The sequence below is a fragment of the Streptomyces sp. NPDC048516 genome, assembly GCF_043199875.1.
Lineage (GTDB): Bacteria > Actinomycetota > Actinomycetes > Streptomycetales > Streptomycetaceae > Streptomyces.
Genome location: NZ_JBICWS010000034.1, coordinates 1 through 44554, shown reverse-complemented (window position 1 = coordinate 44554; position 44554 = coordinate 1). Strand labels below are relative to the sequence as shown.

At 69.2% G+C, this 44554-nt stretch carries 40 protein-coding genes and 3 pseudogenes; 23 read left to right on the top strand and 20 right to left on the bottom strand.

Annotated elements, in window-relative coordinates; all coding sequences use genetic code 11:
* Positions 1-213: 213 nt before the first annotated feature.
* The 4 genes and pseudogenes from ACGFR7_RS35705 to ACGFR7_RS35690 all read left to right on the top strand — a co-directional run.
* Positions 214-463, top strand: a pseudogene (locus ACGFR7_RS35705) (GNAT family N-acetyltransferase); the annotation flags it as partial.
* A 64-nt stretch (positions 464-527) separates the two neighbouring features.
* Positions 528-818 carry a putative quinol monooxygenase gene (locus ACGFR7_RS35700; RefSeq protein WP_393327715.1) on the top strand — a complete coding sequence of 97 codons (291 nt, stop codon included), beginning with the start codon at positions 528-530 and terminating at the stop codon, positions 816-818.
* Positions 819-1079: 261 nt separating this feature from the next.
* Positions 1080-1340 (top strand): annotated as a pseudogene (locus ACGFR7_RS35695) (leucine zipper domain-containing protein); the annotation flags it as partial.
* Positions 1341-1413: 73 nt separating this feature from the next.
* Positions 1414-1884 carry a GNAT family N-acetyltransferase gene (locus ACGFR7_RS35690; RefSeq protein ID WP_393327712.1) on the top strand — a complete coding sequence of 157 codons (471 nt, stop codon included), beginning with the start codon at positions 1414-1416 and terminating at the stop codon, positions 1882-1884.
* Positions 1885-1906: 22 nt separating this feature from the next.
* Here ACGFR7_RS35690 and ACGFR7_RS35685 read toward each other — a convergent pair whose 3' ends face one another.
* From ACGFR7_RS35685 to ACGFR7_RS35675, 3 genes are all read right to left on the bottom strand, one after another.
* Positions 1907-2206, bottom strand: coding sequence for a hypothetical protein (locus tag ACGFR7_RS35685; RefSeq protein ID WP_393327709.1), 300 nt, complete (start codon positions 2204-2206; stop codon positions 1907-1909).
* A gap of 440 nt (positions 2207-2646) precedes the next feature.
* Positions 2647-4590 (bottom strand): YhgE/Pip family protein, encoded by a 1944-nt coding sequence (locus ACGFR7_RS35680; protein ID WP_393327706.1) that lies wholly within the window; start codon positions 4588-4590, stop codon positions 2647-2649.
* On the bottom strand, positions 4587-5279 hold the full coding sequence (locus tag ACGFR7_RS35675; protein ID WP_393327703.1) for an ATP-binding cassette domain-containing protein: 693 nt from the start codon (positions 5277-5279) through the stop codon (positions 4587-4589). Before ACGFR7_RS35675 ends, ACGFR7_RS35680 begins: the two co-directional genes overlap by 4 nt.
* A gap of 943 nt (positions 5280-6222) precedes the next feature.
* On the opposite strand from ACGFR7_RS35675, the gene ACGFR7_RS35670 reads away from it, so the two are divergent.
* Positions 6223-6582, top strand: coding sequence for a hypothetical protein (locus ACGFR7_RS35670; protein ID WP_393327700.1), 360 nt, complete (start codon positions 6223-6225; stop codon positions 6580-6582).
* A gap of 606 nt (positions 6583-7188) precedes the next feature.
* A complete protein-coding gene (locus ACGFR7_RS35665) occupies positions 7189-8253 on the top strand; it encodes an NAD(+)/NADH kinase (RefSeq protein ID WP_393327697.1) in 1065 nt (354 codons plus the stop codon).
* 42 nt (positions 8254-8295) lie between these two features.
* On the opposite strand, the gene ACGFR7_RS35660 is transcribed toward ACGFR7_RS35665, so the two are convergent.
* Both ACGFR7_RS35660 and ACGFR7_RS35655 read right to left on the bottom strand, forming a co-directional pair.
* Positions 8296-8670 (bottom strand): transcriptional regulator, encoded by a 375-nt coding sequence (locus tag ACGFR7_RS35660; protein WP_393327694.1) that lies wholly within the window; start codon positions 8668-8670, stop codon positions 8296-8298.
* Positions 8657-9178, bottom strand: a complete 522-nt coding sequence (locus ACGFR7_RS35655; RefSeq protein ID WP_393327691.1) for a hypothetical protein — start codon at positions 9176-9178, stop codon at positions 8657-8659. The genes ACGFR7_RS35660 and ACGFR7_RS35655 overlap by 14 nt, the downstream gene beginning before the upstream one ends.
* Positions 9179-9581: 403 nt before the next feature.
* Between ACGFR7_RS35655 and ACGFR7_RS35650 the strand changes: the two genes are divergently transcribed.
* Positions 9582-10277 carry a DUF4328 domain-containing protein gene (locus ACGFR7_RS35650; protein WP_393327688.1) on the top strand — a complete coding sequence of 232 codons (696 nt, stop codon included), beginning with the start codon at positions 9582-9584 and terminating at the stop codon, positions 10275-10277.
* Positions 10278-10685: 408 nt separating this feature from the next.
* Here ACGFR7_RS35650 and ACGFR7_RS35645 read toward each other — a convergent pair whose 3' ends face one another.
* A complete protein-coding gene (locus ACGFR7_RS35645) occupies positions 10686-11819 on the bottom strand; it encodes a PP2C family protein-serine/threonine phosphatase (protein WP_393327685.1) in 1134 nt (377 codons plus the stop codon).
* 339 nt (positions 11820-12158) lie between these two features.
* Between ACGFR7_RS35645 and ACGFR7_RS35640 the strand changes: the two are divergent.
* A pseudogene (locus ACGFR7_RS35640) lies at positions 12159-12919 on the top strand (class I SAM-dependent methyltransferase).
* Positions 12920-13027: 108 nt separating this feature from the next.
* On the opposite strand, the gene ACGFR7_RS35635 reads toward ACGFR7_RS35640, so the two are convergent.
* Positions 13028-13549: a GNAT family N-acetyltransferase gene (locus ACGFR7_RS35635; protein WP_393327682.1), complete on the bottom strand. Its 522-nt coding sequence runs from the start codon at positions 13547-13549 to the stop codon at positions 13028-13030.
* Between the two features lie 16 nt (positions 13550-13565).
* On the bottom strand, positions 13566-14777 hold the full coding sequence (locus tag ACGFR7_RS35630; protein WP_393327679.1) for an FAD-dependent oxidoreductase: 1212 nt from the start codon (positions 14775-14777) through the stop codon (positions 13566-13568).
* A 345-nt stretch (positions 14778-15122) separates the two neighbouring features.
* Here ACGFR7_RS35630 and ACGFR7_RS35625 point away from each other — a divergent pair, with 345 nt between their 5' ends.
* Positions 15123-15728: a TetR/AcrR family transcriptional regulator gene (locus tag ACGFR7_RS35625; RefSeq protein WP_393327676.1), complete on the top strand. Its 606-nt coding sequence runs from the start codon at positions 15123-15125 to the stop codon at positions 15726-15728.
* Between the two features lie 213 nt (positions 15729-15941).
* On the opposite strand, the gene ACGFR7_RS35620 is transcribed toward ACGFR7_RS35625, so the two are convergent.
* Positions 15942-16370, bottom strand: coding sequence for an STAS domain-containing protein (locus ACGFR7_RS35620; protein WP_393327674.1), 429 nt, complete (start codon positions 16368-16370; stop codon positions 15942-15944).
* 229 nt (positions 16371-16599) lie between these two features.
* On the bottom strand, positions 16600-17733 hold the full coding sequence (locus tag ACGFR7_RS35615; protein ID WP_393327671.1) for a glutathione-independent formaldehyde dehydrogenase: 1134 nt from the start codon (positions 17731-17733) through the stop codon (positions 16600-16602).
* A 189-nt stretch (positions 17734-17922) separates the two neighbouring features.
* Here ACGFR7_RS35615 and ACGFR7_RS35610 point away from each other — a divergent pair, with 189 nt between their 5' ends.
* Positions 17923-18114, top strand: a complete 192-nt coding sequence (locus ACGFR7_RS35610) for a hypothetical protein (RefSeq protein WP_088795864.1) — start codon at positions 17923-17925, stop codon at positions 18112-18114.
* Between the two features lie 197 nt (positions 18115-18311).
* A complete protein-coding gene (locus ACGFR7_RS35605; RefSeq protein ID WP_393327667.1) occupies positions 18312-18542 on the top strand; it encodes a DUF6480 family protein in 231 nt (76 codons plus the stop codon).
* Between the two features lie 166 nt (positions 18543-18708).
* Here ACGFR7_RS35605 and ACGFR7_RS35600 read toward each other — a convergent pair whose 3' ends face one another.
* The 5 genes from ACGFR7_RS35600 to ACGFR7_RS35580 form a co-directional block, all read right to left on the bottom strand.
* Positions 18709-19365 carry a class I SAM-dependent methyltransferase gene (locus tag ACGFR7_RS35600; protein ID WP_393327664.1) on the bottom strand — a complete coding sequence of 219 codons (657 nt, stop codon included), beginning with the start codon at positions 19363-19365 and terminating at the stop codon, positions 18709-18711.
* 326 nt (positions 19366-19691) lie between these two features.
* Positions 19692-21194 (bottom strand): beta strand repeat-containing protein, encoded by a 1503-nt coding sequence (locus ACGFR7_RS35595; protein WP_393327661.1) that lies wholly within the window; start codon positions 21192-21194, stop codon positions 19692-19694.
* Between the two features lie 150 nt (positions 21195-21344).
* Entirely contained in the window at positions 21345-22136 is a 792-nt protein-coding gene (locus tag ACGFR7_RS35590) for an IPT/TIG domain-containing protein (RefSeq protein ID WP_393327658.1), read from the bottom strand.
* Between the two features lie 1076 nt (positions 22137-23212).
* Complete coding sequence (locus ACGFR7_RS35585; RefSeq protein ID WP_393327655.1) at positions 23213-24844, bottom strand: IPT/TIG domain-containing protein; 1632 nt, start codon at positions 24842-24844, stop codon at positions 23213-23215.
* 263 nt (positions 24845-25107) lie between these two features.
* A complete protein-coding gene (locus ACGFR7_RS35580; RefSeq protein ID WP_393327652.1) occupies positions 25108-25548 on the bottom strand; it encodes a hypothetical protein in 441 nt (146 codons plus the stop codon).
* A gap of 644 nt (positions 25549-26192) precedes the next feature.
* Between ACGFR7_RS35580 and ACGFR7_RS35575 the strand changes: the two genes are divergently transcribed.
* From ACGFR7_RS35575 to ACGFR7_RS35555, 5 genes are all read left to right on the top strand, one after another.
* Positions 26193-26615 carry a RidA family protein gene (locus ACGFR7_RS35575; protein WP_393327649.1) on the top strand — a complete coding sequence of 141 codons (423 nt, stop codon included), beginning with the start codon at positions 26193-26195 and terminating at the stop codon, positions 26613-26615.
* A gap of 472 nt (positions 26616-27087) precedes the next feature.
* Complete coding sequence (locus tag ACGFR7_RS35570) at positions 27088-28638, top strand: M4 family metallopeptidase (RefSeq protein ID WP_393327718.1); 1551 nt, start codon at positions 27088-27090, stop codon at positions 28636-28638.
* Between the two features lie 167 nt (positions 28639-28805).
* Positions 28806-29213 carry a DUF6153 family protein gene (locus ACGFR7_RS35565; protein WP_393327647.1) on the top strand — a complete coding sequence of 136 codons (408 nt, stop codon included), beginning with the start codon at positions 28806-28808 and terminating at the stop codon, positions 29211-29213.
* An 86-nt stretch (positions 29214-29299) separates the two neighbouring features.
* Positions 29300-29941 (top strand): DUF305 domain-containing protein, encoded by a 642-nt coding sequence (locus tag ACGFR7_RS35560; RefSeq protein ID WP_393327645.1) that lies wholly within the window; start codon positions 29300-29302, stop codon positions 29939-29941.
* 371 nt (positions 29942-30312) lie between these two features.
* Positions 30313-30525, top strand: coding sequence for a hypothetical protein (locus ACGFR7_RS35555; RefSeq protein ID WP_393327642.1), 213 nt, complete (start codon positions 30313-30315; stop codon positions 30523-30525).
* A gap of 152 nt (positions 30526-30677) precedes the next feature.
* Here the strand turns inward: ACGFR7_RS35555 and ACGFR7_RS35550 are convergent, their stop codons facing one another.
* Positions 30678-31178, bottom strand: a complete 501-nt coding sequence (locus ACGFR7_RS35550; RefSeq protein WP_393327639.1) for a 4-oxalocrotonate tautomerase family protein — start codon at positions 31176-31178, stop codon at positions 30678-30680.
* A gap of 118 nt (positions 31179-31296) precedes the next feature.
* Here ACGFR7_RS35550 and ACGFR7_RS35545 point away from each other — a divergent pair, with 118 nt between their 5' ends.
* Complete coding sequence (locus ACGFR7_RS35545; protein WP_393327636.1) at positions 31297-32367, top strand: LysR family transcriptional regulator; 1071 nt, start codon at positions 31297-31299, stop codon at positions 32365-32367.
* 28 nt (positions 32368-32395) lie between these two features.
* On the opposite strand, the gene ACGFR7_RS35540 is transcribed toward ACGFR7_RS35545, so the two are convergent.
* Complete coding sequence (locus tag ACGFR7_RS35540) at positions 32396-33352, bottom strand: Lrp/AsnC family transcriptional regulator (RefSeq protein WP_393327633.1); 957 nt, start codon at positions 33350-33352, stop codon at positions 32396-32398.
* Positions 33353-33473: 121 nt separating this feature from the next.
* Between ACGFR7_RS35540 and ACGFR7_RS35535 the strand changes: the two genes are divergently transcribed.
* Positions 33474-35012, top strand: a complete 1539-nt coding sequence (locus ACGFR7_RS35535) for an MFS transporter (protein WP_393327632.1) — start codon at positions 33474-33476, stop codon at positions 35010-35012.
* 159 nt (positions 35013-35171) lie between these two features.
* Here the strand turns inward: ACGFR7_RS35535 and ACGFR7_RS35530 are convergent, their stop codons facing one another.
* Complete coding sequence (locus tag ACGFR7_RS35530; RefSeq protein ID WP_328390696.1) at positions 35172-35465, bottom strand: hypothetical protein; 294 nt, start codon at positions 35463-35465, stop codon at positions 35172-35174.
* 438 nt (positions 35466-35903) lie between these two features.
* Here ACGFR7_RS35530 and ACGFR7_RS35525 point away from each other — a divergent pair, with 438 nt between their 5' ends.
* The 3 genes from ACGFR7_RS35525 (at position 35904) to ACGFR7_RS35515 (ending at position 40779) form a co-directional block, all read left to right on the top strand.
* A complete protein-coding gene (locus ACGFR7_RS35525) occupies positions 35904-37130 on the top strand; it encodes a cytochrome P450 (RefSeq protein ID WP_393327628.1) in 1227 nt (408 codons plus the stop codon).
* A gap of 209 nt (positions 37131-37339) precedes the next feature.
* Positions 37340-40483 carry a BTAD domain-containing putative transcriptional regulator gene (locus ACGFR7_RS35520; RefSeq protein ID WP_393327626.1) on the top strand — a complete coding sequence of 1048 codons (3144 nt, stop codon included), beginning with the start codon at positions 37340-37342 and terminating at the stop codon, positions 40481-40483.
* Positions 40480-40779 carry a hypothetical protein gene (locus ACGFR7_RS35515; protein ID WP_393327623.1) on the top strand — a complete coding sequence of 100 codons (300 nt, stop codon included), beginning with the start codon at positions 40480-40482 and terminating at the stop codon, positions 40777-40779. Before ACGFR7_RS35520 ends, ACGFR7_RS35515 begins: the two co-directional genes overlap by 4 nt.
* A gap of 87 nt (positions 40780-40866) precedes the next feature.
* On the opposite strand, the gene ACGFR7_RS35510 is transcribed toward ACGFR7_RS35515, so the two are convergent.
* Positions 40867-42105: an aromatic acid exporter family protein gene (locus ACGFR7_RS35510; protein ID WP_393327621.1), complete on the bottom strand. Its 1239-nt coding sequence runs from the start codon at positions 42103-42105 to the stop codon at positions 40867-40869.
* Positions 42106-42480: 375 nt separating this feature from the next.
* Positions 42481-42966 carry a peroxiredoxin gene (locus ACGFR7_RS35505; RefSeq protein WP_393327618.1) on the bottom strand — a complete coding sequence of 162 codons (486 nt, stop codon included), beginning with the start codon at positions 42964-42966 and terminating at the stop codon, positions 42481-42483.
* A gap of 581 nt (positions 42967-43547) precedes the next feature.
* On the opposite strand from ACGFR7_RS35505, the gene ACGFR7_RS35500 reads away from it, so the two are divergent.
* Both ACGFR7_RS35500 and ACGFR7_RS35495 read left to right on the top strand, forming a co-directional pair.
* Complete coding sequence (locus ACGFR7_RS35500; protein ID WP_393327616.1) at positions 43548-43865, top strand: UBP-type zinc finger domain-containing protein; 318 nt, start codon at positions 43548-43550, stop codon at positions 43863-43865.
* A gap of 311 nt (positions 43866-44176) precedes the next feature.
* Positions 44177-44554: Ig-like domain-containing protein (locus tag ACGFR7_RS35495; RefSeq protein WP_393327613.1), on the top strand; the 378-nt coding region annotated here is incomplete at its 3' end.

Genomic DNA, 44554 nt, shown 5'->3' with positions numbered 1-44554 from the left:
GCCGCCTCACCGGCGAGAACACCATCTCCTGGCGCGACCCCACAGCACAATAAAGACCGCATCACGGGATGAAACAACAGGATGAAACGACCTCTAAGGTTGGACCATGCTCAAGTCGCCGTCACGGGTCGAACTATGCCCGCTCATCCACTCTGACCAGGACGAGTTCTGCACGCTCGTGCAGGCCAGCTCCGAGCTGCATCCGCAGGGTAGGGGTACATGACCGGAGGGATCGCTGCCACCTTGCAGCACACCTTCACCGACCTGCGACTCCACCGGCTGGAGGCCAACATTCAGCCGGCCATCAAAGCATCCCTGGCCTTGGTTCAGCGGCTGGGCTTCCGCTATGAAGGGGTTTTCGCCCGCCTACCTCTACATCGACGGGGGCTGGCGGGACCACGAACGCAGGGCCTTCAGCGCGCCAACCCCCTGGACACCCGATCCATCCCTTCCCGAGGTCTGAGTCGCACGGCGTCGCTTATGAAACACGCTCTAGTTGGACCGCCTTCACGTATCAAGGAGTAGTGATGTTCGACCTCATCGTCATCGCACACGTCCCCAAGGCCGAAGACATCACACCGGTCGCTGACGCCCTGGCGCGAATGCGCCCGCTGTGCCTTGCCGAGGACGGCTGTGTCAGTTGGGAGGCGTACCACTCTCACGAGGATCCGGCCCGGTTCGTCCTGGTCGAGCGCTGGGAGACTCGGGACCACTGGGAAGCCCACGATGCCGGCGAAGCCATCCAGAAGATCTATGTGCCCGAGATCATGCCGCGCATCGAACGTGAGGTGCACCCCAGCGCTCCGGTACGACTCTGAAGCCAGGGCCGATCTGGAAGCTTTGCTCGGGCAGTCAACGGCGGGAGATGCCGCCGGAGCCGGAGTTCGGTGCCTGGCAGGCCGTTTGCCACGGCTTCGTCCAGTGGCGCGACGCGGGTGTTGTCTTCCCGGCCCTGTTCTCCACCTGAGTTGGGGCAGTGATGTAGCTCCGCAGCCTCCGCCCCGCCACGTGATCATGGCTGAGGTGCGCCCTAGGTGTATTGATCACGAGCGTTGTTAACAGCCGCTGGGTCTTGATCAATGGCGAAGACCTCCGGTGTGGTGGAGGTGTCTACGCCTCACCGCACGGAGGTCTTCGTATCCCACCGTAATGCCCGGCTGACCGTCTTCGGCAGGCGACTGCTGGTCGATCGTGTCCACGTCGGCCGTCCCGTCGCCCATGTCGCAGCCGAGATGGGCGTCTTACGCGTCACGGCCCACAAATGGGTCCGCCGCTGGCGGACTGAAGGCGAAGCAGGCCTGCACGACCGCTCCAGCCGGCCCCGGACTGCAACAGTCCGCCAGACCGGCCGCGCACCCTGCTCACCAGGCGAAAAACGCTTGCCCTTCTGGCCTGCATCCTTAGGCTTCCCGCATGGCCACCTCGCTCCGCTTGGAGAAGATCACACCCGGCAACTTCGACGCCGCGATCGCCCTGAAGGTACGCCCCGACCAGGACCACCTGGTGGCTCCAGTCGTCAAGTCCCTCGCCGAGGCATACGTGCATCCCGGGACCGCCTGGCCCCGGCTCATTTTTGACGGCGCCCGACTCGTTGGCTTCCTGATGGCCTTCTTCGACATTGACTTCGCCGGCGACGGCACCGCGACCGACATCCGCTCGGGGCTGTGGCGCCTCAACATCGCGGCTGGGGAACAAGGCCGCGGCTACGGCCGCTTCGCGGTCCAGGCCGCGGCCACCGAGATTCGCCGCCGTGGGGGCACCCGCCTGACCGCCTGCTGGCATCCCGGCAATGACGGCCCCGAAGACTTCTACCTCGGACTTGGATTCCAGCTGACGGGAGAGCTGAGCGGGGACCAGCGCGTCGGCGAACTGGAACTCGCCTAAACCTTGATCCGCCGGACAGAACCTAGTCGTCCTCGTCTTCGAAACTCCATCGGAGGTCGACTTGCGCGGCGGGAGCAAGCGCACGCACGGTGTCGTGAGTTCCCCGTTCGATCTGGTCAGACCAGCGGCCAAAACCGGACACGATGATCGGGTAATCGCTCTCCGCGAAGACCTGACCCGCCGACGTGTCCTCGGATACCGCCACGTCGCGCTCGAGATCGTGCTTGGTGAGGAACGCGGTCATCGCCTCGGCGACACGCGTCGTCTCTTCTCCCGGCTGCAAACCGGAGACGTTGAGGCTGAGGCCAACAGATATCGACATGTCCCAAAGGTAGCGGCCACCACTGACATCCCTCCTCCCGCCCCACCGTCCACTCGCGGCGCCCGAGCCTGTCAGAGGCCCGCTTGCCGGTCAGCGCGCTCTCCCTCATGAACGTCCCTCAAGAACGCCCCTCATGGCCCGCACCTCATGAGCAGTCCCTCGCGAGCACTCCCTCGTGAACGGCCCTTATGAAAGGCTGATCGACATGGTCGGGCCATCCGAGAACCCAGAACTCTGGGCGCTCCTGCAATCGCTGGGTTGCGGCGACCTCCTTCGGGGCACCGTCACAGCGATCGAACCGGGGAATCGGGGAGTCGGCACACAGGTGTGCCAGCGTGTGAGGGGACCGAGGCCATCAGGCTTCCCATCGAATGCGGAGGCGACGAGCAGGGGTGGGAAGGCTGTGCCCGGCGCGCAGGGCGAGGGCAATGGCCCGGCGCTCACAGGGATACGTCGGGGTGGAGGCGTCCGATGGTCCACATCCGTTGGCGTCGTACGGCGAGGGCGGTCATGGTGAGGAAGCCGGCCGCGAAGAGGAAGAGGACGACGAAGTCCCGCAGCAGGTTCGCGGTGAGTCCGCCCGATACGGTGACCCGCAATCCGTCGACCAGATAGGTCATCGGGAGCAGTGGGTTCAGCACCTGGAAGAAGGCCGGCTCGGTGGGCAGCGGATAGAGCCCGCCGGAAGCGGTGAGCTGGAGGATGAGCAGAACCAGTGACAGGACATCGCCCGGCACTCCGAAGACGGTGCGCAGGCAGTGATCGACGGCGACGAAGGCCGCAGCCGCGGTGACCAGGAGCGCAATCATCGCGAAGGGGTGGACAGGACTGAGCCCGAGGGTGAGGTCGACGACCCCGTAGAGCACCAGCGCCCCCACGGCGCCGAGAACCGCCGCCGGAAGCCATCCCGCGACGGCGGTGGTGAACGCACCGACCTTGCCTGCCAGGGCACGGGTGTTGAGCGGACGCAGCAACAGGTACGCGAAGAGGCCGAACACCCACAGGGCGATGCCGAAGAAGAACGGGGCCAGACCGCGTCCGTAGACACCCGCCGGGTGCAGGTTGCCGCGGTCGATGTGTACGGGTGTGCCCAGTACTTCGGCGGCGTGAGCGACCTCGTCGGGGCTGGTACGGGGAATCTTGCGCAGTCCCTGGTCCACGGTGCGGGAGACGTCGGAGGCGCCGTCGTGCGCCTGGTCGGCGGCGGAGCGCAGGGCTCCGGAGCCCCTTTCCAGGGAGCCCAGCCCGTCGACCAGGCCGCGCGCGCCATCGGCGGCGCTGTGGGAACCGGTATCGACGAGACGGAGCGGCGCGTGCAGGGCCAGCACATCACTGCGGAGTGAGCCGATGTCGCCCTGGAGGCGTTGGGCGTCGCGAAGGGCGCGTCGGGCGTTGTTCTCGGCAGCGGCGGCCCGGCCGTCGAGGTCGGTGGCGGTGGAATCCAGGCCACGGGCGTGGCTGAGGGCGCTCCGGTAGACCGGGTCGTCCCGTAGTGCGGGGTGGGAATCGGCGAGATCGGTGAGGTCGCCCACGGCGCGAGAAGTGCCCTTGCGGGTGGCGCTGGTGGCGGTGTGCACCGCGTCCAGACCATCCGTGGTCAGCCGGGCGGTGGTCACCAGGGCGGAGACGGCTCCGGGCAGACGGTCGGCCGCGGCCCGGTCGAGGCGGCCCGAGAGGTCGTCGATCTGGCCGGCGGCACGCGCGATCTGCCGCGCTCCGGCGGAGACTCCGTCGGCGCCGTCGCGCAGGGTGGATGTCGCCGACGCGACCGTGGAAGTGCCCTGCTGCGCCACGCGGGTGGCGCCCACCAGCCGGTGTGCGCCATCAGCTGCGGTGGACAGCTTGCCCCGCACGTCCGACAGCTCGCCGTAGACACTGCGCACATAGGCGGCGTGCGTGGCGGAGTTGACCTGCTCCTGCAGCTTGTTCTGCACCACTTCGGTCATGATGCCGGCGATGTAGTTGTGGGCATCGTTGAGTTCGATGTGGATGCCCGCCTGTTGCGGCCGGGTGTCGGCACCGGTGGCGAGTTTGCTGCTGAAGTCGGGTGGGATGGCGATGGTGAAGAAGTAGCGGTGGTGCTCCAGTCCGTCCCGGGCCTCGTCGGGGCCGACGAAGTGCCAGTCGAAGGTGCCGGACGCCTTGAGCTGCCGCACCAGCTGGTCTCCGGCGTTCACCCGGCGGCCCTGCTGGGCATGCGCCAGGTGGTCCTGGTTGACCACGGCGACCGGCATGCGGTCGGTCTTGCCGTACGGATCCCAGTTCGCCCACAGGTACATGGCGCCGTACAGCAACGGCACCAGGCAGAGCAGGACGGGGACCAGTCGGCGCATCGGGCCGCGGAAGCGCCGTAGTTCCAGGAGTGCCAGCTTGACGGCTTTCATATGTCGGCGTCCTCTCGGACAGCGGCCGTCCCGGCCGGGAGGCGGTCCCGGCTGCGCCGCGGCAGTAACAGCGTGATCAGGCCGGGAGTGGGCGGGGGCGGGCGGAGGCAGCCGGCCAGCACGGTGGGACCGTTGTCCCGGACCCGGCGCAGGGCCTCCCACACGGATCCGTGCGCGTCGGGTGGCAGGCCGTCGTCGACGTCGTCGACGACGAGGGCACCGGGCCGTTCGGCGAGAGCCAGGGCGGTAGCCAGCAGCAGCCCGCCGACGGGGCCGAGGTCCTCGACCAGATCTGTCCCTCGTAGGGCGAGGTCCAGGGTCTCGCATGCCTGGCGGATGTGGCGCTCCGTCACACCGGGGCTGGTCAGGCAGCGTTCGGCCATCACCTCTCGCACCCGCAGCCGTCCTTCGAGTTCGACCGCGGGCGCGGCCCGGGCAACGGCGACCAGCCTGCGCACCCGCCTCCCCTCGGCGGGCAGGACGTGCCCGCCGACCCGGATGGCTCCGCCGGAGAGCCGCATCCGCCCGGCGAGCGCAAGCAGCAGAGAGGTACGCCCGGATCCGGACGGGCCGTGGGCGGCCAGCAGTCCGCTCGCCGGCACGTCCAGGTCCACTCCCTCGAACACCGGGCCTCTCGGCCCCCGCACGCTCGCCCCGCGGGCCACCACGTCAACTCCAGCAGCTGTCATGCAGCAACGTCTAGCCCGGGCCGAGCCGGTCAACCCGCCTCAATGGAAAGAGAGTTGTGATGCTCTTCACGTGGTGCCTGCGGTAGCCCCCGGCACTGGGTGCCGGTGATGGCCGGAAGGTGCAGCGCGCCCGCGATCCGCGGAATCCACCGGCGGTTGGCAGGTCCCGCTGCGCACTCTCAATTCTCACTCAGATCGCTGCGCTCTCTCCCTGCGTTCCGTACGTTGGAAGTACGGAATGCTCGGAGTACCAAGCTGGCGGAGTACCGAGCTGCTCGACGTGCCGGATTCTCGAAGTGCCAGATTCTCGAAATGCCGGATGCTTGAGCGCCGGATGCTTGAGTGCCGGATGCTACGAACGGAGACCTATGAAGACCCCACTCAGCCGTATGGCCTCACGCGCCGCATCATTCCTGCTGCACGGACGGCGGCCCCGGTTCGACCACTCTGAAGCCCACCGATCTGCCCGGCCCAACCGCGACGCAGGTCTGATCGACCACTACCGCCCCTCGTCCCCCGGATCGGTGCAAGGGCCCATGTGACCGCACGCTTCGCAGGAGACTCCGGATTCCTGGCCGCCTGCGGTCGTCCGGGGTCGTCCTCTGCGGCTACCACCAGCCGCAGCCGGAACACCCGTCGCGTTCGCCGTGAAGGACCACCGCATCATCGCCCGGAGGAGCCCCGGACGCCGACCTCCCTCACAGGACGAGTAGGACCTCTTCATAATATTTCGGTAGCGACTGAGTGGTACCGATGATGCAGAGGTGCACGTGTGAGAGCAGTTCGGAAATCCGGGGTCGGCGGCATTCTGAGAGTCCGTCCGACACCGCGGTGGGTCGTTCCCCTGTTCACGGCCCTTGGGGTAGCGCTGGTCCCCTGGACCCTGTACCTGGCGTTCACCTTGCCCCGGCGAGCCACCTTGGCCTCGTACGACGCACCGTGGGTGGGATTCGACATCGGCCTGGCCGCCGTCATTCTGCTGACCGCGGTGCTCGCCCACCGACGGCACCGGCAGGTAAATCTTGCGGCCGTGGCGGTGACGACGATGCTGGTGGTCGATGCCTGGTTCGACGTGATGACCACACCCCGCGAGGAGGCGGGCGGGATTCTCGTCGCATTGGCCACCGCCTGCCTCGTCGAACTTCCCCTTGCGGTCCTGTCGTTGTGGATCGCGTTGACCGCCGGCGAGCTGACCGGCACCGGGCAGCCCCCCTCGCACCCGCACCCACCCCCGTCCCCGCCTGGTCCGGAAGACCCTGCCCACCAGGATTCCCCTTCGGACTCGCCGCATCGGACAGAGTGAAGCCAGCAGTTGCAGTTGATGCCAACAGTTGATGCCAGGAGTACCTTGCCGTCGCGCAGTCGGATCGCGGACGGCCTGGGCCGGAGCGCGCACAGGCTCCGCGCATGCGCCGCGCAGGCTCGACCCTCCCCCGCGCAGGCTCGCCCCTCCCCCCGCCCCCGCCCGGGGCGACTCTGCGGCCGGCGGCCGGCGGCTGGACGACTTCTGTTTGACGAAGCCGCGACTGAGCACGCCCGGATGGACGTTGCCGCCGCGATCCGGGTATCAGTGTCTTGGCGAGGCTTCGCCCCATTAGAACGGTTTCGCCCGTTAAGATGCGCTGTGGATGCGCACCCATAGTCCTGTTACAAGGTGAATTGCTTCTTGGGGCATCGGCCGTCGCACGGCGCAACCGGCCATCGCACGGCGCAGCAGTACGAGATCGCTCGCGCCCGCTGGGCGTTCCTGGTGGGTCACGGGCACGATCACGGGGCGCTTGGCTCCCGCGCCGGTCGCCGACTACCGGATGCCGGCCCCGGCTGCCGGTTACCGGGACGCCTCCAGCCATCCGAGGCGGGTGTTCTCTCGTCGGTGTGCGCACGGGCGTTCAGAGGGAGAGGACACTGCGTGAGCGTGCAACAGGTGGGCATCGTCGTCCACGAAGGGCGTCCCGCCGCCGTAGCGGCCGCCGACGTCGTCCGACGGTGGTGCGTGCGCCAGGGCGTCGGCTGCGTCGCCATCGACGTGTGGAATCCGGACGAGCAACGGCGGGACGCGCGGGAGGAGGTCGACGCTGCCGGTGGCCCCGACCTGATCGTCACGCTCGGAGGAGACGGCACCTTCCTCCGTGGAGCGCGCCTGGCCGCACAGAACGACGCCCTGGTCCTCGGCGTCGACCTGGGCACTCTCGGCTTCCTCACCGAAGTCCCCGCCGACGACGTCGAATGTGCGCTGGACACCATCCACCGCGGTCAGGTGGATGTCGAGACCCGCCTGATGCTGACCATGCGGGCGTCCCGGCCACTGGGACTCCCCGAGGGGATGGAAGCCCTCCTGCGCTACGGCCGGGGCCCCGTACTCCCTCCGCCGCTGGTACGCACCGACTGCGCCGTCGCACTTGACTGGGGCGTGGCGCTCAACCTGACGGCCCTCAACGACATCGTCCTGGAAAAGCTCGCCCGCGACCGGCAGGTTTCCCTCGGTGTATACCTCTCCGGCCGACTGCTCGCCTCGTACTCCGCCGATGCCGTCCTGGTCGCCACACCGACCGGCTCCACCGCATACAGCTTCGCCGCCGGCGGCCCTGTCGTCTCCCCCGCGGCCGACGCCATCGTCTTCACCCCCGTCGCCCCGCACATGACCTTCAACCGCTCGGTGGTCGCCGCCCCCGACGAGGCTGTTGCCCTGCGCGTCCTGGGACACTCCGGCCGCGCGGCGGTGAGCGTCGACGGCCAGCTGCGCGGCGTCCTCGATCCGGGGGACTGGATCGGCGTCTACGCGGCTCCGCAGCGTCTGCGCGTCGTACGACTGGGACCGACCGACTTCTACGGCCGGCTGCGGGAGCGCATGCGGCTGACCGACGCCCCCGCGGCAGCCGACACCGACGTCACTCCCCTGTGGCCGCACACCAGCCCTCCCCCCGCAGATCTCGCACACCTCCGCCTTCCGCCTCTCCCCCTGGACGTCGACTGATCTGCGCCCGGGCCACCCGTCCTGCGGTGGCTACGGCTCCGTTCATCCGCCTCCGCCTCCCGTCCCCATCCCCAAATCCCCGCCTGCGACCCCGACCCCGTCCTCGTCCCCGCCGGAGACATGTTGCGCCGACCGGGTCGCGATGTCCTGGAGTGCCGCCAGATGGGCCTGCAGCGTGAGGTGTCCGTCGCGGCTCAAGTTCAGCCAGGTACGAGGGGTCTTGCCGACATAGCCCTTCTTCACCTCGACGAGTCCTCGTTTGCCGAGCGTGCTGATCTGTTTGGACAGCGCCGAATCCGACAGATTCAGGGAGTCGCGGACGAACTTGAACTCGGCCCATCGCGTGGCCGCCAGGAGCGCGGTGATCGACAGGCGGGTGGGGTCCAGCAACAACGGGTCGATTTCAGGAGCGGTCATGGGCGTATCCGAGTGAGCCGAGACTCTTGAGCCGCTCGGACTGACGGTTGGACTGGAGCATCGTCGCCAGCCCGAGAGCAATCCCCATCAGCAGGTGCCAGTAGGGGATGTAGGTCAGGAACACCCCGCACGTCAGGAAAACGACACCCACGACGCCAAGGAAGACCACCATCCGCCGCGGCGTTCGCCACTCCGCCAAACCCGGCGAGACGATCCCCCGCACCTGCAGCACCGGAGGAAGACCGAGCAGACTCCGCCCCCAGCGCGTGTACTGACCGATGAGAAACGCCACTGTCAGGGGCGCCAGTACCCCGGAGCACCACGGCCACCACGGTTGAAGGTGAAGCAGCGACAGCAGATCAGGAGCGGCGAAGACCAGGAACAGATTCGTGCCCCAGGCGATCGAGAACCAACGGGGCTGACGTTGTGCCTCTATCGCTTGGTCACGTCGCCGCTGGACGTCTTCCAGGGCGCGGGCTGCGTGTTCGGCATCGGGCTCAAGGGACACGGGCCACCTCCGGGGTGAGGTCATGGGACAGGAAAGCACTTTCCTGAACGGAAAGCTACCAACGGCTTTCCACTCAGGCAAGTGCTTGCCTCGGCCGGAAGTACAGGAACCGAGGGGAGCCGAGAGAGTCGAGTCCGCCGCGCGAGTGGCTTCAGGCGCGGCCGGAGCGACGACAGCGAGGGCCCGGACCTGCCACGCCCCCGGATGGCCCTGCGCACCAGAAGTCTCGTGTGTCGATGGGTGCAAATAGGGCAGGACGATCCGGCCTGTCCCTTTTCAGTGGACAGAGGGTGTGTGGAACGCATAAGTTCCGCCTGCCGCTCGGACCGTTTCGGGGAGAGACGTCCCACTGCGTGCGCAAACACACCTGTCTCGAACCCGTGGGGGGTTTCGCATGTCACACATGCCCGTCGCACCACCGCCGCCGCCATCCGGCTGGTCCGTTCCGCCCGGTCCGCAGGCCGTTCTCCGCTCGCCTGCCGGGCTCTCGAAGGCCGTAATGATCCTGCTCGGCCTCGTCATCGGCGCAGATCTGTTCGCGCTGTGGCAGGGCAACCATTCGTACCAGTTGGTCGGCAGACTCATCCGCAATCTCGGCTCTGTGACCTCGCGGGAGATCGACCAGGCGGACGCGCTGTACGGGGCGTCCGGGACCGTGCAGCTCGCGACCACTATCGCGACCGCGGTGGTCTTTGTCGTCTGGTTTCACCGCACCCGTGTCAACGCCGAGGTCTTTGCCCCCGAGTACCACGCGAGGAAGCGCGGCTGGGCGATCTGGGGCTGGGCCGTGCCGGTGGTCAACCTGTGGTTTCCCCGACAGATAGCCACCGACATCTGGAACGCCAGCGCCGATGAAAAGTCCAGGTCCAGGGCGCTGCTCAACTGGTGGTGGGCGCTGTGGATCGTGAACCTGATCTTTGGGCGCCTGGCCGCACAGCGGTACTCAAGGGCCGAGCAAGCGGAAGAGATCAAGGGGGCGATCGCCGGGCTCATGGCGAGCGACGTCTTCAACATCATGGCCGCCGTCGTAGCCATTTTCTTCGTACGCCGCCTCACCCGCATGCAGCATGAGAAGGCATTGCGGGGGCCTGCGCTCTGACACCAGCGGGCCTTCGGGTGCTCACGGGCCCGACTCCGGCCGGGGGGTGGGACCAGCTCCGGCCGGGGGGTGGGACCAGCTCCGGCCGGGGGCGGGTCCCCCGGCCGGTGGGCCTGACTCCAGCCCTGGGGCGGTCCGACTCCCGCCAGGGTCAGACCCGCGACCGCGCTCGTCTACCGCCTGTCGGAGCACGAAAGCGCCGCCTTGAGCGCGCTGTGGCCTCCTCGGTCAGCTCCTCGATCTGCCTGGGGGTGCGGTGTCCGCGCTGGGCGGCCGGCGGCAACGGTCACAGAGGGGCCGGGACACAGAAACACACAGTCACAGCGGCCGGACACGGTCATACGCCGAGGCCTGGCATCGCCCCTACGGAGGCCTGGCACCGCCATACACAGAGGTCGGCAAGCACGGTCAAAGAAGCCGGACGAGGAGGTCCTGCTGCGGCAGCGGCCGGTGCAGCGCGAGGAGGGCCTGGTCGTCCTGGGGTGCTCCGCCGCTGTGACGGCTGACGTCGCTGGCGAGGAAGTCGAGGACCGTCGAGGGTTCCGGGAAATGGCCGGTCTGGCGCCGGTAGGACTGCATCATGTGCGGGACGCGCTCGGCGGGGTCGTAGAAGGCTCCGGCCGGGTCGCGGGCCTCGGTGACGCCGTCGGTGAAGCACAACAGCATCGCACCGGGTGGGAAGGGGTGCGTCTCCACGGGTGAGGTCCAGGCCCCCAGGGCGGTGATGCCCAGGGGTGGCGCTTCCTCCTTCGGCTCCAAAAGGTACGCCCGGCCGTCGGCGTGCAGCAGCAGCGGCGCGGGGTGGCCGCGGTTGATGATGTGGACCTGGGCCAGGTCGGTGGCGAACTGAACGATCAGGGCGGTGGTGAACCCCTCCGTGGCATCCAGGCCCTCCCGGCGCTGGCTTTCCCGCAACAGGGCCTCCTCCATGCACTCCACCAGGGCAGGCAGGTCAGGTTCGTGGTCGGCGGCGTAGCGGAAGACCCCGATGTCGACGCTGACAGTCGTGATGGCGGACAGGCCCTTGCCCCTCACATCGCCGACCATGGCGCGCACCCCGAACGGCGTCTCCTGCATCACATAGAGATCGCCACCGATCAGTGCCATGTCTTCGGCCGGTACATAGCGGGCGGCGATACGCAGGTCCCCCAGCCTGCTCGGCGGTCTGGGCAGCACGGCCCGTTGGGCGACCTCCGCGGCATAGCGTGCCCGGCTCGCGCTCACATGCTGGGTGCGCAGCGACCGGTTCAGGCCGACGGCCAGCACGGTGACAGCCGCCAGGGTGATCTGGACAGCCGCGTCGCCCTGCCAGTCGTAGCTTCCGTCGGCGAAGGCCAGACCTCCCTGCACCAACATCGCCGTCAGGCCGACGCCGATGATGCCGGCCGGGCTGAGCAGCGACACCGCTGTCACCGGCGCCACGGCCAGCAGGGCGGCGGACGACACCGAAGGAGGCGTCAGCAGATTCACCAACGCCGCGAGAGCGATCACCGCGGCGGGAACCAAACGGCGTACCTGTGACCACACGGGCAACACCCTCATCAGCTCATTATCAGGTCATTCTGCCCTCCAGGCGGCCTCGTGACAGCGGAGCCGGTCGCGGTCACACTGCACTGCGACCGAACGGCCTAATGGCCCGGGCCGGGGCCGGGGCCGGGCCGGGGCCGACCGGTACGGCGACCGGACGGTCACCGGCCTGGTCCGCACGATGTCGCGCTACGGAACGGGTATGGAACGCGGATGGAACGTAGTACGGCATGCAGTACGGAACGCGGTACGGAACGGTGGGCGACGTGGTCGTCACGGCCATGCGCCGGACGATCTTCGGGTGCCGGCGAAAACGGATAGCCCCCCGGGTCGGCGCCGCATACGTTCGGCAACATGACGGACAAGTGCTCTGGGCATCCACGGCTCGCCGCGCTCTACGACCCGCTCGACCCTGACCGCAGCGATCTCGACGCCTACCTCCGGATGGCGGAGGAGTTCAGGGCACGTCGAGTGCTGGACATCGGCTGCGGGACAGGAGTGTTCGCCCTCCTCTTGGCCGATCGCGGGATCGAGGTGGTCGGCATCGATCCCGCCCAGGCGTCCCTCGATGTCGCTCGGGCCAAGCCGGGGAGTGCGCGAGTGCGCTGGATCTGCGGCGATGTCACGGCCCTCGGGGACGTCACAGCCACAGCTGATGTCACAGCCCTCCCGCCGCTGCGGGTCGACCTTGCGACGATGACGGCGAACGTGGCCCAGGAAATCGCCGATCCGTCAGCGTGGCGGAAGACGCTGCGGGGGGCCTACGAAGCACTGCGGCCCGGCGGACATCTGGTGTTCGAGACCCGGGATCCGGCGAGGCGCGCTTGGGAGGAATGGCACCGCGAAAGCTCTTACCGCGCGGCGGAGATTCCTGGCGTAGGCGTCGTCGAGAGCTGGTCGAGCTGATCGAGGTGAGCCGGCCGCTGGTGACGTTCCGGGGGACCTGTGTGTTCGCTGCGGACGGGCAGGTACTGACATCGGATTCGACGTTGCGCTTCCGCGAGCGGCAGGAGATCGAGAGGGACCTGGTCGCGCACGGCTTTGCGGTGGAAGACGTTCGCGATGCCCCTGACCGGCCGGGACGAGAGTTCGTCTTCGTCGCGCGACGTCCATGACCTGGAGTGGAGGAAGACCGGGAGCGCACGGACACCGGCACCTGGGCCCACGGCTTCCGCCGCCTGCGGATCCGCCGGGAGATCCGAGGAGGCCACCGCCCCTCCCTTTCAGCTGAGCCGCAGCCGCATCCGCACGTAATCGGCTCGCCCAGGTCCGGGCCGTCGCTCCCCGTCCACACCCCAGCCGAGCCAGACGTAGAACCTCCGGGCCCTCGCATTGCCCTCCCATGCCTCCAGAACTCCGCCGCCGAATCCGCCCGCCGCAAGCCGTCCGGTGAACGCACTGTGCAGCGCACGCCCTGTCCCGCGTCCCCAGGCGTCCGGATCGACGTGGATCTGGAACAACTGGCGATAGACCGATCCGTCGACGTCGGCGTCCTTCGGTGGCCCCATCGCGAGGGCGCCTAACACCCTGCCCTGAGGGTCCTGTGCACACAGTGCGGTCATGTCGGGCGACGCAATGGCCCGTGCCCACCCGTTCCGTCGCTTTTCCCGTGCCACCGGGTCGGCCAGTTCCGCTGCGGCCACCCCACGCGCTGCGTAGTAGGCGCTGCGGGCCCGGGTGTGGATGTCCGTCATCGCTTCCACGTCCTCGACCGATGCCTCGCCCACTCGAATGCTGTGATTCATGAGTCGTCGCCCCTGCTCAGCCGGTGTGAGCGGGGGCCGCGTCAGGGACTCCACCGGCCGGCCAGAAGGGGGCGGGGAAGGCGGGGGCGTCGGATTCGGCGTGAGAGCCGGTGTCGGTGCCGGCATCGGTGCCGGTGTCGGTGCCGGGCATGAGGGTGGTGAGCATCTGCCGGGCGGTTCTGGCGTGGTCGATGGCGCGGGGCAGCATGACGCTTTCGTAGGCGTCGAGGGCCTGGTCGATGGTGGGGTGACCGATGACGGCTTGGGCGAGGTCGGCTCCGTCGAGCAGGGCGAGGTTGGCGCCGACGCCCGCGGGCGGCATCAGGTGGGCGGCATCGCCGAGCAGGGTGATGCCCGGGACGCGCTGCCACCTGTGAGGAACGGGAAGGACGAACATCGGCCTGTTGAGGAAGCCACCCTCGTTGTCGCGCAGGATGCCGAGCAGGCTCTCGTCCCAGCCCTGGTACAGGGCGAGGAGGCGGGCGCGTACGGCTTCGGTGTCATCGAGGTCGAGGCCGGCGTGCCAGTCCTGGGGGCCGCGGAAGGTGATGTAGGCGCGGACGTGTCCATCGCTGTTGCGCTGCAGCACCAGGCTGCGGCGGCCCGCCTTGGCCAACATGGTGCCGCCACCGACCAGGTGGGCGATGCCCGGGTGACGGTGGTCGACGTCGTCGAAGTGGGCTTCCACCATCGTGACACCGGCGTAGGCGGGTTGGGCGTCGGAGAGCGCGGGGCGTACCCGGGACCAGGCCCCGTCGGCGCCGATGACCAGGTCGAAGTCCTCGACGACACGGTCGTGGTGGTGCAGACGGGTGTTGTCGTGGGGCAGCGGGGTGACGGCCTGTACGGAGTGCTTCCAACGGACCGTGCCGGGGGCGAGGGAGTCCAGCAGGAGGGTGCGCAGCCGGCCGCGGTCGATCTCGGGCCTGCTCAGATCGTCTCCGTCGGCCTGATCGTGGCGTAACAGGGTCGCATGACGGTCATACAGGCGCCACTCCTGGCCGTCGGGCCGGGACAGAGCGAGGAACTGGTCGAACAGTCCGGCGGTACGCAGCGCGTCCTGGCCGGTGTGCTCGTGGATATCGAGGGTGCCTCCCTGCGAGCGGGAGTTGGGGCCGGCCTCACGCTCGAAGACCGTCACCGGCAGGCCGCGCTGCTGCAGGACGCGCGCGCAGACGAGGCCGCCCAAGCCGGCACCGACGATCGCGATGCGAGGGGTGGTGGACATGAGGTTCACGCTCCGTTCCAAGGATCAAGAGGGTGCAGGTGTCGAAGTGCAGGAGTAGAGAGTCCAGGTGTCTTGTGGTGCTGGCCTGATGCATGAGGCGGGGCGGCGGGCGTGCGCCGCGGCTTCTTCATCTCCTTCATCGGCGCCTTCGACGGGCCGATTTCGGGCACGGCAAATCGAGCGTTCCGGTGAGGGAGTCGGCCCGGATGCCGACGGCTGGGTGCGGGCCGGGCACGCCGACCGCGCTCATCAACAGAAACACAGCCGCACCAAAAGTACAACTGCTCCGACTTTTTATCCGATCGCCTTGGCGATCGGATCCTCCCAAGGGGATAAGGTAGGGGCATGGCCGAGACGACAACAGGGCGCCGCGAGCGCAAGAAGGCCCAGACCAGGCAGGCCCTGACGGATGCCGCGGTGCGGCTGTTCACCGAGCGCGGCTTCGAGCACGTCGGTGTACGCGAAGTGGCGGAAGCGGCCGATGTCTCGCTGAGTACGCTCTTCAAGCACTTCCCCAGCAAGGAAGCCCTCGTCTTCGACCTGGATACGGACATGGAGAGCGCCTTGGTCGCCGCCGTGCGCGACCGAGCACCCGGCCAGCCCGTGCTGCACGCCCTGCGCGACCACATGGTGCGCACCCGAACCGTCGTGCGGACCGACGACCCCACGTTTGCCCTCGTCGAGTCCACCCCCGCCCTGCGGGATTACGCACGCCGTATGTGGTCACGCCACGAGAAGGCACTGGCCGCCGTCCTCGCCGATGCCACCGGACTCACCCCCGACGCTCCCGCCGTCACCGGCCTGGCACGCTTCGCCCTGGAAGCCCCCGGCATCGCCCGCGCAAGCGAAGACCCGGCCCGGACCATGCGCGACCTGTTCGCCCTGCTGGAACACGGCTGGGCCACCACTCCCCTGGCGCGGCAGGAAGACCGCCCAGGTCAGGTCGAGTGACCGCGGGTCCGGTCCGAAGTCGACCTGTGTGCGTTTGAGTTGGCAGCGGTTTGCGGCGGTTTGCAGCGACCGCACTGCCGGCGGGATTGGCCTGGGAAAGCGCTTGGGCAGGGGGCCGGCTGCGTGGGGCGATGCGGTCAGGCGCTCACGCCGATGCTGTCGCCGCCCCACGCGCGCCCGCACGCGCACGCGGCGAACGACGCCTCTTCGTGGTCAGGTGGGACTCGACGCGGAGGAGGCAGGGCAGACCGCCGTATCCGCCCGCCCGGCCTCGGCCGAGCGCTGCGACGCGATCACGGCGAGGGCGTCCTCAGGGCTCGCGTGGACCGGAGTGGTCACACTGATCCCGGTCAGGTCGAGCAGGCGCAGCACCACATCGGACACCGCCGCCAGGTGCACGCTCCCGTCAAGGCGCTTGGCCTCGTTGGACGCACGAATAAGGATGTTCAGCCCCGAGGAATCCATGAACGGCACGGCTCGCAGGTCCAACACGAGATACCGCCTGCCGTGCACGATCTGGTTGGCCAGCTGGTGGTGAAGGGATGTGCCGGTCTCGCCGTCAAGATCCCCCGACACGGTCACCACCGCCACCTCCGGCTCGGTGACCTTCACCTCGACGCTCAACTCGTAGGACTCGGACACGACCTCCACCTTCCGTTGATCGGTTTCCGCTGATCGGCTTCCGCTGATCGGTTGCCGTTGATCAGTTCCGCTGATCGGTGGAGCTCGCGTACCCCGTCATCCTTGCTTCAGACAGCGTCAGAACAGCAGTCCGCAGATGCCGCCCGCCATCGGCCACCGGGCACGGCCCGCAGCCGCACCCGCGGTCGACGACGGCGGGTCGGCCAAGTCGGGGACACCGCCGCAAGGTCTACGGATGAAGGACGACCTTTGTGTAGCCCTCGATGCGCTTGTCGAACTTGTCGTATGCGGAAGGAGCCTGGTCGAGGGGCAGTTCGTGCGAGACGACGAAGCTCGGCGTCGCCCGGCCCTCGATGATCATGTCGCGCAGCTGCCGGTTGTAGCGCTTCACGTTGCACTGCCCGGTACCCATGCGCAGGCCCTTCTCGAAGAGCTTGCCGATCGACACCAGGAGCATGCCCCGCTTGGCCTGCTCGTCAGGACCTCCAGGATCGGCGGGAACGTACAAACCCGGCACACCGAGGGCGCCGGTGGGCCGCACCGTGCCGACGAGCGAGTTCAGGACCGTGGCCGGTTCCTCGCGGGCCATGCCGTGTGCCATCGCCTGATAGCCGACGGCGTCCACGCCCTTGTCCGTTCCGGCACCGCTCGTCCGGTCCTTGATCTGCTGCACCGGGTCGCCCTCGGCGAAGTTGATCGGGACCGCGCCGATCTCCCGGGCCTTCTCCAGCCGCTCGGGCACCCGGTCGACGACGAAAACCTTGCTGGCTCCGCGCAGGAGGGCAGAGTAAGCAGCCATGAGCCCCACCGGCCCGCCGCCGTACACCGCGACGCTCTCGCCCGGGCGCACCTGGGCGAGTTCACAGCCGTGGTATCCGGTGGGGAAGATGTCAGCGAGCAGCATGAAGTCGCTCTCGTGCTCGTTTCCCGGCGGCAGTTTCAGGCAGTTGAAGTCGGCGTAGGGAACGCGGAGATATTCCGCCTGGCCGCCTGCCCAGGGCCCCATCGAGACGTAGCCGTAAGCGCCGCCCGCAAATCCTGGATTGACGGTCTGACAGAAAGCCGTATACCCCTCGACGCAATTGGTGCAGAACCCGCAGGACACATTGAAGGGCATGACCACACGGTCGCCCTCCTTGAGTGAGGTGACGCCCTCACCGAGATCTTCGATGATCCCCATGTTCTCGTGGCCGAAGACGATGCCCGGCTCGGCCGCCGTACGGCCTTCGTACATATGCAGGTCAGAGCCACAGATCGCGGTGGAGGTGATCTTTACGATCACATCGTTGGGATGCTGGATGCCGGGCTTCGCAACATCCTCGATCTCCACGGAGTACGGCCCTTTGTAGACGACGGCTTTCATTTGCTGCCACCTCCCGCTCGGCGGATAGCATGCGTAATTCCCCCACTGTTCCCACCCTCACTCTTTTGACGTGACCTATCCCTCATGATTCTCCGGTCTACGGGATGCGGCAAGCCGGTAACGTGAGAAGGGATATCCACTCTGGGTATCGCAATGTCGCACCGAGAAACGAAAGAGGGAGGGCGACACGTGGCAGCACAGCGACTCGGGACCTTGTTGGTACCGGTGCTCGGCCTGTCCGGGACCTCGTACCCGCCCGGGACGACGGTTACCGTCCGCGGTCGCGGTGCGACTGTCGATGCGTTCGTGAACGGCGACTGGCTCCCGCTGTCGTGGTGGGAGTTCTCCGACGGCCTCCGTGAGGACATCGCCGACCGCTGACCGGCCTGGGTGCGACTTCGCTGCGTACGGCTTCCCTGCATACGGTTTCGCTGCATACGGTTTCGCTGCGTACGGCTTCGCTGCGTACGGCTCTGAACTGCAGGGATCCCGGCGTGCCACCCCGGGGCGCTCCAGCCGTTACCAGAGCCGCCACCACTCCCCCACTTATTTCCGGCAAAACAGGGCAAACTGCAGGCATGGGCTCTCAATATTCCGATCCGGATCCACGCCGCAGCCCCGGCCTCGCGCCAGGAGTCGGGGTACCCCCGGGGGAAACCCCTCAGGGCGAGGGAAGCACAGGGGCCGAGACCGGCCCTCGCGACAAGCAGACCCGCGGCTGGGCCACAGGCCCCGTGGTCATCCTCGCCATCATCGTCGTGCTCTGCGCAGCATTCTTCATCGCATACGCCGTGATCGTGGCACTGTGACCGTCGGCGGGCCTCAGCATCGACGACCCAAAAGGCGATATCCCAAGCGACGGCGGTCATCCGCCGGCAACGCCGAATCAGCCTGCGGTGCAACAGCACCGTACCCACCGCCCACCAGGTACAGCTGAGGCATGCCCCACCGCCGAAGGCCGATCTTGAGATCCGCTCACCGGCGATGCCAAACGAGCGTGTAGCGCCAGAACAGGCGGCGGCGCAGCCGGGCGCCGGGCAGGGCGTCATGAGCCGCACTGACGATGTCGGAAAAGCTCATCTCCGCCGGTCGGGTCAGGGCGGTCATCGAGACCGGGCGGGGTGCCCTGCGGCCCCGGTTCTTGAGCCAGCCCGTGGCGGCATTCAGCGGGCTGGCGAGGATGCCGAGCACATAGTCCCCGGCCGTCTGCGCCCGGGAAAGGCCGACGATCACCAGAGTTCCGCCGGGGGCCAGGTGCCGGCGAAAGACGGTGAGAGCTTTGGTGAAGGGCAGATGGTGGATGGTGGCGACGCAGGTGATGACGTGGTGGGGACCGGCAGGGATCTCGGTCAGCGCGTCCGCGACCGTGAAGGTCACCGGGGTCGCCGGAGAAGTCAGCCGCTGTGCCTGGGAAACGATCACTGGGTCGGAGTCGATGCCCCGGACTTCGTTGGCGCGGGTGGCCAGTAGCCGGGCCAGGTCGCCGCTGCCGGAGCCGATGTCCAGGGCGCGGTCGAAGCGGTCGGGAAGTTGTCGCAGGATCCACCGGTGGTAGTGGGCGTTGTGGTCCCAGGGGTGGGCGGCATTGAACCGCTCGAGGGCTCGGAGGAGTCGGTGCGGCAGTGGTGTCATGGCGTCAGTCCACCAAACCACCGCGCCCGCGTAACCTCGTTGGAGGGAGCTTCAGCCAAGTCGGCGTGGGCAGGGTCGGTTGCGGCCCGCTCCTCTGGGGACAGCTTCTGCTTCCGGGGTTGCATCGGACGCACCGGACGAATTGGTCGCACCGGACGCACCGAATGCGCCGGGTCCGCCCGATGCCCAGCGGCGCCGGCAAGGTTCGCTCTTTCACTCTTGTCCGGGCCGCCACCCAACCGTTCAGGGCACCACCGGCGCTCGCGCAGGGCGTCCACGACGTACGCCGGCTCGGCGAAAGACCCATGAAGAGCCAAAGCTTGAGCCTATGACGGGTCGTAGACATAGGGCAGGGGGTTGCTGTTCCCTGCCGGGGTATGCGCCACGACATTCACCGTGCCGGGCGCTCCGCCCGGGGAGGTGGCGACGACCTGGGTGTCGGAGATCGCCGAGAACGAGGCCGGAACTCCGCCGAAGAACACGGCGTCGGTGTAGGTGAGGTTGCTGCCGCCCAGCACGATCGCGTCACCCCCGACGTCAGCGCCGTGGGAGGGGATGAGGCTGGTCAGGACCGGCGCTCCGAGATAGGTGTAGTACGGATTCCCGGTGGCCGCCGTGCTGGTCCCGCCCGGTGTGGTGACGGTGACGACGACCGCGCCGGACCCGGCCGGAGCGGTCACGGTCAGCTGGTTGTCGGATACCACGGTGATGGCGGTGGCCGGGTTCCCCCCGAAGTTCACGGCGTTGGTGAGCGTCAGGTTGGTGCCGAAAACGGTGACGGTGTTGCCCCCGGTGGCCGGGCCGAGGTGCGGTGACAGATCGCTGAGGGTGGGGGCGGCGAGATAGAAGTACGGCAGGGGATTGCTGGTGCCGCCGGCCGTGGTGACCGTGACATTGACCGCGGACGGCGGCCCCGCGGGCGCGATGACGGTGATCTGACCGGCGGTATTGGTGAGGATGGTCGCCGCGTTGCTCCCGAACTTCACCGAACTCGCACCGGAGAGGTTGGTGCCATTGATGGTGACCACATTGCCGCCTGCCGTGGGACCTGACGTCGGGCTCAGGCTGCTGAGCGCTGGGACGGAAGCGGCGACGTAGGTATAGGCAAGGGCGTTGCTCGTGCCGCCCGCCGTGCTGACGGTGACGTTGACGGTGCCGGTTCCTGCCGGGGCGCTGACGGTGATCTGGGTGGCGGTATTGGTGAGAATGGTGGCGGGGCTGCCCCCGAAGAGCACCGAGGTCGCACCGGAGAGGTTGGTGCCGTTGATGGTGACCACATTGCCGCCCCCCGTCGGCCCCGACGTCGGACTGAGACTACTGATAGCCGGAACAGGAACAGCTACATACGTATAGGCAAGAGCATTACTCGTACCACCCGCCGTGGTCACCGTGACATTGACCGTACCCGCACCCGCAGGCGCAATGACCGTGATCTGAGTAGCAGTATTGGTGAGAACGACCCCTGGATTAACCCCGAACTTCACCGCAGTGGCACCGGACAGACCGGTGCCAGTGATCGTTACTACATTGCCACCCGCCGTCGGCCCCGACGTCGGAGTGAGTGTGGTGAGTACGGGGGCCGGAGCGTAGGTGAAGAATACGTTCTGGGTGCTGGTACCGGTCGGCGCCGTGACGGTGACCTGGACCGTACCGGTCCCCGCGGGCGTCTTGGCCGTGATCTGCGTATCGCTGACGATGACAAAGGTCGTTCCGTTGGGGCCGAACCTGACCATGGTGGCACCGGTGAAGCCGGAGCCCGTGATGGTGACGTTGGTACCCCCCGCTGGAGCACCTTGGGTGGGGCTGACACTGGTCACTACGGGGGCCATGATGCTCGTCTCCTTCTTGTACCGCCTGGGTCGCGCCCTGGCCGGCGGTCGTCGGCCAGAGCGCGGGGCGTCGCCGCCCGCCCGCGCCAAACGCTGCGGACGGGCGGCGACTTGGTGGTCGTGCCGTGGGTCCCCGGTCGTCCCCGCCGATCAGGTGACGGTGAAGGCCTGGGCGTTGGAGTCGCCGCCGCAGGTGTGGACGGTGATGGTCCCGGCGCCGGTGGCGAGTCCACCGGGCACCGTGGCGACGAGTTGCGTGTCGCTCACGGGGGTGAAGACCGCGGTGGCGGTGGCGGCGGCGCTGTCGGTGAAGGTGACGGTGTCCACGCCGACGAAACCGGTTCCGTTGACGGTGATCTGGTCCCCCGTCGTACCCGAGGTGGGGACCAACGAGGTGATGGCCGGCGCGAGGTAGTAGTCGATCAGGGTGGTGCCCGCGGGGCTGGTCCCACCCGCGGTGGTGATGTTCACCGACTGGGTCGACACCGTACCGACCTGCCCCGGGTTGGCCGGCGCGGTGAAGGTGACCTGGCTCGGCTGGGTGGGAGTGACCGCCACGTTGCCCACGGTGCCCACCCCGACCTGCGTTCCGGAGAGGAAGTTGGTGCCGAACAGCGTCACCGCACCACCTGTGGCGGCCGATACACAGGTGACGCTCAGCCCTGTGGTGGTCGGCGCGGCGATGACGAAGAACGGCAGCGCGTTGCTGGTGGCGCCGGCGCTGCTGGTGACACTGACGGAGACCTGGCCGGAGCACGGCGCCGTGCTGGGCACCACGAAGGTGACCTGGGTGGCGGTGACGCCTGTCGGGGTCACCGTCGCCGAGCCGAAGTTCACCCTCGTGGTGGTGGACAGAGCGGTTCCATTGATCTGAACGGTATCGCCTGGTTTGCCCTGGTTTGTGGTGGTTGTGGTGTCCACCAACGACGTGATGGTTGCCATGATGTTTCTCCTTCGGATGTGCCGCTCTGCCGGGGTGCGCAGGAGCCGGCCGGTTAGCTGTCGCGGCCCGCAACCTCATGGGATGTCCCCCGTGGGGCGGGAAGGGGATGGTGGGACCGATGCCTCAGGGCGCCTGGGCGGGTCGTCCTCTGTGAAGCGACGCGGCGCCGCATCAGAGGGCGCCGTCAACATCGCTTGAACTCATTAAAGCCAAGGGGTGAAGGAGGCGATAGGTGACATTGGGGCATCGAGGATTCTGTAGGAAAATAGGTTAAGAGTTCGCTGTTCAGCTCCGGCCGCCGTTGCGCGCCCCTGCCGAGTGTGGTGCAGCCTCGCGCCAACCGGGCTGAGAAAAGCGGTCAGTTGACTTCAAGCGACCACCGGTCAGCGGTATCCGCACGCCGAAAGACGTTTCCGGACCCGCCCGACTCACGTTGCCCGGCCGGGACAACCGACGCCGCGGGCGCCGAATTCGGCGCTCACCGCGACGGCCCAGTGCTGATGGTGCGCTATGCGCGAAGGCGTGAGAAAGGGCGCCGGTCCGCCCCGCGCCGCACACCGTCCGCGCAAACGGGAATGCCGCAAGCGGCCTTGGACAGCGGATCCGGGTGAGGCGGCCGCCATGACGATGATGGCGGTGATGGGGGCATGGCGGTGACGTGGGCATGGCGCTGACGTGGGCATGGCGGTGCTGGGGGAATGGCGGTGCCGGCGGTGAGGGCAGCGCAGATGTGCGTCGTTTCGCGCACCACCTGCGTATGAAGGGCCTCATCTGGCTCAGGGCAGGACCCGGCCCGGCCCGGCCTGGCCTGGCCCGGCCTGGGGGTGGGTTGGGCTGGGTCGAGGCGGGGCGGGTCGGCCGCGCAGAGCAGGAACGGGCCGGAGCGTGCGAATCCCCCCGTGGTCCACGGGAGGTCCCGACGGAAGCGGGTGATGAGGCGGTCGAGTTCCGCCACCTCATCACCCGTCTCATCACCCACCCCATCGCTCAGCCCAGCAACGGCCGCGATGGCGGCAGCGCCGCTCACCCTTGCCCTCGGTCGCCGTATCCGGCACCCGGCGGCCGGACCCGCCGATCAGGTGTAGACGAAAGCCCCGGGTGCGGGGGCGGTGCCGCCCGTCGTCGTCACGACGACATTCGCCGGGCCCGGGGCGTCCGCGGGAGGAGTGACGACGGCGATCCGGGTAGGAGAGACGATCCCGAAGGCGGCCTCGGCCCCGCCGATCGTCACCGACTGGGTGAACGCGAGCTCGACACCCTCGATCAGGACCGGGTCGCCACCCGCCGTCGAGCCGGTGGAGGGCGTCACGGAGGTGATGTTGGGCGGGACCGCGTAGGTGTAGGTGGCCTTGCCGTACGAGTTGCTTCGCGTGACCACGGTCACCGGCACGGGGCCGGCCGTCCGCGCGGGCGGCACTGTCACGGTGACCTGGTCGTCAAGAACGGAGGACGGCGTGACGGCCACGTCGCCGAAGTGCACCGAGGTGGTGGTGATCAGGCCCCGGCCGGTCACGGTCAGTGTGCCGCCTCCGCCGAGCGGGCCCGACGCCGCGCTGATCTGGATGAGCAGCGAGTCGGGGAGGTAGTAGAACCGGCCGACGGTCCGGGTGATGCGCTGCCCGAGGGTGACGTCAATGCTGACGTCGCGGACGAGGAGTGGCGAAACGGCCCGGATCTCACGGCTGTTGACGATGGTGAACGAGGCGGCCGGGCGGCCTCCGAAGCGGACGGCGGTGGTGTTGCCCAGTCCCTCTCCGATGATGGTCACCGGCGTTCCGCCCGACATGGGCCCCACGTTGGGGTACCCCCCGGACGGCGCGGCCAGCACACTCACCGTCTCGTTACCGTTGTTGACCACGTAGACCTCGACGTCGTCCGGCGTGATCACCAGCCAGGACGGCGCGTGGAAGCCCGGGACCTTATCGATGATCCCGTTCCTGACGAGATCGATGACGGCGACGCTGTCATCGCCGTCGCAGGTGACGTATGCCAAGAGCCCGTCGTGGCTGACCGCGACACCGAAAGGGATGGGCAGTCCGTTCAGGGTGGCCACCACGGTATGCGTGACGGTGTCGATGACGCCCAGCCTGTTGCCGCCGTACTCCGACACATAGGCGCGCTGTCCGTCGGGCGAAACCGCCACTCCCCTCGGGAGGAGGAACCCGGTGATTGTCTCCATGACGGTGGCGGTGGCGGTGTCGATGACCTCGACCGTGTTCGCGCCCTCTTCGGTGACGTAGACCTGCGCCCCGTCGGGGGTGACCGCCACCCCGCGTGGCCCGCTGCTCACCGGCACCGAGGCAATGAGGGTGTCGGTGTCCGTGCGGATCACATCCACCCGGCTCCCTCCCAGGCTGGCCACGTAGAGCCGGGAGCCGTCGGGTGTCACCGTGAGACCGAGGGGCTTGTCCAGCCCCTCGATGGTGGCGGTGACGGTGTTGGCGGCGGTGTCGATGACCGCCACACTGTCGGTGCCGAAGCAGGCCGCGTAGGCGCGCAGTCCGTCCGGGGCGATCGCGATCTCCCACGGTCCGCTGGTCACGCTGATCGTGGTGATGACGTCACGGGTGCGGGTGTCGATGACGCTGATGCTGCTGGCCCCGAAATTGGTCACATAGACGCGTCGGCCGTCCGGGGTGATCGCCGCCCAGATGGGGGCGTGCCCCACCAGGATCTCGTCCACCGTCAGCGGTTCATTCGTATCCATGGGGGCCACCCGCCCCGGAATGCCGCCGGCATGGACGGGGGACGGATGTGCCCCCTCCGGAGCGCCTTGGGTGGGGCCGGCGCTGGCCCCTGCCGGAGCCATGATGCTCTCCTTCGCCTGGGATGAATCAACCGTGGAAGGTCGACGGGTCGTCGGTCAGAGCGCGGACGAGCGCCGTGCACACCGCGGTGAGCCGGGGGGCGGGGAGGTGCGGCGGCGGTCTGCCGGTTTCTCGTGACGTCGGTGCCGGGGTGTGTCCGCCTTCAGCAGGCAGGGGAAACGGGGGGCAGGGCACCGCAATTGTTCGGGGTGTTGCCGACCACCCCACTGCCGATCAATACCACCCCGCCGGCGTTGGTGAAGATGCCCCCGCCGTTGACACTCGCGGTATTCGCGGTGACGCTGCTGCCGGTGAGCATCAGCGTTCCGTCGGTGTAGATTCCGCCGCCGTATGACGCCTTGCTGTCGCGGATCGTGCTGCCGGTGAGGGCCACCGAGCCGCCGAGATTGGCGATGCCCCCTCCCACACCGAGGCCGGCGTCACCGCCGCTGACCGTCACCGCCGCCATGCTCAACTGTCCGTTGGCACCGGGCACTTGTGACGGTCCGTCGACCTCGAAAATCCGGAAGGCCGGCGCGCCCGGCGCCCGGGTGATCTGGGTAGCCAGACCCGCCATGGAGATCGGAGTGGTGATGTTGGGCAATCCCGGTGCTTGCCCGGCTCCCCCCGAACTGTGGGCGCTGGTGAGGGTGTACGTACACAGAGGAGCAAGAATCAAGCTCCCGCCCCCGTCAGCGTTGGCCGTGTTGACCGCATTGACCAATGCGGATTCACCGCAGGCCACCACAATCGGCGACGCTGCGTGAGCGTCGGGAGCGGAGGCGGATGCCAGCGGAACGACAGCCGCCGCCACCAGCGTTCGCAGAACATGAATGGCTCGCAAGACGCCTCCTCGGACGTGGTTGAGCCGGCCCCACCCGGCCAACACCCCGGAAGGCGCAAGCCGGTAGAACCCTCCGTCAGGCGACGCCATGCCTATGGAAGCCGAGTCAGCACGCCCATGGGCCGACCGCCGCATCTCCCAGCGGAGGGATGGACGGCCCACCTGGTAGGTAGAGCCAGTAACCCACCCGAGTGAGTCCCGCACAAGGAATGCTGACAGTTATTCACCCGTTCAGCCGGGCATGCGTCACCCGGAGCCAGCGGCTCTTCGTCGCCCTTCTCGACCCCGGGCCTTGTGGACGCCGCCCTTGAGGTCCGTACGGCTCGAACGATCGAGGCAGGGGCAACTGCCGCATAGAGTGGATCACATGCGAAATCCGCTCTGTATGACCAAGGAAGTGTGACGTGCCGCGTACCACGCTCCAGCCGCAGGAACTGTTCTCCAGCAGGCCGTGGGGCTTCTCCCAGGTCGCGGTCTCCCCACCGGGAAAGATCGTCAACATCGCGGGACAGGTGGCTTGGGACAGCAACCACGAGGTGACGGCTGTAGGGCGGGAGGCGCAGCTTCGCCAGGCGCTGAAGCATGTGTTCATCGCTCTCGAAGCCGTCGGCGGCACACCGGACGACATCCAGATTCTTCGGCTCTACCTTCCGAACTTCGAGTCCGGTCCCGAGGCGGATCTGATCGGCCGCGTCCTCGTCGATATTTTCGGAACGGAGAACCCGCCGCCGTCCTCATGGATCGGGGTGCAGGCTCTGGCGCAGCCGGAATACCTGGTTGAGGTCGAGGCCATGGCGGTCGTACCGGAGGAGAGCGGTGCGGGGTGAGGTGACTGGTGCCGTCCGGCTGTGAGATAGCCGGACGGGCGGGGCGACGACGTGCGGCGCGGCGACGTCGGGGGGCGCCGCGACGTCGGATGGGGAGGCACCGCGACGTTGGGGCACGACGCCGGGGGCCAGGACGACGCGCATCCTCGCCGCCGGGCGTCGGCAGCGGTCGGCGGTCAGCGGTCAGCGAGCACCGGAACTAGGTAGCAAAAGACCACGAAAGGCACCACAAAGCAGTCGCATTGGTGAAATTGTTGTTTCTTCCGTGTTGAACATCTGTCAAAAAGCGTCAACTCCTGGCACGCTCCCCTCGATTCACTCCTTCTGCTCCACCGGGCATCCCCCTCGGCTGCCCGGCCGCTTCTTGGGCCGCGACCGCGCGGCCCTCACAAGGGAGACCGAGTTGAGACGGATCTCGTCCACCCCCCGCAAGAACACTCTGCGCGCCGCCGCCCTGGTCGCCTCTGCCGCCATGGTCGCCGTCGGCGTCCAGGCCGGCTCGGCCAGCGCGCAGCCGGACCGCGCGAACGGCGCGTCGGCGGTCCAACTCTCCACCGCACAGCGGGCATCGGCGCTCAAGGACGCTCAGAACAACGCCTCCGCCGTCGCCGCGAAGATCGGCCTCGGCGCGCAGGAGAAGCTGGTCGTGCGTGACGTCGTCAAGGACGCGGACGGCACGGTGCACACCCGGTACGAGCGCACCTACGGCGGGCTGCCGGTGCTCGGCGGCGACCTGGTGGTACACGAGGCGAAGAACGGAACCCGCAGCGTCACCAAGGCAACCGACGCGGCGATATCGGTGGCCAGTACCTCCGCGGCGCTCGCCCCCTCCGCCGCGCGGAAGAGCGCACTCGGCGCTGCCGCCGCGCAGAAGGACTCCAAGACCAGCGCCTCGTCCGCGCCGCGCAAGGTGATCTGGGCCGCTACCGGCAAGCCCGTTCTCGCATACGAAACGGTCGTCAAGGGCGTCCAGAAGGACGGCACGCCCAGCGAACTGCACGTCGTCACCGACGCGAGCACCGGGAAGAAGCTGTTCCAGAACGAGGCCATCGAGACCGGCACCGGCACCAGCACCTACAGCGGCAAGGTCGCGCTCACCACCACCAAGAGCGGATCGACGTACCGGCTCACCGACGGCGCCCGCGGCGGCCACAAGACGTACGACCTCAAGCAGAACACCTCGGGCACCGGCACGCTCTTCACCGACGCGAACGACGTATGGGGCGGCGGCCGCCAGACCGCCGGCGTTGACGCGCACTACGGGGCAGCCGTCACCTGGGACTTCTACAAGAACACCTTCGGCCGCAACGGTATCCGTGGCGACGGCAAGGGTGCCTACTCCCGCGTCCACTACGGCAGCAACTACGTCAACGCGTTCTGGGACGACGACTGCTTCTGCATGACCTACGGTGACGGCGACGGAAACGCGCACCCGCTCACCTCCCTCGACGTGGCCGCCCATGAGATGAGCCACGGCGTCACCGCCGCCACCGCCGGACTCAACTACAGCGGTGAGTCGGGCGGTCTCAACGAGGCCACGTCCGACATCTTCGGCACGTCGGCCGAGTTCTACGCCAAGAACGCCGCGGACCCGGGCGACTACCTCATCGGCGAGAAGATCGACATCAACGGCGACGGCACCCCGCTGCGCTACATGGACAAGCCCAGCAAGGACGGCGCGTCGGCCGACTACTGGTCCAGCGGCGTCGGCAACAAGGACGTGCACTACTCGTCCGGTGTCGCCAACCACTTCTTCTACCTGCTGTCCGAGGGCAGCGGCGCCAAGATCATCAACGGGGTCAAGTACAACAGCCCCACCTCCGACGGCTCCAAGGTCACCGGAATCGGCCGGGCCAAGGCCGAGAAGATCTGGTACAAGGCCCTCACCACGTACATGACCTCCACCACCAACTACAAGGCCGCACGTGCCGCAACCCTCAAGGCGGCAGGCGCTCTGTACGGCACGACAAGCGCCGAGTACAAGGCCGTTGGCGCCGCATGGACGGGCGTCAATGTGAAGTAGGCACCCCTCGGGTCGTGCGTCCCGGCGTCGGCATCGGTGCCGGTGCCGGGACGCGCGCCGCACGGCGTACGCCGGATGCCGGGCGCCGGGCGCCGGGTGCCGGGCGCCGGGCGCCGGGTGCCCCGGGCGGATCCCTCGCCACCCGCCCCGTTGCCTACTATGGGGCGGTGACGCCCCGCCGCCCGTACGAATCGACACCGCCCGCCCGGCGGTGTCGTGCGCTACTCGTACTGGCGCTGTTGGCGGGCCTGCTGGGCATGCACGCTCTCAGCCCTGTCCTCACCCCAGCTCCTTCCCCGCACGAGCACCGCCACGAGCACCGCATGGCCGTGGCAGCCGGTGCCCACGCGCACTGTGTCGGCGAGGGAGGCTGCGGCAGCGGCGGCCACGTCCATCACGCTGACACGACCTGTGCGTCCGGGGCTCTCGACGGGCCACCCACGCCTCCTCCCCTGGTTCCGTCTCCCGTCCGCCCCGCCGAGCCCGATGACGCGGCGGGCGCCGGCGAATCGAAGGGTCAGGACGGCGGGCGCGCACCCCCCTCTCTGGCCGAACTCCAACTCCTGCGGATCTAGAACGCCCTGACGGCGCTCACCCCCCACGCCGGGGCGGCGCCGCCGTCCGGCATGTTCCGACACCGCACGTCTTCAGGAGTTCACCCATGAAGCCCACCCCTCCCCTCATGCGCCGCATCGCACTCGTTGCGGCAACTGCCGCCTCCACACTGGTACTGGCCGCATGCGGCAGCAACAACGGCGACGTCGACGGCCGCTCAGGCCACGATTCCCCCGCGAAGCCCGCCTCCTCGCCGAGCGACCGGGCTCCGGCCGGTACGCACAATGCCGCGGATGTGGCCTTCGCGAAGGGCATGATCCCGCACCACCGACAGGCCCTGGAGATGGCCGACCTGGCCGCCACCCGGGCCGCATCCCATCAGGTCAAGGAACTTGCCGAGAAGATCAAGAAGGCACAGGACCCAGAGATCAAGACCATGTCCGGGTGGCTGACCGCCTGGGACGAGGAGGTCCCCGAGGAGATGCCCGGCATGGACCACTCCGCCCACTCGGCGATGCCTGGCATGAAGGGCATGAAGGAGATGGACGCGCTCAAGAAGAAGTCGGGCAAGGACTTCGACACCTCCTTCCTGGAAATGATGGTCGGGCACCACCAGGGCGCGGTGCGGATGGCCGGCACCGAGAAGGACAAGGGCGCCTACGGCCGGGCGAAGACGCTGGCCGCAGGCATCATCAAGGCTCAGAACGCGGAAATCACGCAGATGAACAAGCTGCTCGGAAAGAACTGACCGCCGGCAGGCCTCCTGCACCACGCCTGCCCTGCCTCCCGCCGGCAGCCGGCAGCCGACACGCTGTCGGCTGCCGGCGGACAACGGTTCAGAGCAGCAAGCCCACGCCGCAGTGTCGGATGGGTGCAGTCAGATGTCGCCGAAACCACTGACCAACGGCCGACATCACCGTTTCACCGGAACGCCCCTCACCGTGCACAGACCGAAGCGAGGTGCGGCATGACCGGGAACGCACCACGTCGCTTATCCGCATGACGAGTTGAGGGTCGGGAATCGGGAATGTCCTATGGATATTGATTTCGCCATGTTCGATGTTTTCGGGACGCTGACCGACTGGCGGTCCAGACCGCTTGGCCGCCGGCCTGCTCGAGGTGGAGCCGCAACGGCTCTTCATGATCGCCTGCCACCCCGACGACCTCGAGGCTGCGGCCAAGGCTGGGCTCCGCACCGCCTATATCCCCCGCCCGCTGGAGTGGGGCCCGGCCGCCGGCCGGGTTGACCCGCCCGCTGGGGTCGACCTCGTCGCCGACGACGTGATCGACCTGGCGCATGCGTTGGGAGCACCGGAGCGCACCAGCCCATAGGGCTCGGGCGGCAAGGCAAGGCAAGAGCCCTGGCGGCAAGGCAAACGCTTTGGACAGCGCTTCGACGCTCTGCACGGGGTGCCACGTGGATAAGTCGGCCGGCCGCCCACCGGCACCCCGCACAGCGCAGCCGGACCGCTGCTGCGAGACCTTCAGCGGGCAGCGGCGGCAGCCGGCACGGCCCGGTCCCCGGCCCCGGTCCCGGCCCCGGCGCGGTCCCCGTCCCGGTCCCGGTCCTCCGACCCGGCACCAGCACCAGCACCAGCACCAGCCCGGCGGTAGTAGTCGAATTGGGTCACGCCGTTGTAGCCGTAGCTCTCGGGGTGGAGTTCGTGCAGCGCGACGCCGGACCGGGGAAGCGGGCCGAGGATGTCCGACAGCAGTTCACCGGCCCTGGCGATGAAATCAGCCTTCTCCGCGGCGCTGTTCGTGCCCAGGGTGATGCTGGCCTCCACGTGCGCATCGCGGGCCCCGGTCAGGGGCCGGCCGTCGATGAAGTAGCTGCCGGCCGGGACCAGATGAATGTGGACGATGGTGCGCGCGCTGGACTTGTGCAGGACCGAAACCGCCAGCCGGGTCAGGCCCTCGGCAAGGGCACCCTGGACATCGGATGGGAGGTCGGGGTCGGGGACGGTGACCCGGAAGTACGGCATGGCTCTCCTCGGCAGGTGTGCGGTACGCGTCCGCCGGAGTCGGCGGCACGGATCAAGCGTCACCGGCCTGGCACCATGAATCCAACGCATACCTGTCATAGACCCATGAGGCCGTCGCATGACCGTGAACATTCCCCAGCTGAGGGCCTTCCTCGCAGTCGTCGACGCGGGCGGTTTCAGTGCGGCCGCGGCGGAACTGGGCATCAGCCAATCAGCGGTGTCGCACGCCGTCGCCTCCCTGGAACGTGAGCTGGCCGCACCGCTGTTGGTCCGCGCCACCCCTGCCCGGGCTACGGCACTCGGCGAACGGATCCTGCCGCACGCCCGCATCGCCCTGTCGGCGGCCCGGTCCGTGGAGCGGATCGCGGCCGAGGCCACCGACACCATGACGGGCACTGTCCGGCTGGCCGCCACGCCCACGGTCTGCCAGGGGCTGATACCCGGCCTGCTGCGGCACTGGCGTGCGGACCAGCCGCGGATCACGGTACGGGTCTTCGAGGGTGACAGTGCCGAAGTTTCGGGCTGGCTGGAGGACGGGACGACCGATGCCGCCATCCTGATCGACCCTCCCCCGGCTACCGCTGGGAGGAGCCCCCAGGGCTCCGGCATCCAGCTCGCCGTGGACGGTTACCGGGCCTTGCTGCCCCGGGACCACCCCTTGGCGGACGAACCGCTCGTCGACCTCCGCGACCTGGAGGACGACCCGTTCCTGATCTCGCCCAACGGCTGCGAAGCCCGCATCCGTACGATCCACGGCCTGGCCGGACTGCGCTTCTCCCCCACCCACCGGGTACGGGATCTGGCGACTCTGATCAGCATGGTGCAGGCCGGTATCGGCGTGACCGTCCTGTCCGAGGTCTCCCGCTCGCTGATCCCCCCTGATCTGGTCCTGCTGCCGCTGGCACCCCAGACCTCACGCCGCCTCGTACTGACCGGGCCGCCTGCCCGCCCCTGGCACCCGGCGATCCGCGCTTTGGCGGAGTCGGCCGTCGGCCATCTGGCCCGGAAAGCCTGCCGGTCCCCCCTGTCGGAGGAAGAGGCGGCGCCACCGGCGCCACCGGCGTCCCCGTTGCCCCCGTTGCCCCCGTTGTCCGCACCGTCCGCGTCGTCCTCACCATTCTCACCGTCCTCGCCATCCTCGCCGTCCTCGCCGTCCTCGCCGTCCGCGCCGTCCTCGCCGTCCGCGTAGTCCCCGGCAGAGGGGGTGAGGCGCCGGCTCAAGGAAGGGCGGGGGCGAGGCGTTTGACCTCTCGGAGGGTGGGAGCCGTTTCGATGCTCTGGATGCCTGGCAGCGGACCGATGTGCTGGTCGATGTAGTCGTACAGCTCGGCCGGGGTGCGGAAGACGCCGCTGGCCACGAGGTTGGAGGTGCCGGTGATGGCGGCGGCGAAGGCGATGGCGGGGTGGGTGGCAAGGGTCTCGCCGACGGTGCGCAGATGGGCGGGGGTCACATGGAGCCAGAGCTGGGTGGTCATGTGATAGCCGAGAAGCTGGGGGTCGAAATCCACGGAGAAGCCGAGGGCGCCCTCGGTGCGCAGCCGCTCCAGGTGGCGCTGGACGCTGGAGGCCGAGCGGCCGCTGACTTGGGAGAGTTCGGGCAGGGTGGCGCGGCCGTCGCGGGCGAGTTCGGTGAACAGGACGCGGTCGGTGGCGTCCAGGGTCAGTGGGGCATCGGGGGTGCCGGAATCCACCGCGGGCGCGGGACCTGGGGTGTGGAAGCGGGTGGCGTGCCAGGTGCTGGTGGCGCCGATGAAGATCCGCATCATGCAATGGGCGCTGACGGACAGGACGTGTGGGGTGCGGGGGAGCTTCCGCAGGAGCAGAGCGTTGCGCTCATCGGCGGTGCGGGTGTTGACGGCGCAGTAGAGCTCGGTGCCGCCGGAGGCAAGGGTGACCCAACTGGTGTCGGGGCGGCGGGCCAGCGCCTCGGCGATGGTGCCGGCCGCGTCGGGGGTGCAGCGCAGGCGCAGTAACCAACGGACCAGGCCCAGGCGGTCGGGGACGGGCTGGCCGACGATGCGCAGGCCCAGGGTGCGCAGGTGCTGGTAGCGGCGCGCGATGGTGCGTTCGGAGACGTCCAGCCGGCGGGCGAGGTGACTGAAGGGGGCCCGGCCGTCGAGCTGCAGGGACTCCAGCAGACGGGTGTCGAGCGCCTTCAGAGGGCTGGAATCCACCGCTGTACCTCACTTCCGTGCCGGAATCTTGCACGGGCAAGGCTACGGCTAGGGGCGGTCCTGAGGACGCCCGGACAGTGGACGGGTCCTGTTCCACCTCGCCCTTACGGGAGTTTGTGTCATGCGTATCTGGGGGCCGCTGGCCGCCGTTTGTCTGGGCACGTTCATGCTGCTCACCGACATCACCATCGTCCTGGTCGCGCTGCCGTCGATGGCGGAGTCCCTGGGCTCCTCGCTCTCCCAACTGCAGTGGGTGGCCGACGGGTACGCCCTCGCGGTGGCCGCCGCCCTGCTGGCAGTGGGGACGCTCGCCGATCTGCAGGGTCGCCGCCGCGTGTACGTCGCGGGGCTGGTCGTCTTCGCGCTGGCCTCGGTCGCCTGTGCGCTCTCGCCCGGCATGGGGTGGCTGATCGCGGCCCGGCTGGTGCAGGGCGTGGGCGCTGCGGCGATGTTCACCACCACCCTCTCCCTGATCAGTACTCTGTACTCCGGCCGCCGCCTCGGGCAGGCCTTCGGCGTCTGGGCAGCGGTCGCCGCAAGCGCCTCCGCACTCGGCCCGATCATGGGCGGGCTGCTGACCGAGGCACTGGACTGGCGGTGGATCTTCTACGTCAACGTCCCCGTCACCGCGCTCGCGCTGGCCATGACCTTCCGCCACATCCCCCGGTCCACCCCCCACCGGAGCGCCACGCGGCGTCCGGACGTCCCCGGCATCGTGCTGTTCGCGCTCGCCGCGGGGGGATTCGTCTACGCCCTGACCACCTCTCACTCCCACGGCTGGAGCTCAGCGGGAACCCTGGTGCCGCTGGCCTTAGCGGTGGCGGCCTTCGTGGCCTTCCTCGCCGTGCAGCGCCGCGGCCCACACCCTCTGCTGGACCTGTCCCTGTTCCGCCGTCCGGCGTTCACCGCCGCGATGCTCACGATCGCCGTCGGCGAGGGAGCGGTCTACGGAATCCTGCCCTACACCTCGATCTGGCTGCAGTCCGTCCAACACCTCGCCCCGATCGGCGCGGGCCTCGTCGTACTCCCCCACGCCGTGGCCGCGGCCCTGGTCGCGGTACTGAGCGGACGCTGGATGCCCAAGCCCTCACCGCATCTGGGCGCCGTCCTCGGTCTGCTCCTGGCCGGGATCGGCGTCGGGGCCGAAGGGTTCCTGGGTCCCGGTTCCGGCTGGCCCGCCCTCGTCGGCGGCCTCGCCCTCAGCGGCGTCGGCATGGGACTGGTCTTCCAGGTCGCCGCCACCCTCGCCCTAGGCTCCGTCCCCGCGGAACGCGCCGGTATGGCCTCCGGCATCTACAGCACGGTCGAACAACTCGGCTACGCCTTCGGCGTCGCCGTCTTCGGCACCCTCGCCGTCACCACCATGACCGGCTCCCTGGACGGTAAGGTCGCCGACCCGGCGGGTGCCGCACAGACCCTGTCCGGCGGCGGAGCCGGCACTCTCCTCACGGCCGTGCCGACCGGGCAGCGGGCCACCTTCGACCACATCCTGCACGCCGCTTTCGCAGACGGGCACAACGCCCTCGCCCTGACGGCTGGTGCTCTGGCGGTGGCCGGTGCCGCCTGTGTGTGCCGGCTGACCCGAAGTCCGGAGTCCACGGGGAAGGCGATGGCCGGGGCCCCGGCAGAGACTGCCGGGGCTGTCCCGACGGCCGAGTAGGCCGGGTAGGCCGGGTAGGCCGGGTAGGCCGGAGCGGCTCGGCAGGCTCCGTTCCCGGAAACGGCCCTTGTGCGGGGCGTAATCGGGAGCAGGGTCGCGGCGCGTGGGCGTGCGCCCCCGCCGAGGGGCCCGAGTCCATGACTCCCGTGGCCGGGGTGATCAGGCGCGGCGGAGCCGGCCGGCAAGGACATGCCCGATGAGGACGTAGAGCACGGCGGGCAGCCCGTAGTTCAGCACGGTCCGCACCCAGTCCGTATCCATGGTGAACAGGTCGTGCGACCAGCCGGCCAGCCAGCCGGCCGCGGCCTGTACCCAACTGACCAGGTCGTTGGCTCGGTTCGCGTCGAGGAGGACGAACAGGATCCATAGGCCGAGGATCACCGCGGTGAGGTCCGCGATGACGACGATCACTTTCGCTGCTTCGCTTCTGCCGTTGTGAACGTGTCTGGACATGACAAACGGATTGCCGCTTTCGACCCGTCGAAACCCGGCCACGGGCCGGGCATGAGCCTCCGGTGACTCCGGTGACCGCCTCCGCACGCGGGCGGCCCAACGGCAGCGCCCCGAGCCCGTCCGCCGCCCGGCCGCCCGGCCGCCCGGCCGCCCGGCCGTCTGGCCGCCCGGCCGCCCGGCCGTCTGGCCGCCCGGCCGTCTGGCCGTCTGGCCGTCTCCAGGCTGTCCGGGTGTGCCCGCCCGGGCCCCGTAATGCCGGACCGGGCCCGTAATGCCGGACCGCTGACTGCTCGCGGACGGACCGTGGGGACACGGCTCTGACACGACCGTGCCTCCGGCATGACCGGTGTCAGAGCCGTGTCTGTCGGATGTCAGGACCGGCGGCGATCGTGGTCGGCACATATCCGCCTCACCACATCCACCACGAAAGGACCTCCGATGAGTCAGACGGTTTCCGTCCCGCAGGGTCTCCCCATGGAGCGCGACGCGGGCCCCTTCGACCCGCCCCGCCTCATCACCCGGCTGCGCGAGGCTCGCCCGGTCAGTCCCATGATCTTCCCCGACGGTCACGAGGGCTGGCTCGTCACCGGATACGACGCGGTCCGCCGGCTCATGGCCGACACCCGGTTCAGCTCCCGCCAGGACGTCGGCATTCTCCACGTGCCGTACGAGGCCCCCGGCATTCCGGCCGCCACCGAACCGTCCCCGCAGGTGCCGGGCCTGTTCGTCGCCATGGACCCGCCGGACCACACCCGCCTGCGGCGCAAACTCACCGGCGCCTTCACCGTGAAGCGCATGAAGCAGCTCGAAGAACACATCATCGACATCGCCGAGCGGCAACTGGACGAACTGGAGCGCCTCACCCCGCCGGTCGACCTGGTCAAGGAGTTCGCGCTGCCGGTGCCCTCGCTGGTGATCTGCCAGCTGCTCGGGGTCCCCTATGCCGACCGGGAGACCTTCCAGGTCAACTCCGCCAAGTTCCTGGTCAAGGACCAGTCGCTCGAAGAGAAGATGGCCGCGTACCACGCACTGACCACGTACCTTTCCGAACTGGTCACCCGCAAGCGCGCCACCCCGGGCGACGACATACTGTCCGACCTGGCCCGCCATGACGACCTCACCATCGAGGAGCTGACCGGCGTCGCCTTCCTGCTGCTGTTCGCGGGCCACGAGACCACCGCCAACATGCTCGCCCTGGGTACCTTCGCGCTCCTGGAGCACCCCGAGCAGCTGGCCGAACTGCGCGCCGACCCTGACCTGTTGCCCGGTGCCGTCGAGGAACTGCTGCGCTACCTGTCCATAGCCGACGTCTTCTACCGCTACGCCACGGAAGACATCGAACTCGGGGGTGAGACGATCGGTAAGGGATCGACCGTCGTTGTCTCCCTGCTGGCGGCCAACCGCGACCCCCGGCGCTTCGACCACCCCGACACCCTGGACATCCACCGCAAGGCCCGCGGTCACCTGTCCTTCGGCCATGGCATCCACCAATGCCTCGGCCAGCAACTGGCCCGCATCGAGATGCGCGCCGGTTTCGAGGGTCTGCTGCGCCGCTTCCCCACCCTCGGACTCGCCGTCCCCGCCGACGAGGTGAAACTCAAGACCGACATGAACATCTACGGCGTCCACGCGCTTCCGGTCACCTGGACGGAGACGGACCGGTAAGGCCGTCGGCCGAGCGCGTCAGTTGAGCGCGTCGGCCGAGCGCGTCACCGGAGCAGGGATGCGAGGGTGGTCCCCGCGTCTGCACCGGGGCCGGTCTGCACCGGGGCCATCCCCCGGAGCTCGTCCCGCAGCGCGACCACCGTCGGACGCCTGCCGCATGGATGCCTACCGCATGGATGCCTGCCGGACGCTCATGCCAAAATCAGCGGGTGCAGATCGGGATGCTGGGTCCGTTCGAAGTGCGCACGGACGACGGCGACTTGGCCGACGTACCGGGCGCGCGGCTGCGCGGGCTGCTGATCGCCCTCGCGCTCAGGCCGGGCCAGGTGGTCCCGAAGGCGTCGCTCGTCGACTGGATCTGGGGGGAGCACCTGCCCACCGATGCGGCGAATGCCCTGCAGCGCTTGATTTCCCGGCTGCGGAAGGCACTCCCGCACGGGGTGATCGAGAGCCAGACGGGCGGCTACCGGTTGACGGTGGAGCCCGACGCCGTCGACGCCGTGCGGTTCGAGCGTCTGGTCACCGCGGGGCAGGCCTGCACCGAGGACAGTTCCCGGCGGGTGCGGCTGTTGCGCGAGGCCCTTGAGCTATGGCGCGGTGCGGCCCTGCAGGACGTCGGACTGCAGGACAGCGCCGCATTCGACACCGCGGGCGTCCGGCTGGAGGGGTTGCGCCTGACCGCCACGGAGGAGCGGGCCGGCGCGGAGGTCGCCCTCGGTCGCGGTGCGGAGCTGGTCACGGAGCTGACCGACCTGGTGGCCGCGCACCCGGTGCGGGAACGGCTCGTCGCCGCGCTGATGCGCGCCCTCGTCGCGGCGGGCCGCGACAGCGAGGCGCTGCTGGTGTACCAGCGTGCGAGGGAGGCTCTGGCCGACGCGCTGGGCGTCGACCCCTCACCGGAACTGGCCGCGTTGCACCTCGCGCTGCTGCGGGGCGAGCTGGGGCGGCGGGAGGAGAGCCGCAAGACCAACCTGCGCGCCGAGCTGACCACCTTCGTCGGCAGGGGCGCCGATGTCGCCGCGGTCCGCGGGCTCATCGCCGGGCACCGGCTCACCACCGTGACCGGGCCGGGCGGCTCAGGGAAGACCCGGCTGGCCACGGAGGCCGCACGCACGCTGATCGGCGACCTGCCGGACGGGGCGTGGCTGGTGGAGCTCGCCGGCATCGGTCCGGACGGCGACGTGGCGCAGTCGACGCTCGCCGGGCTCGGCCTGCGGGACGCCCTGCTCGGCGGGGCCCCGACTGCGGAGCCGACGGACCGGCTCATCGCCGCGGTCCGCGAGCGGGAGGCGCTGCTGATCCTGGACAACTGCGAGCATGTGATCGAATCCGCTGCGGTGTTCGCCCACCGGGTGCTCGGGGAGTGCCGGCGGCTGCGGATCCTGGCGACGAGCCGGGAACCGCTCGGCATCACCGGGGAGGCGCTGTGGCCCGTCGAGCCGCTGGCCCTGCCGGAGGGGGACGCGGGCCCCGGCGAGATCGAGTCCGCACCCGCCGTTCAGCTGCTGCGGGACCGGGCCGGGGCGGTGCGCCGGGACCTCGCGGCCGACGCCCGCACGCTGGCGACGATGGTGCGCGTCTGCCGGGCGCTGGACGGGATGCCGCTGGCGATCGAACTGGCCGCGGCCCGGTTGCGCACCATGTCCATCGACCAGCTCGCCCACCGGCTCGACGACCGGTTCCGCCTGCTGACCAGCGGCAGCCGGACCGCGCTGCCCCGGCACAAGACACTGCGCGCGGCAGTCGACTGGAGTTGGGAACTGCTCACCGACGCCGAGCGGATGGTCCTGCGCAGGCTCTCGGTGTTCTCCGGCGGGGCGAGCCCGGAAGCGGCCGAACGGGTCTGCGCGGGCGAGGGGGTCGCGCAGGAGCAGGTGCTCGAGCTGCTGACCGCGCTGACCGAGAAGTCGCTGCTGGTCGCCGAGGTCGACAGCGCCCCGCGCTACCGCATGATCGGCACCATCAAGGAGTACGCCGGCCAACGGCTCGCGGAGGCCGGGGAATCGGAGCCGGCGCGCCATGCGCACCTGGCCTACTTCACCGAGTTCGCCGAGACCGCGGAGCCGCACCTGCGCCGCGCCGAGCAGCTGGACTGGCTGACCGTGCTCGAGGCCGAGCACGACAACATCGGTTCGGCGATGCGGACCGCGCTCGCGGCGGGCGAAGCGCAGGCGGCGATGCGGCTCGCGGCGGGCGCGGGCTGGTACTGGTGGCTCGGCGGGCACCGGACCGAGGGCATGGAGCTGATCACCGCGGCCGCCAGGACGCCCGGCGATGTGACCGACGAGGTCCGGGCGATGGCGTACGCACTGCTCGTGTTGTTCGTGAGCTCCGGGCGGGGCGACGAGCGCCAGGCGGAGCACTGGATCCGCGAGGCGCACCGGCTCAGCCGGCGCAGCCACTGTCGCTCCCCCCTGCTGGGGCTCGTCGCCGCGCTGGAACGCCTGCTGCAGACACCTGAGGCGTTCCGGCCCGCGTTCGAACCGCTGCTCGACGACGAAGACCCCTGGGTGCGCGCGCTTGCCCGGCTGCAGCTGGGCAAGATGCGGGTCGTGCTCGGCCAGGAAGGGCCGGACGCGGACGCGCATCTGGAGATGGCGCTCGCCGAGTTCCGGGCGCTCGGCGAGCGGTTCGGGATCTCGTTCGCCCTGTCCGAGCTGGCGGACCGGATCGCCGTGCGCGGCGAGTTCACCGGTGCGTGCGAGCACTACGAGCGGGCGATCGCGGTCGTCACCGAGGTCGGAGCCACCGAGGACGTCATCCGGATGCGGTCGCGGCAGGCGCAGCTGTACTGGCTGCTGGGCGACGAGGACGCGAGCGCGGCCGCCCTTGCCGAGGCGCAGCGGTGCGCGGAGCGGGTCACCTGGCCGGATGCGCTGGCCGAGCTGGCCCTCGCGAAGGCGGGGCTCGCGCGGTGGGGCGGCGACGCCGAGGAGGCTTACCGGCAACTCGGCATCGCGACGGCCGTACTGGGCGACGATGCGAAGCAGGCGCACATCCGCGCGGTGACGCACGACCTGCTCGGCTACCTCGCCGACGACCTCGATGAGGCCCGGGCGCACCGCGCGGCGGCCTGCGAGGCGGCGGCCGAGGCGGGACACGCGCTGGCCATCGCGCAGGTGCTCGTCGGGGTCGCGGACCTGGCCCTCCGTCGCGACGAGCACGAGCAGGCCGCACGGCTGCTCGCGGCGAGCACGGGGGTGCGCGGGCTGCAGGACCGCTCCCATCCGGACGCGGCCCGGATCGAGCAGACCGCGCGGCGCCGCCTCGGCGACGCACGGTTCGCCGAGGCGGCCCGGGAGGGGACGCGGACCAACTGGTCTCGGCTGGTCGAGGCCACGCTCGCTACGTGAACCTGGAGGCCGCCGACACACACTTGAGGAGGGCGGCCTTCGGCGAGGGCTGTGGCGTAGGCGAACTTGCCCGCCACCTCGCCGCCCTCGTCTACACCGTCGATGCCGTCTACACCGTCGATGCCGTCGATGCCGTCGACTACGCAGCCTCGGCCGTCGCCGGCGTCGTCGCCGCGCAGACGCCGCCCGCGCCCGGCGCGGCGAGGTTTGTTCAGTGCGACGTCGAACGGGACCCTCTCGACGGCCTGCACAGCTCGTACGGCCTGATCGTGTTCCGGCTGAGTTACGCCTTGTGACGGACGTGCTGGACGTCGTGTGGCCCGGCCGTCTGCCCGGCCTGCCGCCCGTCCACCGCCACATCCTCGCGGAGGACGACGACACCCCTAATCCGCGACGTCCGTGACCCGGCGCCCCGGCCGCCCCAGGCGCAACCGGCCCCGCAGCTTGTCCACCAACGGGTACTTCTCCCGCCGTTCGCGGGCCTGGCGGTTCAGCTCCTCCACGAGCCGCTCGGAGCGTTTCGTCACCTCCAGCTCGTCCAGGATCCGGTCGATCTCGGCCAGCAGCGCGCCGTGCAGCTGCCATTGCCGGGGATGCTCCTGCACGCCGTCGAGGAGCAGATGCGCGACGGCCTCGCGGCTCTCGAGGCTGGCGACGAGCTCCTGGCCGAGCCGTTCCTCGGCCTCCTCCGCATTGGCGCTGACCTGCGTGGTGATCAGGACCGCGAAGCTCTCGACCGCGCGGGCCATATGGCCGAACAGCTCCTGCAGGGCGGTGCCGAGGGCGGCCGGGAAGAGCGGCTCGTCGATGCGCGCCTTGGCGAGGTCGGTCAGGGTGCGGCACACCGTACGGAGCACCACCGCGGAGATCTCCAGGGTGTCCAGACCGGTGCGCAGAACGACACGCGAGAGCAGGCCCTCCTTGACCCGGGGATTGAGCCGGAGGCTGTCCTCCGCCTGCCGGAGCGCCGCGTCCACCTGCACGATGTCGTGATCCAGGCGCCGCGCCTCGTGCAGCCGGGCTGCCGCCTCCGCCACAGGCGTGTGACCCGTCATCTCCTCGCCGAGACTCAGCAGCAACCGGCTCATCCGGGCAGCAAGGCCCTCAATGGCCTCACTGGCCGGCTGCACCCACAGGGGTGGTACGAACAGCATGTTGAAGAGCAGCCCGACGACCGCCCCGATCAGTGTCTCCAGCACCCGGTCCCAGGCCGTCGCGGCCACCCGCGTCGTCGTCACGCCGAGCACCAGCATCGCGCTGATCGCGACCTCGGGCACGAACTCACCGGCCCGGACGAAACGCCCGATCACCAGCGACGCGAGGATGATCAGCCCCAGGCTCCACCAGGTCAGCCCCACCAGGGAGCTGAAGCCGATGGCGATGACCACACCCACCACGACGGCGTTCACCCTGCGCACGCTGGTGGTGAGGGTGGTGTACAGGGTGACCTGGACCACGAGAAGGGCGGTCAGGGGTGCGGTCAGCGGCGCCGGCTCGCTGCTCAGCAGCAGGGCGACGACGTAGGAGATCACCGCGGCCACGGTCGAGCGGAGCGTCTGGGCGACGACAGGCTCGCTGTGCCATCGGACGAGGTCCAGCAAGGGATCGGTAACTTCGCGCACCCTTCGACCCTTCCCCCCTCTTCACACAGGAGGCACCCTCGATGGCCGTGAATGACCCGCTTACCTCACCCTGTGGTCGTCCGTCGACGGCCTGAGGATCGCCCGTCCTGCGCCCAGGCCGCACCGGGAAGGGCGAGGGCACCGGCTCCGGCACCGGCAACGGCACCGGCACCGGCACCGGCACCGGCAACGGCTCTGACCGTCGAGGATCGGTGCGCCTGGCACCGTGCGGACTGTGATTCTCTGTCGCGGCGCGCTCACCACCCGTATGCAGAACCGCAGCCGGGAGCGGACGGGCCGATCGCCCCCTTCCTTCCATCAGCAGCCGACGGCCCGCACCCAGGTGGTCATCCGGGCTCGGCGGCACCCACCCGGTCAGGTGCTTGACATACCGGCGAGCTGCCGGGCGAGCGTGTCGAGAGGCTGGAAGGTGGCGCCGAGCAGTGCCACGTGTTTCCAGTGCAAGGTGCCGTCGGGTCCGATGAGGAACACGGCCCTGCGTACTCCGATCCCGGGGGCGGCGACGCCGAAGGTGCGGGCGACGTCGCGATCCGTGTCGGCGAGCAAGGGCATCCGCAGGTCGTACTTGCGCGCAAACCGATCGTGGCTGTCCACGTTCTGCGGACTGATGCCCCAGACCTCCGCGTTCTGACCCTGGAACTGCTCAAGGCCACTGGAGTAAGAACACAGTTGCTTGGTGCACACGCTGGTGTCGTCACCCGGATAGAACGCCAGGACGAGGGGGCGGCCGCGCTGAAGGGAGAGGGCGTAGTCGCGACGCTCGAAGCGGTCGCCGGTCAGCACACCGCCGGGCAGAGTGAAGTCGGGTACCGGCTTACCGATTTGGGGTGCGGGGGCCATGGGGGGTGTCCCTTCACTAGGGAAGCGGGAGGTCTGCGAAAAGTGTCTACGTGCACTATCTCCGACTGTCCGGCGCCTTGAGCCGGGGCCCGGGAACCGGTGACGTCGAGGCATGGACTGCGGCATCGCCATCGCTCCTCTCTCCCGGTCCGATCGATCGCAAGGCAGCCGCGCGGCACAGCGCAGCACGGCGCAGCACGGCACGGCTCTCCGGACGTCCTCATCTGGTGTATTCGTCGCCGGCCGTGATCCGGATTGGTCAGGTGGTGGGTCAGGTGGTGGGTCAGGGGGGTGGGTCAGGTGGTGGGTCAGGGGGGTGGGTCAGGTGGTGGGTCAGATGCCGATGGGAGGCTGCTGGGCACCAGCGGGCACCAGCGGTCGCAGTCGCCACGAGTGCCCCCTCGGCACGTGCCCTGGCGGTCGTGCCGGACCCGGGCCGTTTCGGGAGGCAGCGGCGATCGCCATTGACATGGGTCCGGTCCACCGTTTGACAGGATGACGCCGAGTGGCACGGTGGAGGTACGGATCCTGGCGTCGTAGCCAGGGTGAGGGGGCAGCCTGGCGAGGGGTGAGTGGGCACCATGGCCTTCGGTGACGGAACGGCGGGGAGCCTGATCTGTGAGCACCTCGATGAGGTGACGGCGGTCAGCCCCGACAGCCCCGACAGCTGCCCGGAGTGCGTCGCGCTGGGTGATGAGTGGGTGCATCTGCGCGAATGCCAGAGCTGCGGACACATCGGCTGCTGCGACTCCTCCAAGAACAAGCACGCCACGGCCCACCACCACGCCACCGGCCACCCGCTCATCCGGTCCTACGAGCCCGGCGAGGCCTGGTGGTGGTGTTACGAGGACCAGGTGACCTTCGAGGTGGAAGGCGTGGGTCCCGTACGGCCGGCCTGAGTCCCGTGCCGCCCCGCGGCCTCCCGAAGGCGGCGATTTCTGAGTTCGTCTCTTAGATCTTCGAGGTGAACTTGCCGAAGGCTCCGCAGCCCCGTGACGGCGGAGCCTTCGGACGCAAGCAGGCCGTATCCTCACCGAGATGCCCCTGCATGTGCCGTTGATGGGCACGGAACCACCACACGCTGCAGGAGCGCCCCGTGACGATGCCGAACACCCCCATGCCCGCGCGGCCCCGCGCCCCACACCGGCTGGTCCAGCCGGTCCAGCGGCAGGCATCCGGCGCATCACGCCATACGCAGGGCACACCTCGGATGCATCAGGCACCTCGGATACATCCGGCGCACCGCGCTACGGCGGTGGCCGCGCTGTTCGCGGCGGCGGCCCTGGCGCTGTCGGCCTGTAGCGGCCCCGGCAAGGAAACCGGTCCGGATGCTGCGGCCGCCAAGGACGCCTCCGACACCTCCAACGCCAGGATCACGGTCTCGGCGAAAGACGGATCCATGGACGCCGGAATCAACGCCACCGGTGTGAAGGTCACCGGCGGAAGACTGACCGCCGTGAAGCTCACGGAGGCGGACTCCGGCGAGGCCATCGCCGGTGCCATATCGTCCGACGGTTCGTCCTGGAAGCCCGGCGCCCAGCTGGAGCGCGGCACCAAGTACAAGATCGTGGCGAACGCGAAGGACGCC

Excerpts from the sequence above, each read along its gene's own strand:
- ACGFR7_RS35685 (WP_393327709.1), bottom strand. The coding sequence starts at position 2,206 with ATGTCGATATCTGTTGGCCTCAGCCTCAACGTCTCCGGTTTGCAGCCG.
- ACGFR7_RS35525 (WP_393327628.1), top strand. The coding sequence starts at position 35,904 with ATGAGTCAGACGGTTTCCGTCCCGCAGGGTCTCCCCATGGAGCGCGAC.
- ACGFR7_RS35590 (WP_393327658.1), bottom strand. The coding sequence starts at position 22,136 with ATGGCAACCATCACGTCGTTGGTGGACACCACAACCACCACAAACCAG.
- ACGFR7_RS35605 (WP_393327667.1), top strand. The coding sequence starts at position 18,312 with ATGGGCTCTCAATATTCCGATCCGGATCCACGCCGCAGCCCCGGCCTC.
- ACGFR7_RS35505 (WP_393327618.1), bottom strand. The coding sequence starts at position 42,966 with ATGGCCCCCGCACCCCAAATCGGTAAGCCGGTACCCGACTTCACTCTG.
- ACGFR7_RS35635 (WP_393327682.1), bottom strand. The coding sequence starts at position 13,549 with ATGAATCACAGCATTCGAGTGGGCGAGGCATCGGTCGAGGACGTGGAA.
- ACGFR7_RS35545 (WP_393327636.1), top strand. The coding sequence starts at position 31,297 with ATGACCGTGAACATTCCCCAGCTGAGGGCCTTCCTCGCAGTCGTCGAC.
- ACGFR7_RS35650 (WP_393327688.1), top strand. The coding sequence starts at position 9,582 with ATGCCCGTCGCACCACCGCCGCCGCCATCCGGCTGGTCCGTTCCGCCC.
- ACGFR7_RS35615 (WP_393327671.1), bottom strand. The coding sequence starts at position 17,733 with ATGAAAGCCGTCGTCTACAAAGGGCCGTACTCCGTGGAGATCGAGGAT.
- ACGFR7_RS35645 (WP_393327685.1), bottom strand. The coding sequence starts at position 11,819 with ATGAGGGTGTTGCCCGTGTGGTCACAGGTACGCCGTTTGGTTCCCGCC.
- ACGFR7_RS35700 (WP_393327715.1), top strand. The coding sequence starts at position 528 with ATGTTCGACCTCATCGTCATCGCACACGTCCCCAAGGCCGAAGACATC.
- ACGFR7_RS35625 (WP_393327676.1), top strand. The coding sequence starts at position 15,123 with ATGGCCGAGACGACAACAGGGCGCCGCGAGCGCAAGAAGGCCCAGACC.
- ACGFR7_RS35660 (WP_393327694.1), bottom strand. The coding sequence starts at position 8,670 with ATGACCGCTCCTGAAATCGACCCGTTGTTGCTGGACCCCACCCGCCTG.
- ACGFR7_RS35570 (WP_393327718.1), top strand. The coding sequence starts at position 27,088 with ATGGTCGCCGTCGGCGTCCAGGCCGGCTCGGCCAGCGCGCAGCCGGAC.
- ACGFR7_RS35680 (WP_393327706.1), bottom strand. The coding sequence starts at position 4,590 with ATGAAAGCCGTCAAGCTGGCACTCCTGGAACTACGGCGCTTCCGCGGC.
- ACGFR7_RS35690 (WP_393327712.1), top strand. The coding sequence starts at position 1,414 with ATGGCCACCTCGCTCCGCTTGGAGAAGATCACACCCGGCAACTTCGAC.
- ACGFR7_RS35500 (WP_393327616.1), top strand. The coding sequence starts at position 43,548 with ATGGCCTTCGGTGACGGAACGGCGGGGAGCCTGATCTGTGAGCACCTC.
- ACGFR7_RS35535 (WP_393327632.1), top strand. The coding sequence starts at position 33,474 with ATGCGTATCTGGGGGCCGCTGGCCGCCGTTTGTCTGGGCACGTTCATG.
- ACGFR7_RS35560 (WP_393327645.1), top strand. The coding sequence starts at position 29,300 with ATGAAGCCCACCCCTCCCCTCATGCGCCGCATCGCACTCGTTGCGGCA.
- ACGFR7_RS35675 (WP_393327703.1), bottom strand. The coding sequence starts at position 5,279 with ATGACAGCTGCTGGAGTTGACGTGGTGGCCCGCGGGGCGAGCGTGCGG.
- ACGFR7_RS35600 (WP_393327664.1), bottom strand. The coding sequence starts at position 19,365 with ATGACACCACTGCCGCACCGACTCCTCCGAGCCCTCGAGCGGTTCAAT.
- ACGFR7_RS35550 (WP_393327639.1), bottom strand. The coding sequence starts at position 31,178 with ATGCCGTACTTCCGGGTCACCGTCCCCGACCCCGACCTCCCATCCGAT.
- ACGFR7_RS35595 (WP_393327661.1), bottom strand. The coding sequence starts at position 21,194 with ATGGCCCCCGTAGTGACCAGTGTCAGCCCCACCCAAGGTGCTCCAGCG.
- ACGFR7_RS35530 (WP_328390696.1), bottom strand. The coding sequence starts at position 35,465 with ATGTCCAGACACGTTCACAACGGCAGAAGCGAAGCAGCGAAAGTGATC.
- ACGFR7_RS35630 (WP_393327679.1), bottom strand. The coding sequence starts at position 14,777 with ATGTCCACCACCCCTCGCATCGCGATCGTCGGTGCCGGCTTGGGCGGC.
- ACGFR7_RS35585 (WP_393327655.1), bottom strand. The coding sequence starts at position 24,844 with ATGGATACGAATGAACCGCTGACGGTGGACGAGATCCTGGTGGGGCAC.